The sequence below is a fragment of the Nodularia chucula CCY0103 genome, from assembly GCF_963923915.1.
In the GTDB taxonomy this organism is placed as follows: Bacteria; Cyanobacteriota; Cyanobacteriia; order Cyanobacteriales; family Nostocaceae; genus Nodularia; species Nodularia chucula.
In genome coordinates this window covers 57672-109433 of record NZ_CAWUOL010000006.1, presented here as the reverse complement: position 1 = coordinate 109433, position 51762 = coordinate 57672, and the positions used below count along the sequence as shown (strand labels likewise).

At 41.8% G+C, this 51762-nt stretch carries 50 protein-coding genes (1 of these 50 cut by a window edge); 26 read left to right on the top strand and 24 right to left on the bottom strand.

What is annotated here, in order from left to right:
* Positions 1–98 precede the first annotated feature (98 nt).
* From ACM0OP_RS03815 to ACM0OP_RS03795, 5 genes are all read right to left on the bottom strand, one after another.
* Positions 99–1571, bottom strand: coding sequence for a catalase (locus ACM0OP_RS03815; RefSeq protein WP_414527059.1), 1473 nt, complete (start codon positions 1569–1571; stop codon positions 99–101).
* 13 nt (positions 1572–1584) lie between these two features.
* A complete protein-coding gene (locus ACM0OP_RS03810; RefSeq protein WP_414527058.1) occupies positions 1585–1908 on the bottom strand; it encodes a DsbA family protein in 324 nt (107 codons plus the stop codon).
* A 165-nt stretch (positions 1909–2073) separates the two neighbouring features.
* Positions 2074–2466, bottom strand: coding sequence for a type II toxin-antitoxin system VapC family toxin (locus ACM0OP_RS03805; RefSeq protein WP_414527057.1), 393 nt, complete (start codon positions 2464–2466; stop codon positions 2074–2076).
* Positions 2467–2715: a DUF2281 domain-containing protein gene (locus ACM0OP_RS03800; RefSeq protein WP_414527056.1), complete on the bottom strand. Its 249-nt coding sequence runs from the start codon at positions 2713–2715 to the stop codon at positions 2467–2469.
* A 16-nt stretch (positions 2716–2731) separates the two neighbouring features.
* A complete protein-coding gene (locus ACM0OP_RS03795; protein WP_414527055.1) occupies positions 2732–2911 on the bottom strand; it encodes a LuxR C-terminal-related transcriptional regulator in 180 nt (59 codons plus the stop codon).
* A 137-nt stretch (positions 2912–3048) separates the two neighbouring features.
* Between ACM0OP_RS03795 and ACM0OP_RS03790 the strand changes: the two genes are divergently transcribed.
* Together ACM0OP_RS03790 and ACM0OP_RS03785 are read left to right on the top strand one after the other, a co-directional pair.
* Entirely contained in the window at positions 3049–4077 is a 1029-nt protein-coding gene (locus ACM0OP_RS03790; RefSeq protein WP_414527054.1) for a VOC family protein, read from the top strand.
* A gap of 79 nt (positions 4078–4156) precedes the next feature.
* Positions 4157–4525 (top strand): pentapeptide repeat-containing protein, encoded by a 369-nt coding sequence (locus ACM0OP_RS03785; RefSeq protein WP_414527053.1) that lies wholly within the window; start codon positions 4157–4159, stop codon positions 4523–4525.
* On the opposite strand, the gene ACM0OP_RS03780 is transcribed toward ACM0OP_RS03785, so the two are convergent.
* The gene (locus ACM0OP_RS03780) at positions 4522–5334 is read right to left on the bottom strand and encodes a DUF1838 domain-containing protein (RefSeq protein ID WP_414527052.1); all 813 of its coding nucleotides are present in this window, start codon (positions 5332–5334) and stop codon (positions 4522–4524) included. The genes ACM0OP_RS03785 and ACM0OP_RS03780 overlap by 4 nt on opposite strands.
* Before the next feature lie 259 nt (positions 5335–5593).
* The gene (locus ACM0OP_RS03775) at positions 5594–6781 is read right to left on the bottom strand and encodes an AbrB family transcriptional regulator (RefSeq protein WP_414527051.1); all 1188 of its coding nucleotides are present in this window, start codon (positions 6779–6781) and stop codon (positions 5594–5596) included.
* Positions 6782–7003: 222 nt separating this feature from the next.
* Here ACM0OP_RS03775 and bchI point away from each other — a divergent pair, with 222 nt between their 5' ends.
* The 3 genes from bchI (at position 7004) to ACM0OP_RS03760 (ending at position 9669) form a co-directional block, all read left to right on the top strand.
* Positions 7004–8125: a magnesium chelatase ATPase subunit I gene (gene bchI / locus ACM0OP_RS03770; protein ID WP_414527050.1), complete on the top strand. Its 1122-nt coding sequence runs from the start codon at positions 7004–7006 to the stop codon at positions 8123–8125.
* 83 nt (positions 8126–8208) lie between these two features.
* Positions 8209–8505, top strand: a complete 297-nt coding sequence (locus ACM0OP_RS03765; protein ID WP_414527049.1) for a hypothetical protein — start codon at positions 8209–8211, stop codon at positions 8503–8505.
* A gap of 132 nt (positions 8506–8637) precedes the next feature.
* Entirely contained in the window at positions 8638–9669 is a 1032-nt protein-coding gene (locus ACM0OP_RS03760) for a hypothetical protein (RefSeq protein ID WP_414527048.1), read from the top strand.
* 94 nt (positions 9670–9763) lie between these two features.
* On the opposite strand, the gene psaK is transcribed toward ACM0OP_RS03760, so the two are convergent.
* Positions 9764–10015 (bottom strand): photosystem I reaction center subunit PsaK, encoded by a 252-nt coding sequence (gene psaK / locus ACM0OP_RS03755; protein WP_414527047.1) that lies wholly within the window; start codon positions 10013–10015, stop codon positions 9764–9766.
* Between the two features lie 139 nt (positions 10016–10154).
* Here psaK and ACM0OP_RS03750 point away from each other — a divergent pair, with 139 nt between their 5' ends.
* Entirely contained in the window at positions 10155–10784 is a 630-nt protein-coding gene (locus ACM0OP_RS03750; RefSeq protein ID WP_414527064.1) for a phosphoribosylanthranilate isomerase, read from the top strand.
* 130 nt (positions 10785–10914) lie between these two features.
* Here the strand turns inward: ACM0OP_RS03750 and ACM0OP_RS03745 are convergent, their stop codons facing one another.
* The 4 genes from ACM0OP_RS03745 to ACM0OP_RS03730 all read right to left on the bottom strand — a co-directional run bounded on the left by ACM0OP_RS03745 (position 10915) and on the right by ACM0OP_RS03730 (position 15138).
* Positions 10915–11661: an SDR family oxidoreductase gene (locus ACM0OP_RS03745; RefSeq protein ID WP_414527046.1), complete on the bottom strand. Its 747-nt coding sequence runs from the start codon at positions 11659–11661 to the stop codon at positions 10915–10917.
* Between the two features lie 375 nt (positions 11662–12036).
* A complete protein-coding gene (locus tag ACM0OP_RS03740) occupies positions 12037–13017 on the bottom strand; it encodes an acetyl-CoA carboxylase carboxyltransferase subunit alpha (protein WP_414527045.1) in 981 nt (326 codons plus the stop codon).
* A 165-nt stretch (positions 13018–13182) separates the two neighbouring features.
* Positions 13183–14220 carry a long-chain acyl-[acyl-carrier-protein] reductase gene (locus ACM0OP_RS03735; RefSeq protein ID WP_414527044.1) on the bottom strand — a complete coding sequence of 346 codons (1038 nt, stop codon included), beginning with the start codon at positions 14218–14220 and terminating at the stop codon, positions 13183–13185.
* A gap of 222 nt (positions 14221–14442) precedes the next feature.
* Positions 14443–15138, bottom strand: a complete 696-nt coding sequence (locus ACM0OP_RS03730; protein WP_414527043.1) for an aldehyde oxygenase (deformylating) — start codon at positions 15136–15138, stop codon at positions 14443–14445.
* 176 nt (positions 15139–15314) lie between these two features.
* On the opposite strand from ACM0OP_RS03730, the gene ACM0OP_RS03725 reads away from it, so the two are divergent.
* From ACM0OP_RS03725 to ACM0OP_RS03715, 3 genes are all read left to right on the top strand, one after another.
* Positions 15315–16148, top strand: a complete 834-nt coding sequence (locus ACM0OP_RS03725; protein WP_414527042.1) for a carbohydrate ABC transporter permease — start codon at positions 15315–15317, stop codon at positions 16146–16148.
* Between the two features lie 199 nt (positions 16149–16347).
* Complete coding sequence (locus ACM0OP_RS03720) at positions 16348–16884, top strand: pentapeptide repeat-containing protein (protein ID WP_414527041.1); 537 nt, start codon at positions 16348–16350, stop codon at positions 16882–16884.
* A 260-nt stretch (positions 16885–17144) separates the two neighbouring features.
* Positions 17145–17684: a pentapeptide repeat-containing protein gene (locus ACM0OP_RS03715; protein ID WP_414527040.1), complete on the top strand. Its 540-nt coding sequence runs from the start codon at positions 17145–17147 to the stop codon at positions 17682–17684.
* 241 nt (positions 17685–17925) lie between these two features.
* Here the strand turns inward: ACM0OP_RS03715 and ACM0OP_RS03710 are convergent, their stop codons facing one another.
* The 3 genes from ACM0OP_RS03710 to gatA all read right to left on the bottom strand — a co-directional run bounded on the left by ACM0OP_RS03710 (position 17926) and on the right by gatA (position 21922).
* Complete coding sequence (locus tag ACM0OP_RS03710; RefSeq protein WP_414527039.1) at positions 17926–18954, bottom strand: helix-turn-helix domain-containing protein; 1029 nt, start codon at positions 18952–18954, stop codon at positions 17926–17928.
* A gap of 419 nt (positions 18955–19373) precedes the next feature.
* Positions 19374–20234, bottom strand: a complete 861-nt coding sequence (locus ACM0OP_RS03705; RefSeq protein ID WP_414527038.1) for an alpha/beta hydrolase — start codon at positions 20232–20234, stop codon at positions 19374–19376.
* A 230-nt stretch (positions 20235–20464) separates the two neighbouring features.
* A complete protein-coding gene (gene gatA, locus ACM0OP_RS03700; RefSeq protein WP_414527037.1) occupies positions 20465–21922 on the bottom strand; it encodes an Asp-tRNA(Asn)/Glu-tRNA(Gln) amidotransferase subunit GatA in 1458 nt (485 codons plus the stop codon).
* A 347-nt stretch (positions 21923–22269) separates the two neighbouring features.
* On the opposite strand from gatA, the gene ACM0OP_RS03695 reads away from it, so the two are divergent.
* The 3 genes from ACM0OP_RS03695 to ACM0OP_RS03685 all read left to right on the top strand — a co-directional run bounded on the left by ACM0OP_RS03695 (position 22270) and on the right by ACM0OP_RS03685 (position 24094).
* A complete protein-coding gene (locus tag ACM0OP_RS03695) occupies positions 22270–23091 on the top strand; it encodes an SDR family oxidoreductase (RefSeq protein WP_414527036.1) in 822 nt (273 codons plus the stop codon).
* A gap of 98 nt (positions 23092–23189) precedes the next feature.
* Positions 23190–23432 (top strand): hypothetical protein, encoded by a 243-nt coding sequence (locus ACM0OP_RS03690; protein WP_414527035.1) that lies wholly within the window; start codon positions 23190–23192, stop codon positions 23430–23432.
* A gap of 44 nt (positions 23433–23476) precedes the next feature.
* Positions 23477–24094: a hypothetical protein gene (locus ACM0OP_RS03685; RefSeq protein WP_414527034.1), complete on the top strand. Its 618-nt coding sequence runs from the start codon at positions 23477–23479 to the stop codon at positions 24092–24094.
* A 96-nt stretch (positions 24095–24190) separates the two neighbouring features.
* On the opposite strand, the gene ACM0OP_RS03680 is transcribed toward ACM0OP_RS03685, so the two are convergent.
* Together ACM0OP_RS03680 and ACM0OP_RS03675 are read right to left on the bottom strand one after the other, a co-directional pair.
* Positions 24191–24553, bottom strand: coding sequence for an aspartyl protease (locus tag ACM0OP_RS03680; protein WP_414527033.1), 363 nt, complete (start codon positions 24551–24553; stop codon positions 24191–24193).
* On the bottom strand, positions 24550–24867 hold the full coding sequence (locus ACM0OP_RS03675; protein WP_414527032.1) for a hypothetical protein: 318 nt from the start codon (positions 24865–24867) through the stop codon (positions 24550–24552). Before ACM0OP_RS03675 ends, ACM0OP_RS03680 begins: the two co-directional genes overlap by 4 nt.
* A 367-nt stretch (positions 24868–25234) precedes the next feature.
* Between ACM0OP_RS03675 and ACM0OP_RS03670 the strand changes: the two genes are divergently transcribed.
* Entirely contained in the window at positions 25235–25591 is a 357-nt protein-coding gene (locus tag ACM0OP_RS03670) for a hypothetical protein (protein WP_414527031.1), read from the top strand.
* Positions 25592–25801: 210 nt separating this feature from the next.
* Positions 25802–26539: a photosystem II repair protein Psb32 gene (psb32, locus tag ACM0OP_RS03665; protein WP_414527030.1), complete on the top strand. Its 738-nt coding sequence runs from the start codon at positions 25802–25804 to the stop codon at positions 26537–26539.
* 82 nt (positions 26540–26621) lie between these two features.
* Here the strand turns inward: psb32 and ACM0OP_RS03660 are convergent, their stop codons facing one another.
* From ACM0OP_RS03660 to ACM0OP_RS03650, 3 genes are all read right to left on the bottom strand, one after another.
* Entirely contained in the window at positions 26622–27005 is a 384-nt protein-coding gene (locus ACM0OP_RS03660; RefSeq protein ID WP_414527029.1) for a DUF4346 domain-containing protein, read from the bottom strand.
* 81 nt (positions 27006–27086) lie between these two features.
* Entirely contained in the window at positions 27087–27782 is a 696-nt protein-coding gene (locus ACM0OP_RS03655) for a potassium channel family protein (protein WP_414527028.1), read from the bottom strand.
* 173 nt (positions 27783–27955) lie between these two features.
* A complete protein-coding gene (locus ACM0OP_RS03650) occupies positions 27956–29290 on the bottom strand; it encodes a TrkH family potassium uptake protein (RefSeq protein WP_414527027.1) in 1335 nt (444 codons plus the stop codon).
* A 149-nt stretch (positions 29291–29439) separates the two neighbouring features.
* Between ACM0OP_RS03650 and ACM0OP_RS03645 the strand changes: the two genes are divergently transcribed.
* The 8 genes from ACM0OP_RS03645 to ACM0OP_RS03610 all read left to right on the top strand — a co-directional run bounded on the left by ACM0OP_RS03645 (position 29440) and on the right by ACM0OP_RS03610 (position 36439).
* On the top strand, positions 29440–30282 hold the full coding sequence (locus tag ACM0OP_RS03645) for a methyltransferase domain-containing protein (protein WP_414527026.1): 843 nt from the start codon (positions 29440–29442) through the stop codon (positions 30280–30282).
* 175 nt (positions 30283–30457) lie between these two features.
* Positions 30458–31396 carry a homogentisate phytyltransferase gene (locus tag ACM0OP_RS03640; RefSeq protein WP_414527025.1) on the top strand — a complete coding sequence of 313 codons (939 nt, stop codon included), beginning with the start codon at positions 30458–30460 and terminating at the stop codon, positions 31394–31396.
* 4 nt (positions 31397–31400) lie between these two features.
* On the top strand, positions 31401–31874 hold the full coding sequence (locus tag ACM0OP_RS03635) for a tetratricopeptide repeat protein (protein WP_414527024.1): 474 nt from the start codon (positions 31401–31403) through the stop codon (positions 31872–31874).
* Positions 31875–32134: 260 nt separating this feature from the next.
* Entirely contained in the window at positions 32135–32350 is a 216-nt protein-coding gene (locus tag ACM0OP_RS03630; RefSeq protein ID WP_414527023.1) for a hypothetical protein, read from the top strand.
* 115 nt (positions 32351–32465) lie between these two features.
* Complete coding sequence (locus ACM0OP_RS03625) at positions 32466–33239, top strand: MlaE family ABC transporter permease (protein WP_414527022.1); 774 nt, start codon at positions 32466–32468, stop codon at positions 33237–33239.
* 256 nt (positions 33240–33495) lie between these two features.
* Positions 33496–34227 (top strand): hypothetical protein, encoded by a 732-nt coding sequence (locus tag ACM0OP_RS03620; RefSeq protein ID WP_414527021.1) that lies wholly within the window; start codon positions 33496–33498, stop codon positions 34225–34227.
* 92 nt (positions 34228–34319) lie between these two features.
* Complete coding sequence (locus ACM0OP_RS03615) at positions 34320–35087, top strand: DUF1350 family protein (protein WP_414527020.1); 768 nt, start codon at positions 34320–34322, stop codon at positions 35085–35087.
* A 215-nt stretch (positions 35088–35302) separates the two neighbouring features.
* Complete coding sequence (locus tag ACM0OP_RS03610) at positions 35303–36439, top strand: PP2C family protein-serine/threonine phosphatase (protein ID WP_414527019.1); 1137 nt, start codon at positions 35303–35305, stop codon at positions 36437–36439.
* Here the strand turns inward: ACM0OP_RS03610 and ACM0OP_RS03605 are convergent, their stop codons facing one another.
* Entirely contained in the window at positions 36440–36766 is a 327-nt protein-coding gene (locus ACM0OP_RS03605; protein ID WP_414527018.1) for an STAS domain-containing protein, read from the bottom strand. It abuts the gene before it with no gap.
* Positions 36767–37259: 493 nt separating this feature from the next.
* Here ACM0OP_RS03605 and ACM0OP_RS03600 point away from each other — a divergent pair, with 493 nt between their 5' ends.
* On the top strand, positions 37260–37532 hold the full coding sequence (locus ACM0OP_RS03600; RefSeq protein ID WP_414527063.1) for a GlsB/YeaQ/YmgE family stress response membrane protein: 273 nt from the start codon (positions 37260–37262) through the stop codon (positions 37530–37532).
* A 412-nt stretch (positions 37533–37944) separates the two neighbouring features.
* On the opposite strand, the gene ACM0OP_RS03595 is transcribed toward ACM0OP_RS03600, so the two are convergent.
* From ACM0OP_RS03595 to ACM0OP_RS03585, 3 genes are all read right to left on the bottom strand, one after another.
* Complete coding sequence (locus ACM0OP_RS03595; RefSeq protein ID WP_414527017.1) at positions 37945–38127, bottom strand: CsbD family protein; 183 nt, start codon at positions 38125–38127, stop codon at positions 37945–37947.
* Between the two features lie 326 nt (positions 38128–38453).
* Complete coding sequence (locus ACM0OP_RS03590) at positions 38454–39224, bottom strand: ChaB family protein (protein WP_414527016.1); 771 nt, start codon at positions 39222–39224, stop codon at positions 38454–38456.
* Positions 39225–39402: 178 nt separating this feature from the next.
* On the bottom strand, positions 39403–39942 hold the full coding sequence (locus ACM0OP_RS03585) for a Dps family protein (protein WP_414527015.1): 540 nt from the start codon (positions 39940–39942) through the stop codon (positions 39403–39405).
* A 486-nt stretch (positions 39943–40428) separates the two neighbouring features.
* Here ACM0OP_RS03585 and ACM0OP_RS03580 point away from each other — a divergent pair, with 486 nt between their 5' ends.
* From ACM0OP_RS03580 to ACM0OP_RS03570, 3 genes are all read left to right on the top strand, one after another.
* A complete protein-coding gene (locus ACM0OP_RS03580; RefSeq protein WP_414527014.1) occupies positions 40429–43617 on the top strand; it encodes a 5'-nucleotidase C-terminal domain-containing protein in 3189 nt (1062 codons plus the stop codon).
* A gap of 157 nt (positions 43618–43774) precedes the next feature.
* Positions 43775–50326, top strand: a complete 6552-nt coding sequence (locus tag ACM0OP_RS03575) for an ExeM/NucH family extracellular endonuclease (RefSeq protein ID WP_414527012.1) — start codon at positions 43775–43777, stop codon at positions 50324–50326.
* Positions 50327–50435: 109 nt separating this feature from the next.
* A protein-coding gene (locus ACM0OP_RS03570) for a phytase (protein ID WP_414527011.1) crosses the window boundary here: on the top strand, positions 50436–51762 show its 5' end (the start). The gene runs 7955 nt beyond the window's last position; 1327 of the gene's 9282 nt are visible here — the first part of the coding sequence; it begins with the start codon at positions 50436–50438; the stop codon falls past the right edge of the window.

The following is a 51762-nucleotide window of genomic DNA, read 5'->3' as shown; positions in this document are numbered from 1 at the left end:
CCTGTTCCCTAAAACTAAAAAACTTTGTACCTCACCAGCATGGGAACTGCTATAAGCAACTTGTCAGATTACTCATGGAAGTATTTAATATTGATGGGTTATGAAGACAAACCAAGTGCTTCAGCAACGCCTTTACCGTAAGCTGGATCGGCTTTGGCAAAATGGCCTAGTTGGCGTTCGATAATAAATTTGGGGACATTTTTCAAAGAGGCGGCAATGTTGTTAAACAATCTTTGTTGTTGATCTGGGGATAGTAAGCGGAATAACTCACCAGCTTGGGTGTAATCATCTGTGCTATCTCGGTAGTCGTAGCGATCGCCAAAGGCGGGGCTTTGCCCATCACCAGAAATCTTTAGAGGTGGTTCTTTATACTGCGCATCTGCCACAGGGCCATTAAAGCTATTTGGTTCGTAGTTCACAGAACCTTTGCCGTTATCGTCGTGGCGCATTAAACCATCTCGATGATAGGTATGTGCCTGGGTTGCATGGGGACAGTTAACGGGGAGACTTTCATAATTCACACCCAAACGATAGCGATGGGCATCGGGATAAGATAAAATCCGCGCTTGGAGCATTTTATCTGGACTCAAAGAAATTCCTGGCACAATATTTGAGGGCGCAAAGGCAGACTGTTCCATTTCCGCAAAGTAATTTTCGGGGTTGCGGTTTAGTTCCAGAATCCCCACTTCAATTAACGGATAATCTTTGTGCGGCCAAACTTTGGTTACATCAAAGGGATGGTAGGGAGTTTTTTCGGCATCCGCTTCTGGCATAATCTGCACCATGAAGCGCCATTGAGGATAATCATGCGATTCAATGGCATAGAATAAATCACGCTGGGCGCTTTCACGGTCTTCGCCCACAATTTTGGTAGCTTCTGCGTTGGTTAAGTTCTGAATGCCCTGTTTGGTTTTAAAATGGAATTTCACCCAAAAGCGTTCATTAGCAGCATTGATGAAGCTGTAAGTATGACTACCGTAACCATTCATGTAACGATGACTTTGGGGTAAACCGCGATCGCTAAATAAAATTGTCACTTGATGCAGACTTTCCGGTGTCAGTGACCAAAAATCCCACATAGCGGTGGGGTTACGCAGATTGGTTTTGGGGTCGCGCTTTTGGGTGTGGATAAAATCACTAAATTTCAAAGGATCGCGGACAAAGAACACGGGAGTATTATTACCTACCATGTCCCAATTGCCTTCTTCGGTGTAGAATTTGACAGCAAAGCCGCGTACATCTCTTTCAGCATCGGCCGCTCCCCGTTCACCCGCAACGCTGGAAAACCTGGCTAGGACTTCAGTTTGCTGCCCTATTTGGGAGAAGAGTTTGGCTTTTGTGTATTGGGTAATGTCATTGGTGACTGTGAATGTACCATAAGCACCTGTACCTTTGGCATGAACAACTCTTTCAGGTATCCGCTCCCGATTGAAGTGAGCCATTTTCTCCATCAGGTGAAAGTCTTGCATTAATAGGGGGCCGCGTGGTCCCGCAGTTAATGAGTTTTGGTTATCGCTGACAGGTATTCCAGCATCAGTAGTGAGAATTTTTTTCTCGGATTCGGGATTCATGGTTTTGTGTGCGTCAATTTTTGGTTTTTTTTAACGTATCGCTAAAGCGAAAGCTCCGCTTTAAGCGTAGCCTACGGGGAGCGCATACCGCCAAGTATGCCAAGTTAAAAAGGAGAGGGAAGAAATGCTGGACTGATTTGTGTTGGGGTGCTTCGGCTGCTTTTTGTGATTCTAGATAGATTTGAGTTTGAGGAAAATGACGAAATACAAAGTAAATTTTATTGCCAATTTCTTGGACTATTTTGTCAGCTTCTTCGCTATGAAGGCATTGATAATTGCCATATTTAACCAGCACTATAGGCGCATCTATGGCTCCTTGAGTATGATGGCGATTCACAAGTTAAGCATCGTCTAGGGTTTAATATATAAAATTAGTAAAAGTTTGTCCCTATGCTGCGGTTGAAGTTTTCAGCATATAGAAAGCTCAGGGATAATGTAACCAGGAGAGTAGGAGATTACCCTAACTTGAGGCTAGGTTTAATTCGTAATTAAGAAAGTTTCATCAATACCAATCTGCGATCGCTAGTCCTGGAACCCTGGAAAATTCTTTGAGGTTGTGGGTAATTAGAATGGCCTCAAGTGCTACGGCTGTTCCTGCTATTAAAACATCTATCTGACCAATTGGAGTTCCTTGTTTTTCCAACTCAGCGCGAATTGTAGCAGCTGCAAGCGCAGCATCTCGATCAAATGCAACCAACTTGACTCGGCTCACAAGTTGCTGAAGTTGTTGGCTACGTTTTCCAGGGGAGGTGGATTTTGCAATGCCGACTTGTAATTCAAACAGAACAATTGTCGGGACAATAATTTCTTGTGCAGATACATTAGCAAGGTTTTGAGCAACTTGTCCTTGACCTTTAAAATAGTAGATTAGGGTATTAGTGTCCAATACGTACATTTAAAGGCTCTCCCGCAGGATATCTTGCCCAGTTTCAGCACGAATGTCTTCTAGGGTAGGAAAATCATCTTTCCAAGTTCCAGCAAGGGAATAAACAAGTTCTGACCAAGGAACTGTCTCTACTGTATCGATGGGTTGATTGGTTTTGAGGTACTTAGCCCGAATAAATTCTGCAAAAGTTAAAACTTCGTGGGCTTGGTCTTGGGGAAGAGAGTTGACGAGTGCGTAAATCTGCTCGGCGATGGTCATAATAGGATTTTGGATTTCACTGAAGGTTAACAATTCCCCACTTCAGGGCTGTAATTACTGCCTGAATGCGATCGCTTACTCCTAATTTACTGTAAATATTATTAACATGGTACTTGACACTTCCCTCTGATATCTGCAATGCTGCACCAATTTCTTGATTACTTTTACCAATAGTTCCTGTTGACAACCAAATCAAATATATTGCCTAGATTAAGCTAGAAAATCGCTCAATTAGGTTAACTTTGGGTTAAATCCAAATCCTCTACTTTGGTTCCAGTGGGCAAAATCTACTTTCCTATTCCACCAGATCAAAAATTAGCATTAAAAATTTCTATGACTGAGGGTAAAGAAACTGCAATTGCAGGTATATATGAAGTATGTATTGGCGTTCCCGATGCAATTTTTGCCATTCAATACTGGGAGCAATTTGGTTATCGCATCGGTCAAGTGGGTCAATTACCCGCAGATACTGCTTATCAATTATATGGAGTTAATTCTGGTGTCCGTTCCATTCGCCTTTACCACCAAAAGGCCGATCATGGTTTAATTAGATTAATGGTTTGGCAACAGCCTAGCAATCAAGGCTTAGGATTGACATCCATGAAAGTTAAAGGAAATCGCTGGGCTACTACTTTAACTGCTGATATTTTAACGATTTTAAATCATGCAGAAAATGCCAAAGCCGGCCGTTGGGCGATTAGATATACCAATCCTCACTGGGAAGTTATTTATAACAAAGAGCGCAAAAGCCGACCATTTACAGATCCCACGGTGGGCGTGCGAGAAATGCTATTATTACAACCTTTAACTAGACAAGTTCTATTTCAAAGGTTTGGCTATATAGTGCCTAATTACGGCGAAATTAATCATCATGCAGCTTTTCAAACCAGTCAGTTTACCCATATGGGGATGGTTATTCAAGATGATAGTAAGCAAAGCCTGAAATTTTATGAAGACGTATTAGGTTTATTGCGTGTCCGGGACGATGTGGAAACTACCTATGAATCCTCACAAGCTGGGCGAGAAATATTTGACCTGAAACCTGGAGAAAAATTTATTCTCACAGCCTTTGATGACCCTCGTTCCTCGAAATCCGACTTAATGGCAGCCCGTAGTGGTAGACTTTACATCATTCGGTTTCCAGAGGCGATAAATTTACAATCCCGCTTTGAATCTTCACAACCAGGGTGCTTAGGAATATCACTTTATACATACCGCATCCAAGACATAGAAGAATATTGCGATCGCATTAAATCCAGTAACGTACTCAAATATACTAATATTGTCGAAAACGAATTTAGAGAAAAAAGTTTTTCCTTTGTCGCCCCCGACGGCTACTTTTGGAATTTAGTGGAAACTTAACATCTTTGCGCCCCTTTGCGCTTACCTTAGCGTCCCTCTGCGTTTAACCTAGAAATAGAGATTTCAACAAAAGAAACTCATGGATGCTCAGGAAGTAATCAGACTTTATAACGCAGGACAGAGGTATTTCCCCGCCGCCAACCTCAGTAGAGTCAAGCTAATTGCTGCCTACTTGCCTGGAATTAACCTGTGGGGAGCAGACTTGAGTCGAGCCAACCTCGCCAAAGCCAAACTCTGGGGAGCGGACTTAAGTCATACCAACCTCGCCCAAGCCAACTTAACAAGAGCCAACTTATCGGGAGTAAAACTAAATGAAGCAAATCTTAGAGGTGCAAAACTGAACCTAGCCAAATGTTATGGTGCTGACTTTAGTGGCGCTTGCTACGATGAAAGCACCCAGTTTTCCAGAGGCTTTGACCCCCAAAGTCACAATATGCAAAAATTCTAAAACTCCTCAGCTTCAGGAAGCGGAAAAATTTCCCCAGCCAAATAAGCCTGAAAGTGTTTTTGGAAGTATAGCCAAGAGGTCATATCCTCCCCATCTATCAAGGACTTTGGGGCTTGCTTGTAAAGAGGAACACGGGTGTTAATTTCATTTTTTAGCAATGGTGGTAATTCTGTAAAACCACTGACTTTACTCCCAGACGCACTATAAATCAGATAACCAAAACTCTCACCCATTTTCATCCAGGGCAACCATTGACCGATTCTATCCCAACTCAGCCGCAATTGAGACACTGAAAGCAGTTGTGAGTTAAATAAATCTCCAGTTGGTACAGCTAATTTGAATAATTCCGTAGCTTGATAAATCGGCTGTGGGCTATATTCCGCAAACTGGGGATTTTCGGCTAAGGGATTTGGATATGTGGGAAAAATATCAAACACAAAAGTAGTGGTATCCCCGTCAACTTGTGCGGGAAATTTACCTTCAAACTTTCCCTGGACGGGATTATTAGCTACATGAATTACAGGTACTGTTTCCCCAGTCCAGGGATTTTCCCAGTGTCGCAAAATCTCTTCCGTTTGTGGGTCAAGATAGTAAGTTAGTTCCCTGGAAGTAAAATCCCAACTATTTTCTGCTGTGGGAATGCACCTACTCACACTCACCCCAGACATTTTAAACAGCAGTTTTCTTTTTTCCCCAGGGATAAAACTATAGATTTTACCTGTCCAAATCAGGAATGTGGATTTATTGGGGTCTAGGGAAGAACGAGTTTTCACCCATTGTTGAGCATCTAATTCTTGGTGATTATTCATAATAATTTGTAGTTGATATAGCAGTTCCCATGCTCGTGAGGTACAAAGTTTTTTAGTTTTAGGGAACAGGGAACAGGGAACAGGGAATAAATTGGTGTGTACTTCAATAGACCGGGAAAGGCTATAATGCCTCTTTTCCTGCGGAACGCTACGCAAACAGAGGAGCTTCGCTCTAAGCGCAGCTTTACGTAATTTGTAGTTAGAATCTGTGGGGGCTTGTACCCATTTAATTACGAATTACGAATTAGCAATTATTTGGTCAAACTGTTTCTGATAACTGGTTATCAAGACGGCGAAACAAAAATATCCACAGTGGTAAAGAACTATTAATCGCAATCAGTCGGACTAAATGACCAGTTGTCACAATTTCTACATCATGATTTAATGCCAAGGATACGAGGATCATTTCTGGCGCTCCTCCTGGTGCTGTGACTAACAGACAAGTTAACCAGTCCCAAGAAGTTAATTGCATGGCCAGCATAGCAGCCACAGCACCTGCAACCAATGTCATGGCTACAGACATAAAAGCATAACCTATAGCCCTTTTACCAATATTGGGTTTATCTCCCCAATACTCACCAATGGTAATTCCCAAGAGCAGTTGACCTAGTAATTTTACTATTTTTGGTGGATTAAAAGTCACGTCTCCCAAAATAGGTATCCAGTGCAGCAAAGAATTAAACCCTAAACCAACCACTAATCCCCCAAAAAACTCGGCTGCTGGCAGTTTACACAATCCAGCCACATACACTACTAAGGCTGTAATTAGCAGTGCTAAACAAAGTAATTTTAGTTCAGCAGCGTTAGAACTGAATAATTTATCTGTAATTGGTAATGTGGGAGGAATGAGAACATGATCAACAGAAGTCCTGGCAATCAAAGGAATCAGTAATACTACAGAGGTGACGCGAATAGCTTGTACTAAAGCCACAAGGGGGACATTGCGATCATAATCGGCGGCAATCGATGACATAACGCCCACACCACCGGGAACTGTGGCCAGCATGGATGTTAATAAATTAGTGTGGCTTAAGCGTGAGTAAATGTAGCCAATGCAGCCACCACACAGCAGCAAAAATAAAGTCAAAAAACTAAATACGGGAATCCCAGCAGCCAGATTAGTTAAATCGCTACCACTAATGGATGCACCCACTGTCAACCCTACAAGTGCCATACCGACCTTTCTGGCACTGCGATTGGGCTGGGGATGATACTGATATAAAATCCGAGATAGTTGTAAAACTACAGCACCAGAGGCAATGCCGCCAAATATCCAAGCAATGCCACCTACCTGGAATTGAACTAAGGCGAAGCCCAAAGGTATTGCTAGCAAGAGTTCTAGACTCAAGATAATTATTGTCTTCACCACTAACTGTTGCTGGTTAACATGGGGGTTTTTATGGGTGCGTAAATCTGGGCTAGAAGTCACACTGAACTTTTGATTCATCGACCAAGGCTATTGAAATTAATTTAACTATGTACTTAAACTAACGCGCTTGACTAAAACTTACGTCTGTTCAATTCCAGTTATACAGGTAATATCGGGGAAAATATTCAGACAAAATTCCTCGTGATTTGAAATGAATCACCCCCTCTAGCTAGTTTTTCCACCCCCTAACTGTGGCACAATAAGGAGTTGTAATCAAAAAAATATTGTTAAGGTAATTTAGTGACTCCAACTGCTCAATCCACAGCCAGTGCGCGTCGCGTGGTATTCCCATTTACGGCAATTGTGGGCCAGGAAGAAATGAAACTGGCGCTGCTATTGAACGTGATTGATCCCAAAATCGGTGGTGTAATGATTATGGGCGATCGCGGTACAGGCAAATCCACAACTATCCGGGCGCTGGCTGATTTGTTGCCAGAAATCCCCGTGGTTGCTAATGATCCCTTTAATAGTGACCCCAACGACCCCGACATGATGAGCGACGAAGTTCGCCAAATGGTAGACCAAGGGGCGGAAATTCCCATAGCTCACAAAAAAGTCCAAATGGTAGACTTACCATTAGGAGCCACAGAAGACCGAGTTTGTGGAACCATCGACATTGAAAAAGCTTTATCTGAAGGTGTCAAAGCCTTTGAGCCGGGTTTGCTGGCTAAGGCTAACCGAGGCATTTTGTATGTGGATGAAGTCAATTTACTTGACGACCACCTAGTAGATGTGCTACTGGACTCCGCCGCTAGTGGCTGGAACACTGTAGAGCGAGAAGGTATTTCGATTCGTCACCCAGCCAGGTTTGTACTTGTGGGTTCTGGTAATCCCGAAGAAGGTGAATTACGTCCTCAACTGTTAGACCGTTTTGGGATGCACGCAGAAATCCACACTGTGAAAGAACCACCTTTGCGGGTGCAAATTGTGGAACAAAGGGGAGAATTTGACCAAAATCCGCCCGAATTTCTCACCAAGCACAAATCGGAACAAGAAGCATTGCAAGAAAAAATTGTGAATGCTCAAAATTTGTTGCCATCAGTGACACTGGACTATGAATACCGGGTAAAAATTTCGGAAATTTGTTCAGAACTAGATGTAGATGGTTTGCGTGGTGATATTGTTACCAATCGGGCGGCGAAAGCCTTAACCGCTTTTGAAGGTCGTACAGAAGTTACCATTGACGATATCAAACGTGTAATTACTCTATGTCTGCGTCACCGACTCCGCAAAGATCCTTTAGAGTCGATTGATTCTGGTTATAAGGTAGAAAAAGTTTTTGCACGGGTTTTTGGTGTGGAATTACCAGAAGATGCTGCACAAAAAAATGGCGTAGGTCAAAAGTTAGGCGCGAGAAGTTAATAAGTGTTAGTGTTGGGTTTTGAAGAACTACTTCATAACTCAGCACTCTTCACTTTTCACCTAAAAAGCAGTCAGTAGCAAATATGAGATTGTGGCATTCTTGGTTAAATAACTTTATTTTGGCTAGCCAATACAACCCACCCCGGTTTGTGGAGTTCTTAATGCTGATGGTGGCGATCGCCATGTTAGTAGTAGCGATAATTTTACCAGATAGACCCTATTTAGTCTTAGGTTTGAGTCTGGTTGTGGGCGCATCCCTTTCTATCTTAGTCCGGGAAGCGATCGCCCCCTCACCCCAAAAACAACTCACCCAATTCACAGCATTCTTATTGTTAGTTATTAGTATCTACGGCTTTGCTGATTTACTGCAAATCCTTTAGCTTGTAGTGAGGACTAAAGTCCTCCCCATAAATCACTATGGTAGGAATATGTGACAACAGTGTGTAATAATTAAGCCGATTGTGCTGCTCGTAGTAACGAAGGCAATCGCATACACTAGTTAGCTATCAATTGTGCAAGATACCGAATCTATCAACAACCTGGCTGCGGCGTTGCAACAACCAGCCGACCTCAGCTTTGAATTGCCCGATCCAGAAGATGAAGAGATTTTAGACTCAGACTTTCAACAACAGCTGGATGTAGCTTGGCAGGTATGCGATCGCTTTGACCTGCAAACCGAAATCTGGCGGGGGCGAATTTTAAGGTCTATCCGCGATCGTGAGAAAAGAGGTGGTGACGGTAGGGGTACGGGATTTTTGAAATGGCTCAAAGAACGAGAAATTAGTAAAAGTCAAGCCTACGCCTGGATTCAACTAGCTAACAGCGCTGATACTCTCCTGGAGGAAGGAAAACTTGACCCAGGCTCAGTGAATAACTTTAGTAAACGGGCATTTATTGAAACTTCTAAAGCCGTCCCGGAAGTTCAGCAAATGGTCAGCGAAGCGGCGCAAAAAGGCGACCAAATCACCCGGCGAGAAGTGCGTCAACTCACCGACGAGTGGACGGCTATGTCCTCAGATTTACTCCCAGAGTCAGTCAAGGTAAAAGCAGCCGATAACTCCCTTCCCTCACGCTACATTGCCCCTCTGGTGAAGGAAATGGAAAAACTGCCGGAATCACACCAAAAGTTGATTCACAGCGAAATTGATGCTAACCCCGATGTTGATACCTTGAAACAGGCAACTTCAGAGGCGCGTTACCTAGCTAAATATCTGAAATCGGCTGCCCAAGTCCAAGCACTGACACAGGCAGATATTGATATTGAAACAGCCTTAGAAGAAGCCCAAAGAATCGGCTGTTTAAGTATAGCCGCCGATTTAGTGAATCAAGCATCACAGATAGAACAAACAATTGCCAAGTTGTACATGACTTGGAAACGCATCGGGAACTTAGCAGATCGGCTATATGTAGATACTGGAGCCAGTACACCTAATTTGCGATCGCTTTTGACTTGCATCGAACCTCTGGGTGGTGAAGTTATGGAATTACAACTCAGTGGCGGTAATGAACACACCATCCGCCTCCAAATTCAGGAAACCAATTAGCCTCTTTTCCCTGTTTAATATAGGAGCGGGGAGAAAGGTACAAAAATTAGCTGCAAATGCAATTTATTCTCCCCTGACTCCTACTCTCTAACTCTTACAGACGACCGATATTAGTCAGCCCCAACACAATACCAATGCCGATGACATGACCAAAAGCCATCGCACCAATAAAGGCGGGAATACTGATGGGCAGGATAGGCAACTTGGGTCCTACTAAAGGATACTGAATTTTGAGACTGAGCAACAGAACTACAAGGCTGCTGACGCTAATAATAATTCCCACTGTAGGAGTCCATTCAGGTGTGACGGGAACAGATGCGGCGGCTAGTAAGGTGGATAAAATCAACTTGGTATCTCCTAAATGACAAAATTTAATGTAGACCTCCAAAATTATAAAGTTCTACAGTAAACAACCAAACAGTTTTATTTAAACTTTGATGTTTTTTTCCGTGATCAATATCTCAAATTTATATATGGGTGAAAATATGCGGGTGAAAATATGCGGTATTACTCAACCACAACAGTCTGTAGCGATCGCCAATTTGGGTGCAACTGCTCTAGGATTTATCTGTGTACCCTCCTCACCCCGCTACGTCACCTCAGCGCAAATTCAAGGGTTGGTGGCACAATTACCGCCAAATATTGACACAGTTGGGGTTTTTGCTAACGCCACCATTGAGGAAATTAGTCATATAGTTAGGGATTCTGGATTGACTGCTGTGCAGTTACATGGCGATGAATCCCCAGAATTTTGCTTATTATTACGTGAAACTTTATCAAATGTAGAAATTATTAAGGCTTTGAGAGTTCGCTGTGTTGAACATCTGGAACAGGCCGCAAATTACAGCAAATATATAGATACACTACTCCTGGATGCTTATCATCCCCAACAGCTAGGAGGCACAGGTCAAACTCTTGACTGGCAAATGTTAGAGCAATTTCAACCTACCTGTCCTTGGTTACTAGCTGGGGGACTAACGCCAGATAATATCGAAGTTGCTTTAAATCAGATTCAGCCAGACGGGATAGATTTATCCAGTGGCGTAGAAATTAAACCAGGAGATAAGGATTTAAGTAAGGTAGCGCTGCTGTTTCAGAAGTTACGCAGTAGGTAGCTGCTCCCCACACTTCCCACACTTCCCACACTTCCCACACTTCCCACACTCCCCCCACTCCCCACACTTCCCACACTTCCCACACTTCCCACACTCCCCCCACTCCCCCCACTCCCCACTCCCCACTCCCCTAAAGAGCGCCAGCACTGGGCATTAAAATCAATTCGTCGATGACGGCGGCTTCTGGTAGTAAAGCGGTGTGAAGAATTGACTGGGCGACAACTTCGGGGGTTAACATTTTGCCCCGATTCAGGTCAGCATGGACGGTTTCTGTATCCCACAGTTCGGTATTCACCGCACCAGGACAAATGGCTGTAACACGAATACCGTGGGCGCGTTCTTCTTGTGCCAGGGTTTGGGAAAGTGCGATTACACCCGCTTTGCTGACGCTGTAAACTCCCCAACCAGGAAAGGGTTGTTTGGCGGCAATTGAGGCTACATTGATAATTATGCTGGTATTGCGATCGCCTCCGGTGCGGCTTTGCTGTTCTCGCATTCCGGGTAAAATTCCCATAGTGCATTCAAACAGACTGGTGAGGTTTAAATTTATGACTTTTTGCCAATCTTCTAGGGGAGTTTCACTGAGGTTGGCTGTATATGCCATACCTGCATTGTTGACTAAGATATCTATACCACCAAAATCAAGGGCGATCGCTGCTATTTTTGCTTTTACTTGAGTAATATCAGCCAGATCAAGAGCATAGGCTTTGGCTACTACTCCCGTATGTCTAGCTGCTGCTGCTACTGTTTCTAATTTATCTAAAGAACGGCTGACTAAAGCGACATCAATTCCCGCCTTGGCAAATTCTAATGCTGTTGCCTTACCAATTCCACTACTAGCCCCAGTGATTAGGGCGCGTCGTTTCTCAAAACTCATGCTTTTTTCCAATTTTTGGTGTTTTTGAATGCTTTTTTAGCAGCTAATTAACTAACTGCGATTTTTCCTGTGAAGGCGGTAGGACAAGAACAGTAAAAAACCTATGGCTGTTGAGATTGTTAAAAATCTTTAAGTAGCCATAGGCATTATATCATTGCTAATTAGCAGAACAGTTATTTTCCAGAGATATAGCCACCGCCAAGCAGGCTAGGACACACCAAGAGGCGGGGGAGCAGGGGGGAAAGAGGCGGGGGAGCAGGGGGGAAAAATTGTTACTTCTCAATACCTAATTCCCAATCCCCAGTCCCCAGTCCCCAATCCCCAGTCCCCAATCCCCAGTCCCCAATCCCCAGTCCCCAATCCCCAATCCCCAAATTAGTGAGCTAATTCAGTAAACACACCTATTTTGCGGAACTTTTCATATCGCAGTTGCCGACGTTGTTCAGATGTTAAACGGTTGAGTTGATCCAAGTTGTCTAATAAGGATTGCTTGAGAGTTGTGGCAGCTTTCAGGGGTTCCGAATGAGCGCCACCAGTGGGTTCAGGCAATATTTCATCGATGATGCCTAAATTTTTCAGGTCGTGAGAAATGATTTTCAGGGCGACAGCTGCTTGGGGTGATTTGCTGGCATCTTTCCAGAGAATGGCGGCACAGGCTTCGGGGGTAGCAACGGTATAAACGGCGTGTTCAAACATCATGAGGCGATCGCCTACACCGATACCTAAAGCACCACCAGAACCACCTTCGCCAATGACTGTACAGATAATTGGCACATCAAAGCAAAACATTTCCCGTAAATTATAGGCGATCGCTTCTCCTTGCCCTTGATGTTCGGCTTCGATACCAGCCCAAGCCCCTGGGGTGTCGATGAAAGTGATGATTGGCATCCCAAACTTGTTGGCGTGTTCCATCAAGCGTAATGCTTTACGATAACCACCAGGGGAAGCCATGCCAAAGTTCCGAGCAACATTATCCTTAGTGTCGCGGCCTTTTTGATGACCTAACATCACCACTGGTTGTCCGCCTAAACGACCTACACCACCAACTAAAGCTGGATCGTCACCACCGCAGCGATCGCCATGCAACTCCATCCATTCATCACTAATGGCCTGAATGTAATCAAGAGTACTGGGGCGACGAGGATGACGAGCTACTTGCAGGCGCTGGGAAGGTGATAAATTACTAAAAATTTCTCCTCGTAGTTCCATCGCCCGTGTTTCCAGTTTGCGAATTTCACCAGAAACATCAACGCCATTTTCTTCTGCAAGTTGCCGAATCTGATCAATTCGGTTTGCCAGTTCTGCTAGTGGCTTTTCAAAATCTAACAGTAGTGGTTTGCGCTCGGTAGTTGCCATCGTACAAGTTAAGAGTATTGAGTGTGGAGTTGTTTAAAGTGGGGATGTAGGACATGAACTATTGGCTCTGATTTACCTATCAGTTAATGACACAGCACGGCGGTAAATAAACCAATCATTTCAAGTCAATGAAGTTTTTTGACTTTTGACTTCCGCCCTGCTGTGCTAGTTAACGACTAACGACTCAACTAGCAGGGGTCTAAATCCGTGTTTTATTGATGCTTGACCTATCTGCTCCATTTTGTCTACGGTAATCTGATTCCGCCCCCAAGAAAAGTTCGTGTATAACTTCTCAAATTCCAACAGCATCGATTCCGCAAAACAAGCAAACAACTGGCGTGCTGGCACATCCATATTGACTATTTTCATAATTTTCCAGTCAATATCCAGAGAATGTTCTACAATCCCACCGTTTAGCACATGAACCCCAGGATATTGAATTTTAGTAGCTAAATTTTTCGGATAGCCACCATCAATCAGCAAACAAGGCCGCTTCAATACTTGAAAATCAATTTCTACACCTTTGGGCATACTGGCAACCCAAACCACAATATCAGCTTCTGGTAGTGCCTCATCCAAAGCCATGATCTTGCCTCGTCCCAGTTCGTCTTGTAGGTCTTTGAGACGTTCATTATTGCGGGCGATGAGCAAAAGTTCTTTAACGTCGGTTTTTGCATCTAGCCAGCGTGTCACGGCACTACCAATATCTCCCGTTGCGCCACATATAGCAACAGTCGCTTTCGACAAATCAATTCCTATTTGCTGCGACGCTTGTTCCACCTGACGACAAATAATGTAAGCCGTGTGAGTATTCCCTGTGGTGAAGCGTTCAAACTCTAGTTTGATGTTGCGGACTTGGGGGAACTGCTCCAATTTAAAGTTCTCAAAAATAATTGAGGAAAATCCCCCTAAAGCAGTGATATTAATGCCGTGCTTTTGGGCATGAGCCATAGCGTTGAGAATTTTGCGTATTGCTGTTTTTGCATGGCGTTTAGCCAGCATTTCTGGCAAAAAACAAGATTCTACATACCTTCCTTCAATTGTCTGCCCAGTCACACTGGTAACTGTGATTTCATCGACAATTTGCGGCGGGGCGCTGCACCAAAAATCTAGCCCTTGATCGGCATATTCTGGATAACCCAATTCTTTGGCTACCGATTGAGCGTGTTCTAAACTAGTCAAATGTCCAATTAGACCAAACATGTATTGATGTATTAGGCGTGTGCTTTGTCGAAAGCGTTGAATAAGTGGGCAAAAACTGAATATCAATTCGTAATTCGTAATTAAGACAATCCGACTATTTCGGTTTCCCGCTTGCTATCTGTCGGATTATCGCTTCAAATTGATACAACTCTGAGCAAGAGTGGAGAAAACGGAGGATGCATTAGGGGCAAAACAGACAATAATCAGAATGTTGCACTGAGTTTAAGCGGCTGTTAGTCCATAAGCTGACATTCGCATAATGTCTCTGGTGGTGAAACCAATGTTACTTAATGCTTCACCGTATTGAATCATGAAGTCTTCTACTAAAGCTTCTTTTTCCATTGCTAGAACCTGGGCATCATCTTCAACTTGGTTAAGCATTCTCCAGACGATGGGCAAGTTTTGGCGATTAGCTGTTTCTAATTCTGCTTTGGATTCAGCAAAGTTTTCTTTTAACCAAACTTCCCCAAAGTTGAGGTGACTATATTCATCTTTTACTACTCCCTCTGTGATTTTACGGGCAAAATCATCGGCAACGGGAATGTAGATGTTGTATGCGGCGATCGCAAAACATTCAATAATTAAAGACTGAATCAGCAAGCAAGTTACCACTTGACCTTCAGCGGCCGCTTTTTGGAAATTTTCGTGTAGTCCAGAGAAGAATTTTTGTGCAAATTCCATATCTGGTTCCACAGACAAATTTCGTCCACAAGCTTCAAAACCCTTTTTGTGGCGACTTTCCATTTTCGATAGCCGCATCAGTTCATCTTTACTCTCTGGGAGCATTCCTCCCAATGTGATGTAATTCTCATGAGCTTCCTGTTCGCCTTCAATAACAATGGCATTGATGCGACTGTAAGCATCTTTGTATTCTGCACTCTGGAAATCAATTTTTAAATCGGTTGCAAGTTGTTGCATGGTATGTTTACTCCTGTAAACTGGAATCATTTGATACAAAAATTCGATTTTCCCTATTTTTATAGGGTAATGATCACTATGGTTTAATTTAACTTAACAAGTCACTATGTTATAGATTAGCCTTTGCTGGGGGCGATGCTCTAGTAGTAGAACACAAATGCTTTAACTTTCAACTCATGTCTAAAACAAACTGGAATCTCAAATCTAGCAATTTTCTCCGGTTAGGAGTCCTGCTATTTGGGGCATTTATTGTCCTCTTACCCTTACTTGTGGTCTTTCTCATGTCTTTTGCACCTCCAGGAGCTAGTTTAGAGGATGTTTTAAAATTCGAAACTAGCTGGTCTTTAGCTAATTACCGCGATGCTTGGGATCGAGGTAAATTTTTACTCGCGTTTGCTAATTCTACCTTAGTGGCGATCGCTGTGACGGCTTTTCAGATGGTCACTTCTGCATTAGCCGGTTACGCCCTGGCCAGATTGAAGTTTCGCGGGAAGCAAGCGCTGTTACTGGTTGTCTTGGCTACTTTAGTCATTCCCTTTCAATTATTGGTGATTCCCATCTTCCTAGTTTTAAAGTGGGGACACATGATAAACACTTACGGGGCGCTGATTTTACCCACTGCTGTCAATGGCTTTGGAATTTTCTTGTTACGTCAGTATTTCCAGACAATTCCCGTAGAGTTGGAAGAAGCCGCAACCATCGATGGGGCGAACCGGCTGCAAATTTTGTGGCGAGTCATGCTACCTTTAGCCCGTCCCGCCTTGGTGACCTTATTTCTGTTTACCTTTATTGCTGAATGGAACGATTTGTTTAAGCCTTTGGTATTTACAACACGACCGGAATTAAGAACTGTGCAATTGGCTTTAGCAGAATTTCAAGAACAATTCACGAATAATTGGCCTCTGATGATGGCTGCTGTCACCATAGCGACGGTTCCGGTGATGGTGCTATTCCTGATCGGTCAACGTCAGTTTATACAGGGTATAGCCGCCACAGGGATTAAGAATTGAATCTGGGGAGTGGGGAGTAAGGAATAACCCTCTTCTGTCAATATTTCCAGAGATGTTATCTGTCGCCACGGAAATTTGATTTGGAATACTATCATGCCCGATAGGACTATCTAAAATGCTCCATATCTGGGTTGAGGAGGGTTTGCCAGAGATTAGTTGCATTCTAATTGAGATTAGAAAAGAAATTGGAGGTTAATTCATGGTTTGGAAAATTACTACTGATGAATTGTTGGCTCGGTACAACGCTGGGGAGCGTAACTTTGCTGGTGTCGAAATTTTGCGAATTGTCGGCGAAATGGGCGAAAGAGACGGGGTTGATGGTCAGATTACTGGACTCGAAGGTGCTGACTTGCGGGGTATTAACCTGCGTGGAGCTAATCTTGAAAAACTCGATCTGAGTGGGGCTGATTTGACTGGAGCCGATTTGTTCGGGGCTTATTTGGGCGAGGCTGGGTTGGTAAAAACTATTCTGAGAGACGCTAATTTGTTCTCCGCCAATTTGAGTAGTGCTACTTTGAATGGGGCTGATTTGACTGGATCTGATTTAAGCCAGGTGAATGCGAGTAGCGCTGTTTTCATCGGTGCTACCATAGGCTATTTTGAATATGCTGTTTTGATTGACGCTAACTTCCAAGGGGCTATCGGTATGCTCATCAATGGACATTTCAATTTGATTTGGGATACCACTATGCCTGACGGTACTGTTGAAAAAGGTCCCTACTGTAAATGGAAATAGAAACCCAACATTAATCAACTATAATTAACAGGAAAAATATTTCTACATCATCAATATGCGCTTCAATTATTGATAAATTGATAAAATTTAAACCAACATAATATTTTGATATTATTCACTCACACCCTACATCGTTTGCAAATTCTAATTTGATATCAGTTATTAAAGTAGGCGTTGCCGGTTTGTTGGAGGTTGAGGAGGGTTTGCCAGAGATTAGTTGCATTCTAATTGAGATTAGAAAAGAAATTGGACGTTAATTCATGGTTTGGAAAATTACTACTGATGAATTGTTGGCCCGGTACAACGCTGGGGAGCGTAACTTTGCTGGTGTCGAAATTTTGCGAATTGTCGGCGAAATGGGCGAAAGAGACGGAGTTAGTGGTTTGATTACTGGACTCGAAGGTGCTGATTTGCGGGGTATTAACCTGCGGGGAGCTAATCTTGGAACAGTTGATCTGAGTGGGGCTGATTTGACTGAAGCCGATTTGTTCGGGGCTTATTTGGGCGAAGCTGGTTTGGTAAAAACTATTCTCAGGGATGCTAATTTGTTCTCCGCCAATTTGAGTAGTGCTACTTTGAATGGGGCGGATTTGACTGGATCTGATTTGACCCATGTTAAAGCGATTGGTGCTAGTTTCATCCGTGCTAAAATCGGTTATTTTGAACACGCTGATTTAACTAACGCTAACTTTCAATACTGCGATTTCTATGGACTTGGCCTCTGCCGTCGATTCAATGTTATTTGGCATACTACCATGCCCGATGGTACTATCCAAGAAGGTCCCTACTGTAAATGGTAATAGTTCTGACCTCGTTGTAGCTATATTCGCTTCAATTATTGATAATTTGATAAAATTTAAACCAATATAATGGTCTTTCTCACGTCTTTTGCACCTCCAGGAGCTATTCCTATACTCTTGTACTAAACGGCAAAATAAACTCGCCCTTTTAGGGCGAGGCTTTAAACTCAATTTAACGATATAATTCGCCGACATTTGTATTTACTATAGATTAGATTTGAGAATTTAATTTATAGCTAAATTAAAAAGTTTCTGGCGGCGAAATATTAGCATCCATTCCCCCAGACTTTAATCCTGACTTAATGCAGACTTCGGATATCTGGGATGATGGAGAAACAGAAACAGATGGACAATTTACTATTTCTGGATTCAGAACTCTACCAGTATTAAATTGTTGAGAAGTTAAAGATAATCCTCCCACAGATCCAGCAATGAGGGCTGTATAACCTACATAAAGATGCATGGGACTCAGAGGGATACCCAATTCTTCTGATGCTGGAGAATTTTTCCAAGAACGAGTCAGTGATGGTACTCCCTTTTCTGCTGGTAACGAAGCTGCTAACATTGTGCCATTTAATCCGACAGCGTTACCCATAGAGCGAATAAATGAACGTACTAAAGTATCTTCTGGTAATAAATCAAAGTTACTACTTTCAATAGCTTCCATGCGATGAATGGGAATATGAGTGTAAATATTAAGTTGGTAAAGAGAAAGACCTCGATCCTCACGAGCTTGTTTAATTTTTTGACCAATTATTGACATCATTTCTAGACGTTTTTCGGCTACTGTTGACTGTTTAATGTCAGGTTTTTCAGTTTTTTTATGACCATGCAACCATTTTTTCAGTATGACAATTGGAGACTTAATTGGGGACTTTTCACCGTGGTTTACAGGAGATTCTGATGATATATCATTTTCCTGAATATCTGTACTGCTGGTTGGCGATTTTACATCAATACTTGAGGATTCACTAGTTGTTTCTGTGGCAACAATTGATGCTATATTATGAGTTTCTGTAAATTTTTCCGGTTGTAACATTTGTTGAAAAGCTAAGGTAATAGCCTCTCTCCCTACAGCTTTAAGTAAAATCTTGATGGGTTCTCCGGAATGTCCTAACAAGTTTTGTAATGTATTCATAGCCAGAACATAAACTTTACTATTGTGCAGTTCGGCTTCAATTTTACTTAATAGCGATCGCAATTCATCTTGAGTGACTTGGATACTATCATTTCCAGGAATAGTAAACAAATATGCAGGTGTCATAGTCATAATTCAATATTGCTCCTGATATTTAGAGAAAAGGGGGGCTAAACTGTATAATTTCACGCCTTTTATCCTGTAATATCCGGAATATTCTGTATTAATTGTCTGTTTTTCACAGAAAAATTATAAATTACTCTGATTATCAGAAAATTTACTGTTAACGGAGAATTATTATATAGGTGGGGAGTGGGGAGTGGGGAGTAGGGAGTGGGGAATGGGGTAAAATCCTTTTGGTGTCTAACTTTTATGATCAGTTTATTTTCTAAAGTCCTTGCTGGTTACCATATATTTAATTCAGATGTTTTTGTGCGATCGCATGACAAACAGTCAACTTGCTAGGTAATAACAAACTAATAAAATTTATACATAAAAAATTAAATTTCAATTATTATCTCAATAGTATAAAAAATATTTTCACAAGTCCCCTACCTACCTTCAGCCAATTGCACAAAAGATTTTACCAATTCGAGATATTCTTCACCGCCCACAGTAGCTGTATTATTATGCTCTGCACCTGGGACTAAAAATAATTTTTTCGGTTCAGGAGCAGCATGATATAGTTTTTGACTCATAAAAGAAGGGACAGTGGTATCAGCAGTACCATGAATAAATAACACTGGCATTTTTAAATCTGGTACTTTTTGAATAGAGTCAAAACGCTGATTCAAGATTAAATTAACAGGAAAAATCCGAAATGCATTCTTGTAAGCTATCATCTCTTGAATAGAACTAAAGGAGCTTTCCACAATCAATCCCCTAGCTTCTGGGTTTTGGATAGCTAAATCAATAGCGATCGCCCCTCCCATAGAATGACCATAAATAAAAATTTTATCCGGGGGAATCTGCTTATCTGATACTAAGTGATTCCATGCTATGGCTGCATCCTGATAAACCCGTTTTTCATTAGGAAATTCACCTGAACTGCGACCATAGCCACGATAATCAATCAAAAGTACAGAAAATTCTAGTTTATGTAGCCGATAAGCATGACCCATATTAGCCCCAATATTGATAGCATTACCATGTAGATATAGCAACACATTACCATCAGGTTGTGTTCCTGGAATCCACCAACCATGTATTAGTTCCGTCTCACCACGATCATTTTTTACAGGTAGCCAGACATCCTCGTATAAGACATCAAAAAACTCCGGTGTTTTTTCCAATTCACTAGAAGGAAAGAAAATAAACTGAGGCTGTTTGATAAAAAGAAATAGACAGATGGCTAAGTAGGCAATGACAACAATTATTTCTATCGTCACTAGTAGATGGAAAAACAATTTCATTGAAATTAAAAGTATTTTGGGAATATATAGCGTTTCTTGGTTATAGCTGGGGAGTTACTTCGACTCCGCTCAGTAACCGGGGGAGTGGGGTAAAAGCCTTTTGGTGTCTAACTTTTATGATCAGTTTATGTCCCAACGTATACGCGTAGTGCTACGAGTAAAATACAATCACCCCTCCTCGCAACCGAGAAGGGGACTATACCCGGATGTCTCACCACCCTAGTGAGGAATCATAGTTTTGGCTGATTAATTAACCAATTAGTTGATTGTTCATAAGCATAAGCAACTTGAAATAGTTGTTCTTCTTGTAGTACCTGACCAATAAGTTGGATGCCAATGGGTAATCCCTGTTCATCAAAACCACAAGGTAAACTTAAACCGGGTAAACCTGCGAGATTGACGGGAATAGTCATCAAGTCATTTAAGTACATACTTAGAGGATCACTCACTTTTTCTCCGGCTTTAAATGCTGTGGTGGGAGCAGTGGGACAAACTAAGACATCAACTTTCTTAAAGGCATTTTCAAAGTCTTGTTTAATCAAAGTCCGGACTTTTTGGGCTTTGAGATAGTAAGCATCATAATAGCCAGCAGAAAGGGCATAAGTACCAATCATAATCCGGCGTTTTACTTCTGTACCAAAACCACTAGCACGGGTACGAGTATACATAGATAAAAGATTATCTGCATCTTCAGCCCGGAAGCCGTATTTAACACCATCGTAACGAGCTAAGTTAGCTGATGCTTCCGATGGGGCGATAATGTAGTAACTAGGTACGCCATAGCGGAAGTTGGGACAGGAAATAATATGTACTTCGGCTCCTAAACTTTGTAATACATCTATGGCTTGAGTGACAGCATTTTCTACAACTGAATCTAACCCATTACCAAAAGTTTCTTTAATTACGCCAATTCGTAACTTTCCTCTGGGTTTAAAGTCGGGTTTTAAATGGGCGGCGTAGTTGGGGATTTCTACTTGTAAGCTGGTAGAGTCTTTGGGATCATAACCTGCGATCGCATTCAAGACTATAGCAGTATCTTCCACCGACCGACCCAAAGGCCCCACCTGATCCAAAGATGAAGCGTAAGCTATCACACCATAGCGAGAAACCAGTCCATAGGTGGGTTTTATCCCCACCACACCACAAAAAGCCGCAGGTTGGCGAATGGAACCCCCGGTATCAGTCCCCAGAGATGCAACACATTCATCAGCCGCCACCGCCGCCGCCGAACCCCCAGAAGAACCGCCGGGAACCCTTGATAAATCCCAAGGATTAGCTGTCATTTGATAGGCAGAGTTTTCAGTAGAACTGCCCATACCAAACTCATCTAAATTGGTTTTGCCGATGATTATAGCCCCAGCATCAATCAATTTTTGGGTGACAGTTGATTCATAGGGCGGTACAAAATTTTCTAAAATGCGAGAGGCGCAAGTAGTAGGGATACCCTTAGTACATAAATTATCTTTAATCCCAATGGGAATCCCCGCCAACATTCCAATTTCTTCACCAGCAGCGATTTTAGCATCCACAGCTCGTGCCTGCTCTAAGGCCTTTTCTGTGGTTACGTGTAAGAAACTATGTAATTTCGGTTCTAATGCTTGAATACGGTCTAAAGCTTTTTGGGTAATTTCAACCGCAGAAATTTCTTTTTTAATTAACTGTGCGTGCAACTCGCGGATGGATGCCATGATTGCTCTCTTTATGACTCAAGTGATAGATTTTAGTACATTTTCCAGGGTACTGGGTATTGGGTGTCAGGGGCTAGGAAAACTCAGGAGTCTGGGGGGAGAAAAAATTGGCAGAAATATTTAAAGATTTTTCCGGAATTGTCTGGGCTGTAGTGGTATTACCTAATAGTACAGCGATTTATACAGAATTTTTATAACTCTTAGGGGAACTTATCCCCGCCTTGTGAATCAGAAGCCCGGTTATTATGACCGGGTTTTTGGTTTTTTGATGCGATCGCCATCTGTAGAGAGAAACGTCAAACCATCAGCTACATTACCATAAACTTAAACCATCTTAAAATCAGTTTATGACAAATGTAACAGCCTCATCTCAAGACCTAGTATTAGTTGCTGGTGCGACTGGTGGCGTGGGTCAACTTGTCACCGCCAAATTGCTAGAAAAAGGGCTAAAAGTGCGTATCCTCACCCGCAACGCCAGCAAAGCCAGAACAATGTTTAATGAACAAGTAGAAATTTCTGTGGGTGACATCCGCGACATCTCCACACTTACCCCAGCCATACAGAATATTAACTACATTATTTGTTGTACTGGAACTACCGCCTTTCCCTCTGACAGATGGGAATTTGACCCCCAACCCAACTTACTGGAATGGGGAAGAATTTTGATAGATAGGGAATATCGCCATAGCAAAGCCAAAAATTACCCAGAAAAAGTAGATGCTGAAGGTATCAGCAACTTAGTATCAGTAGCACCTCCCCAACTCAAGCGCTACATTTTCGTTTCTTCTGTGGGAGTTCACCGGAAAAATCAACCACCTTTTAATATTCTCAACGCCTTTGGTGTCCTGGATGCTAAAGAGAAAGGAGAGCAAGCCATCATTAATTCTGGACTACCCTATACAATTATTCGTCCCGGACGTTTAATTGATGGCCCTTACACATCCTACGACCTCAACACCTTACTCAAGGCTCAGACAGGAGGTAAACAGGATGTAGTAGTGGAAAGTGGTGACAACCTAGCAGGGGATGCTAGCCGGATAGATGTAGCTGCTGCGTGTGTGGAATCTATTTTTTACCCTTCTACAGAAAATAAAGCTTTTAATTTAGTTAATAAAGGCACAAGACCACCTGTAATTAACTGGGAGACAATTTTTTCTCAACTTCAGTAGTTTGTAATGAGGACTTAAGTCCTCTCTTTTTCCACAAAATCCTATTAAATCTAAACCCGTTGATTTAGTGATAAAATCCCAAATAAAGTATTAATTATATGGTTATCCCAGAACTTGAACAACAACTTCTGCAACTTTCTCCCAAAGATAAACTGCATATTATCCAACTGTTGGCACAAAGCTTGACTACAGACAATCACGATACTCGCCCAGAAGAACCAAGAAAACTTTCACAATTCTTCCGTCAATCTCCCCTATCTGAAGTTGCTGAAGAATTAGACCTCAGTAGAGATAACACTCTACCCCAAAGATTTTGCTGGGACAGGGGTTGTAATTATTAATCCTTGGTATTCAATATAAAACTTATGGCAATAATTAACTAAATATGGGCGTATTTAACAAACTCAACGAAACCCTGCAAGAGTCTAAAGAATTAATCAAAAAAAGGGTTGAAGAATATATTTCCTTTAGCTCGGAAACTAAAGAACTGACTTTGAAAAAGAAAATGGTTTTGCGTTTGTGTCAACAAGCAGAATCGAGAATTGAGCAATTAACCAGCTTAGAACCAGACGCTGAGGAGGGATTTATTGCTAAAATTTTACATAATAATATTCAAGTTAAGCTACATTTTATTCCTGAAAAAATCACTCTTAATGAAGATTCAATCACGGGAGAACTGCGCTTATTAAAAACCCCGGAATTTGAAACGGAATCGATAGTTTACCGTTACCTAATTGCTGGATGGAAAATATTTTTGGGCGGTAAAATACCCGATGGGAATTTACCCAAAGAAGTGAGAATTGAAAAGGATAGAATTTACTATACTCTGCCGCGAAATCAATTAATGCTTGTAGATGCGCTATTTCATAATCTGGAAAATGGTTCAACTTTGATGACTAATCTCAAGGAAGGGGATTTAACGATTCAAAGTGCAGTAGCTTTAAGTTGGAAGAATTTTAAGTTTCAAAATATGCTAAAATTCCTGAAACTCAAAAAGGATTAATTTCCTAATCACCAATCCGTAATCACTAGTTCCCATATGTTTTGGTGGGTGACCGGGGAAATACATTTTTAGTATTTTCCAAAGTTTTGTAAGCGATTATCCAAGTGTTAATACATTCAAAGACATATCTACTACCAAGCGTCTATCTTTTAACCATTGGCGACCAAGTAATATTTCTGGTAGTCCTTCTCCTACATGAACAGGAATATCAACATCTTGGTCATCAATTCGCACTTTACCTAAATATATATCAAATTCTGCATTTCCTTGGGCTGTGAGCATGGTTTGCTGTTCTAAATAAATCCAACCGAGTGCTTCTAAATCTTGGTTATTAATTGCTAACCACCAAGAAAAACCTGTATCAAAAAGAGCATCTACTGCTATTTCTAATCCGTCAGCAGTTATCAATTCTATTTCAAAAAATAATTCATCCTCATCACCAAATTTACCAGAAATCATATCCTACCGCATACCCCAGTTTTATTGATGCGGAAAACCTGCAACTTCACATTGGGGTATTTTGCGTGTGCTTTCTGTGCAACGATGAAAGCGTCTTTGTCGAGAAAATATTCTCCGCTTTCTGGTTCAACTGCCACATACCAGTTATAGTGAGTTTTAAGTAATTCTGGTTGTACCTGAGCAAAAATTAACTCACAGCGCTGTTTAAATGCTTGGCGTTCAGCTTTCCATTGGGCTTTCTGGGGTTCTGTCCACTGAATTTCTGGAAAAATTCTTCCCCGGTTTACTCTACGAGTTGACTTAGCTTCAGTCATAGTTAATTACTTTTTGAGCGCTATATCTATATTTTGCAACATTTCTCACTTGGTTGAGCGATCGCTATTAAAGTTCATGCAGCCCAATTTATACAAAATAATTCTGTCTGTTGCAGGACTGTCAACATCGCCTTCTCTAGAAACATATTCCTGGGCAGGTAATATGGAGGCATATCTAGGTAAATTCCAGTTGCTGCTGGGTTATATATCCATCTTACACGTTTACTAACTCTAGTCTGGATAGCTGCTAGGGATGAGTATGGGGGGCTTTAACTACAACGCTACTATCTGGGTGTACGATAGTAGCGCTTTTATCCTACTTAAGGCATAATATAATTTATGTAATTCAAAGCACCACACTTTTATTATGTTTGAACAAGTTTTAACACTAAGAAAAACTATTGAAATCGAGCTTGAAGTTGTAATTAATTTAAATCAAATACAGCGTGATCCAACAACTTTTGGTATTAATAAATCAGAAGAAGATTTTTCAGTAAATGATTTAGAAAAATATGAAGAATGTTTAGCTGAAGAAGCTACTAAAATTGCACAAAAAATAGTAGATGATAGGCTATTGTTAATTAAAAATCACGTAGAAACAAAAGCAGCAATTTACGTTTCTGAAGGCTACACTCATGAGTTAATTCATATAAATAATTGCAAGGTTGAAACCAATCATAGTGATTGGGATATTGTTGGAGAGAATAGTAATTTTGTTGATTAGCGATTTAATAGACTCATCCGCAAATCGTATAGAAAGTAAATCTAAATCTATAACCCTTACTGAATAAGGATTGCGTTTGTCTTAAGCATTTATTCTACGAAGGATTTACCTGCTGGATATACCCAAAATTGAATAGATGTGTAAATCAGGTGATTTTGACCTGGGTTGTGTAGTATTTTTGGTGCAAGGCTGTCTTAAAGAAATCATCCGATGAAAAAGATACTTAACCAAATGTTTAGTGTGAAAAAATACCTAACTTGGCTAATTGCACCGTTAGTCATGGTAATTTTAGCTTTATCGGTGTTTGTCACACCTGCATCAGCTACAGGTGTATATCAAATCCCTAGTCTCAGTGAGGGAAATAGCAATTGGGTTTTAGATCAAGGTGAAATTATTAGTCGCATCAATGAAGGTAAAATTAGCGGTGCTTTTGAGGATTTAGCTAAAAAAACGGGTAACGAAGTCAGATTTGTGACTATTCGTCGCCTGGATTATGGGGAAACACCAGAAAGTTTTACTCAAGAATTGTTTGAGAAGTGGTTCCCTACTCCCGCAGAACAGGCTAATCAAACATTGTTGGTGTTGGATACTGTGACTAATGGTACTGCTATTTTGAGTGGTGCTGAGGTGAAGCCTTTATTGACTGATGCGATCGCCGAAAGTGTACTTTCCGAAACCTTGGGTATTCCCATTAGGGACGGTAATAAATACAACCAAGCATTTACTGATGCAAGCGATCGCCTAGTTGCAGTTCTCTCTGGGGAAGCAGATCCAGGACCACCGGAAGTTAAAGAAACTGTACAGGTAGAAGGTACATTTACCAAAGCCGAAGACACTGATCAAGGTAATGCTACGGCTTGGGTAGTAGGTCTGTTAATTGCAGCTACGATTATTCCGATGGCTACTTATTTTGTTTACCAGGTGAATCAACCATCATCTGATAGCTAACTTTATCAGTTATCAGTTAACACTCAAGAGAGTTAATTGGGTTTAAGTTTCCCTCTATACGCTTTGATAACTGTTTACTGGTTCAATCTTGAATATACTCTTTCCCTGTGACTAAAGCTACCTCAGCCCGGAGAAATTCCCGACCTAAATAGGAAGCATGATCTAACTGAGTAACTGGACAGGGTTGAGTTTCTTCAAAAATTTTGACACAAATTTCCTTAGCCGTCCTTCCACTAAAAACCGTTGTGTGAGTACGTTCCACTTTCCCCTTAGCAGGAATTACCTTCCCGGTTTCCGGATCGACGGCTAAACCTTGATCATCAATCACATTTGTGAAATGCTTGGCGTAAATTAACCCTGCACTTTGATCCAAATAGATAATAAAGTATCCGCCGGTATCAAGCTCAATATAACGTTGAGAAAGCTTATTATCAATGGCGGTCAAATCTTCAAGTATTAAATCCATAGATGTCTCAAAAATCAACTTATTTCTATAACTTGTTTACACTTATATTTAAGTGTAATTCCTATCTTGCACCTATCTAATTCAAATCGGCAAGCGATTAATATCTTTGTTATGGCCAATTACTACCATTGCTGAACCACGTTCTAAGCGCTTGGTGGGTTCGGGATTGATTTTAAATTTGCCATCCTGACTCACAGCTAGTAAATTCAAGCCATAGCGGTTACGCAGTTGCAGTTCAGAAATAGTTCTACCATGAAATTCATCAGGTACAATCATCTCGACTATACTGTTATCTGGGTCAAGATCAAAGCGGTCTAAGATAGATGGTTTGGTGAGCGATCGCGCTAAAGCACAACCTGCTTCATATTCGGGAAAAACTACGTGATCTGCACCCACTCGTTTCAACAGCTTACGGTGAACTTCACTAGATGCTTTGGCTACAACATGAGGTACACCGCCCTCTTTTACATTCAAAGTGGTAATAATACTTTCTTGAATGTAGTTACCAATGGCGATGATGACCGTATCAAATTCAAAAATTCCCGCTTCTTTAAGTGCAGCTGGTTCAGTGGAGTCTAGCTGTAAAGCATGACCAACCATCTCCTCATGTAACGCATCTGATACTAGCTTTTCATCAACATCTGTGGCTAGTACTTGATAACCCAATTTGTGCAAAGTTGAACAGACTGATCTACCGAAGCGACCTAACCCAATTACCGCAAATTGGTGATTATCTCGACGTAAACTGCGAAAAAAGCCTATAGATGACAGATTCACATTTGTTATCCTTATTTTTACTCCCTGGGATCAGGGTAAAAAGCATTACACTAAAATTTGGGAAAAGTTTTAGTTTTTTGCCTACTCATTCATATTTTATCAGTTCATGTTACTGACATTGATGGATTAATTAGTTATGAATGAACACTGAATTTCCCTATCTATCCAACCAGCTATCCCACCAGTAAATTTTCTTCAGGATAGTGTACCCTACTGGGGCGAGGGTCTCCTAGTATAGCAGCCATCAGGAGTAAAACACCTACTCTTCCTACATACATGGTGACAATTAAAATCACCTTGGCTGGGATGGAAACGGTACTAGTGATACCTGTTGAAAGCCCTACAGTCGCAAAGGCTGATACAACTTCAAACAATATTTGGATAAAATTCAACGTGGGATCTGTGATGGAAATTAATATTGTCGATAACAACACCATCCCCACGGAACCAACTAAAACACCAACAGCTTTTAGAATTAAAGATATTGCTATTTTTCGTTCATATAATAAAACTTCTTCCTTACCTTGCAGAATTGATTTTGTGCAACTGGTGAGAACTCTTAATGTGGTAGTTTTGATTCCTCCTCCAGTCCCACTAGGACTAGCACCAACAAACATAAATGCAATGGTGATAAATAAGCCAGCCGTGGTCATTTGACTAATATCAATGGTATTAAAACCAGCAGTTCTGGTGGTGACTGATTGAAACCAAGCTGCTAATAGCTGGGTGAATAAATTAACTGAGCCAAATGTTTCGGGATTTTTTATTTCTATGATCAAAAATGCAACTGTACCAAGGAATAGAAGGATTAAAGTTGTGCTGGAAGCGACTTTGAAATCCAATGAAAATACTAAATTTGTGGTTTTTCTTAGCAGGCGATCGCGCAACCACAGATACACTTCTATGATTACCTGATAACCAATCCCACCAAAAATGATCAACATGGTAATAGTGAAAACCACTAATCCAGAGGACTGATATCCAATTAAATTATCTGAGAATAAACTAAACCCGGCATTATTCCAAGCCGAAATACTATGAAAAATCGCTAACCAAAGTCCTTGACTCCAGCCATAGTCAGGAACAAAAGCCGGCATAAGTAACAAAATGCCTGTAATTTCAAAAATCAAAGTTGTGGCAATAATTGAGCGGATAAGTTGAGCGCTACCTTGCATTCCCGGTCGATCTAAGGTTTGTTGAATAGCGATTTTTTGCCGCAGGTTAAATTTCCGCCCCACTAGCATAATCAGAAAGGTGGTAGTGGTCATGTACCCCAAGCCGCCAATTTGAGCTAATAGCAGAATAAACAACTGACCCCAAAAAGAAAAATCAGTCCCAGTATCCACTACAGCCAAACCAGTAACACAAACGGCAGAGGTGGCTGTAAATACCGCTACAATGGGGTCATTCCAAGTACCAGTGCTAGTAGAGAAAGGCATCATCAGCAGGATAGTCCCCACCGTGATCACAGCTAAAAAGCCCAAGCAAACTGTGCGAGAAACTGTCATAACAAGACCAATATTTACAAATTCCTCTAGGGACGATTCATGAGTTAACACCCCTGGAAGCAAAAACAATCTTATTCAATTAAAAACACACATGGTAGCCTACCAGTATGTTTATTTAAATTCCGCATTGTTTTAACACTGCTTTCGTCATGACTGAAACTCTTTACCAGCAAATACAGCAATTTTATGATGCTTCCTCTGGTCTGTGGGAACAGATTTGGGGCGAACATATGCACCACGGCTACTATGGCGCAGATGGTAGGGAACAAAAAGACCGCCGCCGGGCGCAAATTGATTTAATCGAAGAACTGCTGAAATGGGCAGAGGTAGAAACAGCAGAAAATATTCTGGATGTAGGTTGTGGTATTGGTGGTAGTTCTCTCTATTTAGCCGCCAGGTTAAATGCACAGGCTACGGGAATTACTTTAAGCCCTGTACAAGCCGCTAGAGCTACCGAACGCGCGCAATATGCTGGTTTGAGTGCTAGAACTCAATTTCAGGTCGCAGATGCTCAAGCAATGCCCTTTCCTGACGATTCTTTTGATTTGGTTTGGTCACTGGAAAGTGGGGAACATATGCCGGATAAAACTAAGTTTTTGCAAGAATGCTATCGAGTTTTAAAACCTGGTGGCAAGCTGATTATGGTTACTTGGTGCCATCGTCCCACTGATCATGCTCCCTTAACCGCAGATGAACAAAAGCATTTAGAAGAGATTTATCGGGTCTATTGTCTACCTTATGTGATTTCGTTACCAGAATATGAGGCGATCGCACGTCAATTACCATTAAACAATCTTCGCACTGCTGATTGGTCAACGGCTGTAGCCCCATTTTGGAATATTGTCATTGATTCCGCTTTTACTCCCCAAGCCCTTTTTGGCTTACTCACTTCTGGTTGGACAACTATTCAAGGCGCATTATCTCTAGGTTTAATGAGTGACGGTTATAAGCGTGGGTTGATTCGCTTTGGCTTGGTATGCGGAAGTAAGTAAGTAAGAGGCAGGGGTGCAGGGTGCAGGGTGCAGGGTGCAGGGGGGAAAAGTTCCTAGTCCCCAATACCCAATACCTAGTCCCCAATACCTAGTCCCCAATTCCCAATCCCCAATCCCCAGTCCCCAGTCCCCAGTCCCCAATACCTAGTCCCCAATCATTCATCTAAAATTTTTTATGAGTCAAATTTCTGGTCAGTCTTCTAATTTTCAACCTAATTGGCTTTATGCTTTTTGGAAGTTTTCCCGCCCTCATACGATTATTGGCACGAGTTTAAGTGTGTGGGGTTTGTATTTAATTCCTGTTGGTCTGACATCAACTAGTTTTTCACCTGTGCAACTCATTTCTGTTATGGGTGCGTGGATTGCTTGTTTGTGTGGCAATGTTTATATTGTGGGTTTGAATCAACTAGAGGATGTTGAGATTGACAAGATTAATAAACCCCATTTACCTCTAGCATCTGGAGAATTTTCTCAGAAACAAGGCCAATTAATTGTCATTATTATGGGCATTTTGGCGCTGGTAGTGGCTGGGTTAACTGGGCCTTTTTTATTGGGAATGGTGGCTTTGAGTTTGGCTATTGGTACGGCTTATTCTTTACCACCAATTCGCTTGAAGCAATTTCCTTTTTGGGCGGCGCTGTGTATTTTTTCGGTGCGGGGAACCATTGTGAATTTGGGGCTATTTTTGCACTTTAATTGGGCATTAGGCGGAACTCCGACTATTCCTCCGGCGGTGTGGATTTTAACCGTCTTTATTTTGGTGTTTACCTTTGCGATCGCCATCTTTAAAGATATCCCCGATATGGAAGGCGATCGCCTTTACAATATCACTACTTTTACCATTCAACTCGGTCCCCAAGCAGTATTTAATTTGGCGCTGTGGGTGTTGACTCTTTGTTATTTAGGAATGATTCTAATTGGGGTGCTGCGTTTTGCTGATATTAACCCAGCATTTTTAGTGATTACTCATCTAGTAATTTTAGCTGGAATGTGGATGCGAAGTTTGTCAGTAGACTTAGAAGATAAGAGTGCGATCGCCCAATTTTATCAATTTATTTGGAAACTCTTTTTTCTCGAATACATTATGTTCCCCATTGCCTGTATTTTAGGATAAAACTATGTTGGAAAATTTGAAAACAACGGATACTTTCGCCATTATTCCAGTGGCGATCGCCCTCATGATCCTTGGTTATTTCTCTTGGAAAACTTTGAATACCTCCAACTCCTTCCAACTAGGGGTAAAACTTTATGAACAAAAAGACTATCAAGGCGCAGAAGCCGCTTTTCGGAAAGTGATTTCTCTCAACTCTACTAATGATGTCGTCCGCTTGTTATTGGGAGATATTGTTAAAGACAAAGGTAAAGTAGAGGAAGCAACAGAACTATACCAAGAAGTCATTGCAAGCAGTCCCAAAAATCCAGATGCTTACTTGCGTTTAGCCAACATTTTCATAGAACAAAATCAGCCCGAAAAAGCCAAAACTAATCTGCAACAAGCACAAGCCTTATTGCAAAAACAGCGACAACCTCAAAGGGCGGAAAAAATTAGTCATTTATTAGATAAAATCACCGCTAAAATCAATAACAATTAACAACTAGCCCTGGCGACTAGAAGTCGCGGCTACACAGGGTAAACCCACCTACGTGGGTTGAAAATCCTCAGTTTCTTGTTAGTCCGCGCAGGCGGACTTCGTTTGTGTAGTAGCGAATTATATTCGCCCAAAACTTTTAAAACATCCTCTAAGATAGGGAATAATCTTTAAAGTCCCCCAGACTTGGGGGATTTAGGGAAGGGGTAGGATTTCTTTTGGTAAAAATGGCAATATGCAAGGAAAATTATGGTTAAAGAAATATGGATGGAGATAAAAAACCAGTTATATCACCAGTAAACCTGCAATCACAAGCAGAAGCGGAACTGGATATAAAGCTACGGGAACTCAAGTTTAGACAGGAACTGAGAAAAGATTGGATTTTATTTCTTGTGCGGGATGTGGTAATTTTTTCAGTGGCGATCGCTTTTGTTTTCTCTATCTGCGGCTATTCCCTTTTTATCCTGATCCACTGGTAAATTCCTTAATTAAAAGCAACAATTGCATTTTCATCAAGAGGATCAGTTTATACTTACTGAACTTTCAGAACCAGCTAAACGTCTTTCAATGTTTATCACATCTTGATATGCAGTAATGCAAACAAAAAAAAAATTAGATCAATTATGGATTGTACGCTGCTTGGCCGCAGTGTTACTTTTTGGTCAAGTTCTACTGCATTTACTCCAAGGAAAAACTTACTACCGGAAAATTTTGTCCCACATGGTGACTGCTGGCCCCGGTTCTGTTTTTCCCGTTCTCCTTGTGAGTGGGTTTGCAGGTATGATTTTTACCATTCAAACTGCTAGAGAATTAGTCAGATTTGGTGCAGTAGATGCCGTAGGAGGTGCTTTTGCATTGGCTTTTTGCCGAGAGTTAGCACCAATTTTGACAGCTAGTATTATTGCGGGACAGGTAGGTTCGGCTTTTGCAGCCGAAATAGGTGCTATGCGAGTTACAGAACAAATCGATGCACTTTATATGCTGAAAACAAATCCCATTGATTATTTGGTACTTCCTAGAGTCATTGCTTGTGTTTTAATGATGCCAATTATGATGGTTTTTGCCTTAGTTGTCGGCATAACTGGCGGGGTTTTTGCTGCATCAAAATTTTATAATATCGATCCCGAAGCATTTTTAGAATCTGTGCGAACTTTTTTGCAACCATCGGATTTAAATATGATTTTGGTTAAGGGTCTGATTTTTGGCGCTATTGTGGCTATCAATGGCTGTAGTTGGGGACTAACTACCAAAGGCGGTGCAAAGGAAGTGGGAGAATCAGCAACAACGGCAGTTGTCACTACTTGGGTATTAATTTTTATGATGGACTTTTTTATCTCTGTCTTCATGTTCGACAGTTCTATACTTTAGCTAGAGTGTCAAATTACAGGTAACTGTGCTAGAAAATAAAAATCCTTGTATGAGGGTTTTTGCAATTATGTGTAATATTTACAAATAGGGTTTTCTCTGCAAATATGACTAATTAATTTGTAAAATCCGTATCAAATCCTACTTTAAAATCTTTTTTGTAGCAATTATTTCTATGAAAACATGGTAAAAATTCCTCGGAAACGAGCCATGAACAAATTTGATTGCTATATTGTAATAAATAATTAGTCTTGTGGGGATGACGAAGGCTGTGCGTGATGATTTACATTCTTTAGATATTAGTCAAAAAGAGTTACGAAAATTGACTAATTTACCTGTTAAAGATGAGTTAATTATTCTGAGCAACCCTATCAGGAAAATTGGTCGCAGGATTATAAATAAACTTAAGGGTTCTGAGGGAGCAACTGTAGTTTTTATTAGTTGTTCTATCTTGGTTTTTAGTTATTTGCTCTTTGATATCATTATTAGGTTGTTCGCTACTTGGATTACAATTCCTAGTTGGTTATTGTTAATTATTTTAGGCTCTTGGGGTAGCGGTGTTACACAAATTATTTTGTATTTATTCTGGCGGAAAAATCTGAAAAATCTCCATAAGAATATGACAAATTCTTTAGAAATACTTTTACGTGATGTGGATAGATATAATTCTGTAATTAAGGCAATTGATATCAATGATCAAATAGAAGATGCTGGAAATCCCGGTGTAGTTATTCAAGAAAGAGCAAAAGTTATTGCAGCGCTGAAGCTGACAAAAAATGATTTAGTTAGGGCTTTGAAAACAGAAAGAATTTTAAGGGAAAATAAAAGTTTTATTCTCAGTAATACAGAGTTATTTACCAATAATTTAGCAACTTTAACGGCGATGCAAGTTACAGAAGAAGCTACGGAGCATGGTAGATTGCTCAATGAAGCATTGCAAATTGCTTTAGATGTGCAACTAGAAATGAAAAGGCTGCAAACCCAAGGCTAAAAGCAATGTGATGACTTTTTTCCTGAAGCCACCCAGGAGTACGATCAAAGGTCTAACATAAAGAGGTGTGAATTTAGCGATCGCCTACAGGTATGGATTGGAAAGAAATTAGAGGTAACTGGGTACTGATTCCACCCAAACCCATTGGGATCATCCATTTTTTGGGCGGTGCATTTGTGGCCACTGCACCCCATCTCACCTATCGTTGGTTACTGGAACAACTGGCTAACAAAGGGTATGTAATTATTGCTACACCATTTGTTAATACCTTAGATCATGTGGCGATCGCTAAAACTGTACTACTGAACTTTGAACGCACCCTACAACGATTAGAAGACTCTGGGACATTCCGCCAGATTTATCTGCCCACTTATGGATTAGGGCATAGCATGGGTTGTAAACTGCACTTACTGATTGGCAGTCTTCTACCTGTAGAACGTGCCGGAAATATTTTAATTTCCTTCAACAATTATGCCGCCAAAGAAGCTATCCCTTTAGTAGAACAATTGAATAGTACTTTTATGGTTGAGTTTAGACCTTCACCCTTAGAAACCAACCAAATCATACATGAAAGTTACAATATCCGCCGCAACTTATTAATAAAATTTAGTAAGGATACTATTGATCAATCAGCACCTTTAACTAAAATCTTACAAGCACGCTTTGCGGATATGGTGACAATACAAACTTTAACAGGTACTCACACCACACCATTAGGTCAAGATATCAAATGGCAACCAGGAGGCTCATTTACCCCCTTAGACGCTTTAGGCCAATGGTTTAGACAAGAAATGTACCGAGATTTAAACGAATTAAAACGGGCTATTCTCCTCTGGATAAATCCCTTGTCACCCCCATAATTCTCATGACTGCTGTGGGGAAATGATTATGGTTAATGGATATATCATTTCCTAGTCCAATAAAGTAGAAAATTATCTGCGTTCATCTGCATCCATCTACGTTTAATTATTACTGTGGGAATTGCTATATCATTGATCCTAGATGAGAAAATCTCATAGGAATATTTCTGAATTGATAATTTTAATTTTTTATTAATTTTAAATTTGCATTTTATATGTTTCAAATCCTGGTAATTGATGATGATATTTCTATACGAACGCTCCTGAAAAGAATGTTAGAAAAGCAGGGCTATCAGGTAGTTGCTGCGAGTAATGGAGCCGAGGGAATTGCTCAGGCGATCGCATACCAACCCGCATTAGTAATTTGTGATTGGATTATGCCAGGATTGAATGGGTTAGAAGTCTGTAAATTGATGAAAACAGACCCAAAATTGTCTACTACTTTCTTTATTTTTCTCACATCCCTAGATTCCATCGCCGATCGCGTCAAAGGATTAGATGCTGGTGCAGATGATTTTATCTCTAAACCCATTGAACAGAATGAACTCAAAGCCAGAGTCAGAGCCGGATTGCGCCTACATCAGTTAAGTAAGGATTTACACACTCAAAAACGACTTTTAGAAGCAGAACTGACAGAAGCAGCAGAATATATGCGATCGCTTCTACCCTTACCCAGCAGCGAACCCTTCAGCATCAATTCTCGCTTCATTCCTTCTCGACAACTGGGGGGCGATTGTTTCGATTACTACTGGCTCGATTCCAACTATTTGGCGATATACTTACTAGATGCAGCAGGACATGGACTAAAAGCCGCTCTCCCCTCAATTTCCGTTCTCAATTTGTTACGTTCTCGTGCCTTAAAAGGTTTGAATTACTACCAGCCCAGTGCTGTACTCAACGCCTTAAATCAAACCTTCCAGATGAATTATCAGAATGACAAATATTTTACTATTTGGTATGGAGTTTATAATCGAGTTAATCGCCAGTTAATTTATGCTAGTGCTGGTCATCCACCAGCTATCTTACTATCAGGTAAATCTTCCAATAACATTGATATTCAACTCCTAAAAACACCAGGAATGCCAGTGGGGATGTTCCCAGACGCTCAATATGTTGACAAGTCTTGTCATATTAAAAACTTTAGTAGTCTCTATATTTTTAGTGATGGTGCTTACGAAATCACAAAATCAGATGGCACACTTTGGAGTTTAGAAGCTTTTATTCAAATACTTGTTAGTTTACAAAATACTATTGATCGCCAACTAGATCAGGTATTGAATTATCTCACTGCTTTGAACTCCAAAGAGGCTTTTGATGACGACTTATCAATCTTGCAAGTTAAGTTTGATTAATTACTTTTTTGACAGTAAAGTCTGATGAAATTCTTCTTGATTGGAAAATATTTCAAAAACTTTATCCATACCCGTTAATTCAAATAATATCCTCACTTGTTCATTAATAGAACATAAAACCATCCTGATATCTCCCGCTCGCAAAGTTTTAAAGGCTAATACCAAAGCCCCCAAAGCAGAACTATCCATAAAAGAAACATCTTCACAATCAACTAAAACAGTTTTTGCCCCAGTTACTTGAAGATGAGTAATATTTTGTCTTAGTTCTTCCGAATTACTAGTATTAATAATTCCACTGAGTTTTACCACTTTGAATGCTTGATTCATAACACTTATGCCCGAATTGTTGTATAAAATTGTCATGATTTTGTTAGTATTATATCCCAAGAAATATAATTTGGAAAAAACTGCAAAATCTAGTACAAATCAGTCAATGATTAGTGACATATCATAAGTCCTAGTTTAGTCATAAAAAAGTATCGCAAATTTCACTTCTTCAAAAAAATATAAATCCTAGATTATCTTAGAAGTATAGCTGGGGAGTGGGGAGTAGGGAGTGTGGAGTGGGGTAAAAGTGTTTCGTTATCTGACTTTTATAATCAGTTTATGTTTTAACCTGTATGCGTAGTGCCATAACACTTTAAAAATAGTTAACTAACTCAGGGTTCAGCATTTTAACTTCGATTTTTGCTATATTTATGGTAAAAAATATCATCATTAACATCATATAACCTTGCTGATTAATACCTATTTCTTCTGGTAGAAGTAAAAACAGATAGGAATTAATAAATTATGGATGAACCTATTAATAATTAAAATCATGAACCTAATTGCTTGGATAATTCTGGGTTTGATTGCTGGCGCGATCGCTAAAGCTGTTTACCCTGGTCGTCAAGGTGGCGGAATCATCACAACTATGATTTTAGGTATTGTGGGGGCTTTAATTGGAGGAACTATTGTCACTCTCCTAGAAACAGGAACATTACAACTAACTACGACAGCTTTGAGTATTCCCGGTTTGATTATTGCTGTTATTGGTGCAATCATTGCTATCTTTTTATGGGGGTTGATAACTGGTAGTACCACTCGTTAGTCAGAAATTAGCCATAGAGTTATCTTCAGGGATAAATTACAACAGATTGCATGAATACTTTTAATCTAATGTATTTATTTAGGTTGTGTTGAAAAACGTGAAACCAAAATTTGTCTAGGATATTGGATTTTCCTCAGCCTCAACCCAACCTACTTTAATTATGAGTCATGAAAAGAAGGATTTTTTAGAGGTAAACTTTATCACATTTTTACCCCTCTTAATCCCCAATTACCAAGGGGAGAAACAAGAAAATCCAGTTCCCTCTCCTTTCCAAGGGGAGGGTTAGGGAGGGGTAAAACAATATTTGTTGATACAATCATCACTTTTCAAACAACCTCCTCTTAGCACAAATTACTCCACTCTTACCTAAAAGTGGAGTGATAACGGAGATCATGAGGAATAAGACTTTAAATTAGTCTATAATTTCCTTGATTTTATCTTTAATATTTTCCGTGGTGTGAATAACTTTAGATTCATCCTGTTTAGCCTTACCTGCGGCTTTATCTTGTGGGTTCCCTGTGACTTCACCCACTACTTCTTGTAGCTTACCTTCAATATTTTTGGCGGTAGCTTCTACTCTTTTTTCGATGCTCATATTAGTCTCCCATTTATTAACTATTACATAGATTATCATTCAATATTTAGTTTTTCTATCTATCACGGGATACATCCCGCCTGAGAATCCAGCGTATATTTAAGATTTTGTCATCCACCGCAGAGATGATTTTGGGTTTTGTTATGTCAATTCAAACTATAATTTTTTGTATTATGAAGCCCCACCCTAACCCCTCCCCGCAAGCGAGGAGGGGAACTGGATTTACAGTTAAATTCGGTTTTTAGGGCTGGAAAACCTTTTTGATGGTGTTTTTTCGCTCCACCCCACTCCCTACTCCCTACTCCCTACTCCCTACTCCCTACTCCCTAGTAAACATTCACTTTAGCTTTTGACCAAACACCGTTTTCATCTTCGTCAAACTCCTGACGTACAGCTTCCCAAGCTGCCTGTTCGGATGCGAACTCGTCACTTGTCTGATCTAAGGTGGTGTTATATTTATCCATAAATGTCCGTTGAGCAGCTTCAGAAAGATGACAGCGAACCTCAACAGATAAATCCTCTGGGCTGTTACATGGGCCGGAACAAGGATGGGTAAATGTGGTATCAGTTGTGTGAATTTCTTCACCCCGACAACTTTCCAGCAGCAATTTAAATTCTCCCAGGCGATCGCTCGGTACTTCTGCCATTAAAATAAACTCACCAGCTTGTAAGCGTGTTTGATAAATTGTGGCTTGATCTTCAGGCATTCCCCACGCCGTTAAAGCCGATACTAATCCAGCGCCAGCGCTACCGGCGATCGCACCACTAGCAGCACCTAGCAACAACGCACCAATGGGACCTGCTGCGACAATGGGTCCGACAAAGGGAATGAACAGCACACCCACACCAGTCAGCAAACTGAGAAAAGAACCAAACAAAGAACCAAATATGGCTCCTGTTCTTAAGCCTCCTAAAATCACATCTTTCTTAGTAATAAAACCAGAAATGCGCGTTTCTGATTGGAAGTCTTTACCCATAATGGAAATGTGATCTCTAGGTACGCCCCTATCTAGCAAACGTCGAATCACTTGATCAATTTGCTTTTCTTCTTTAAATACGGCTGATATGGTACGTTCTGCTTGATAAACTTCTGACACTGGAACACTCCTTAAAATTTGTTTGAGAAATAAAAAAATTGCATAAGCGAATCTAGGAAGATTGACTTTGATTTGAGGGGGGGGACAAGGACGTTAGGACATAAACTGATCATAAAAGTTAGACCCCTCAAAGCTTTTACCCTACTCCCTACTCCCCACTCCCTATCTGGGTTTATGACTACACACCTACAGGGGTTTTAGTTGCTTTAGCTGGTTGTACACCGCTAGGTTCTACAGATTCGCCTTCAATGAATGATCGCAACATCCAAGCCATATCTTCATGCTCTTCCATCAGTCCAGTTAAAAAGTCAGCAGTTCCCTCATCATGAAACTTTTCACTGCACTGATCGACATGATCGCGCAAATTGCGAATTACCAGCTCGTGGTCTTCTCCTAGTTGAGCTACCATTCCTGTGGCTGAGGGAACCTCACCGCTATGTTCTTTCAGGGTAGCCAGCTTCAGAAATCCCTCCATTGTACCTACTGGGAAACCACCCAAGGCGCGAATCCTTTCTGCTAAAGCATCAATGTTTTCAGTCAACTTTTCGTATTGTTCTTCCCACAGTTCATGCAAACTCCGGAATTGAGGGCCAACAACATCCCAATGGTACTTCTTGGTTTTTACGATTAAAACGTAGGCATCTGCTAAATCTTGATTCAACAAATTCATCACACCTTGACGCTGCTCTTCTGTCAAACCAATATTGATTGTACGCATTGTTTTCCATCCTTAACGGAACCTAATGTATAAATTCTGCAAAATCTGGAGATGATAAACATCGTTCAGGGGAAAGAGAAGTGAGGAGAGTTAATTACCACTTGTGGTGAGTTTGATATCTGTCTTCGGTGAGTGGGGAGTGTGGGAAGTGTGGGGAGTGTGGGGGGAAGAAGCAGGGGAGCAGGGGGGAAAAATTGTTACTTCTCAATACCTAATTTCCAGTATTCAGTAGCCAGTATTCAGTACCCAATCCCCAATACCCAATCCCCAATACCCAATCCCCAGTCCCCAATCAGTGCAAATATTTCTGAATTTAACCTAATCCTAGCTATTTCTTAATCTAAGTAATATAACGTGAGAGCATTATAGACAAATTAATACTAATGACTAAGTATGCTTTTCTGGCAATTGCATACTCGGATTTATTTTGAGGTTTGGTGACTTAAGTAAATATTCGCGGTTCAAGTTGTTTTATATCCCAGAAATATGACATTTACACTCCAAATACTTCATGCTTCGGACTTTGAAGGTGGCATTGATGCTGCTGGAACTACTCCTCAGACTTCTGATGCGGTCAAGTTTTCGGCAGTTATCAATCGTTTGCGGACTAATACGGATACAGATACTTTTGGAGTGTCAGAAACTGTACTAGCTAATACTTTAACTCTCTCTTCCGGGGATAATTTTATTCCGGGAGTATTTTTGAATGCTTCTAGTGATACTAGCTTGAATGGTGTGGGCGGTTTGGGTGCTTCTTCAGCTCCGGTGATTGGCCGGGGTGATATTGGTATTCTGAATGCTCTGGGTATTCAGGCTTCTGTTTTAGGGAACCATGAGTTTGATTTGGGTGTAAGACAAGTTCGTGATATTCTCCGCGTGGGTGGGGGAAATCCGGGAACTAATTTTCCTTACCTCAGCGCCAATATAGACTTTAGTCCTGAGATATTTGACCCGGTAACTAATCCTGATGGTGCGATCGCATCCTCGGATTTAGCAGAAAATCAAGATACAGCCGAAGCCAGCACTATTACCCAGAAAATTGCTAAAAGTACAGTTATTACCCTACCGGGAAATGATGGCATTTTAGATACAGAAGATGACCAAGTAATTGGGATTGTGGGAGCGACTACACCTTTATTACCAGTGATTTCTAGCCCTGGGCGGTTGGGTATTTCACCGGAAAACTCTGTAGATTATGAAACTTTAGCGGCAATTATTCAAAGCCAAGTTGAGATTTTAACAGCCCAGGGGATTAATAAAATTGTCCTACTCACACACTTACAGCAGTTAGATATTGATGTAGACCAACTTGCACCCCGACTGAGGGATGTAGATGTAATTGTTGCAGGTGGTTCCCACACTATTTTGGCTGATGATAATGATATTTTGCGCGCTGGGGACACAGCAGGGGATATTTACCCCATTGTCAGAACTGCGGCGGATAGTCAACCGATTTTAGTGGTGAATACAGAGGCTAATTATCAGTATGTCGGGCGGTTGGTGGCAACTTTTGACGAAAATGGCATTATTGAACTGGATTCTCTTGACCCCTTGATTAATGGCGCTTACGCTACTAATCAGGCAGGTGTGGATCGGGTTTATGGTCTAATTGATTTTGATGCTGCCAGTGATATTACTGAATTTACCACTGCTGATGCCAATACTGAACATCAAAAAATAGTAGATATCACTACGAGTATTCGGAATGTGATCGCTAGCAAGGATAACTTGATTGTTGGTAAAGCCAGCGTGTTTCTCAATGGTACGCGGAATGATGTCCGGACTAGAGAAACTAACTTTGGTAATTTAACCGCAGATGCGAATTTATGGCAAGCACAGCAAGTTGACCCCACGGTAGTTATTTCTTTAAAAAATGGTGGTGGGATTCGGGATAATATCGGCGCAATTGACGGTTCTGGTGGTGCTGTTGATGCCTCTGGTGCGGCTAGATTACCAACTCAACCTAGTGCTTTAGCACCAAATAAAGAAGTTGGAGATATTTCGCAATTAGATGTAGAAAATTCTCTGCGATTTAATAATAGTCTCAGTTTAATTACTGTGACTGCCGAGCAATTAAAGTTGTTGTTAGAACATGGGGTAGCCTCCACAGCCCCAGGACGGACACCGGGACAGTTTCCCCAAGTCAGTGGGATTAACTTTAGTTTTGACCCGACACAAAGGGCGATCGCCTTTGATAACAACGGTAATGTCACTCAAGCAGGGGAACGCATCCAGGATTTAACTGTGGTGAATGAAGATGGTTCACCTTTAGATGTGGTGGTGCGAAATGGTCAGTTAGTGGGTGATGCTAATCGCACCTTCCGCATGGTGACATTAAACTTTTTGGCAGGGACAGCAATTTCAGCAGCAGCACCGGGTTTAGGTGGTGATGGCTATCCTTTCCCCAAGTTTGTCCAAGATAACGCCGCTTTAGCGAATCGGGTAGATTTACGGGGTGAAACTACTGATGTGAATGGCAATGGTGTGATAGATGCACCTTTGGATTTGCCACAGGGAGTGTTTGATTTTGCCCCCGCAGGTTCAGAACAGGATGCCTTTGCTGAGTATATGACAGCAGTGTTTGGGGAAAACCGTTTTAGTATTGCTGATCAAGGTTTCCGACCAGATCAACCCAGAACTATTAACCTCTCAGCCGGTGAAACCAGTCGCAATGCTGATAATAGTTTGACTGTTGAGAGTAATGGCAATCTGAGGGTGACAATTGATGCAGTTAACAGCGATCGCGTCAATGAAATTGGTGTGTTTGTGGTTGATGACCAAGAAAACCGCGTCAATGGGATTGCGCCAGGAGAACAGGGATATCTGCAAGCAGCATTAAACCGGGGACAAGTTGTATTTTCGGCGATCGCCAATAATCCCAATGGTTATGACCCCAGCGAACTTTCCCGCATCCTCACAGGGTTGAATAACAATTCGCGTTTAGTCTTTTACTTAGTGGAAAATTCCACAACCGATGCTGTCCTGGCCGGAGACAATGCTAACGTCTTCTTTGGCACGAACAACGGTAATGCTGCACAAGTCAGTGATTTAGACAACGGTAATTTCCAAATTGCTTGGCGTGACCAACAAAATAACTCCAACTTCAATAACTTAATTGTCACCGTCGCCAACACCAATGAAACTAAAACCTTGGGTACAAGACTCCAAGGACAGCAAGAACGAGAACTCATAGACCTGCGGGGTTTAGACGGTTTACAAGTGCAAGCAGAGTTTACAGTGAATCGAGAAGCCGCTTTTGATAACTTTGTGGGATTTTATCAAGTTGTAAATCCCGAAGGCGGTATTGATGTCAATGGTGATGGTAATGCTGACATTCTCCCTGGACAAGCAGGTTATGTGCAGGCCGCAGTGAGGGGGAGAGTTGCGGGAATTGATTTGAGAGTAGCCAACCAAGGAACTGCCAATTTTACAGGACAGTTTACCGGAGGAAACATCTTTGCTCCTTTCATTATTAGCAACGGTACTGTAGACCAGGTTCTCAACGGTCAAACCAGCGAAGTTTACGTTCCTTATCTGGGTGCAAATCCTGGTGGGGTTGATCATATCCGCTTACTCGGTGACAACACTTTTGGCTTTGAAGATTTACCAGGAGGTGGTGACTTGGATTACAACGACATGATTGTCCGCGTTAATTTGAGTATCGCCGGGATGTAATTAGGGCTGACGCGCTTGGGTGAATCAAAATATTTGGTTCACGCAGAGACGCAGAGAGTCAGAAGAGTTAAGGAAAGGTAGTTTGGGGATTTAATCTTTTTGCGTCGGTTTTGTGAATGTTTTCTGATTTTTTCTGTATACAACTGGGAAAGAATTTATGGTTTTGACACAAGGTGATATTGCTTTAGCAGCTTATAATGCCGATGGAAACGATGATTTTGCTTGGGTAACTCTGGTTGATATTCCTGCGGATACCCTGATCAATTTTACAGATTCATCTTGGCAGAATAATGGTTTCCGTTTAAGTGAACACCTGGATGCGGCTGGTGGTGGCCCTTTAACTTGGACTCACACAGAAACTGTTGCTGCTGGGACAGTCATTCGCTGGAACGGTTTAGTAGATAATACTTGGAGTTTAGGGAATGCTACGGGATCTGCTTTAAATTTAGCAGCAGGCGGCGACCAGATATTTATTTTCACAGGTACGGTAGCAGATCCCACATTCATTTACGGCGCACATTTTGCCACTGCAACCAACTGGTTAGAAAGCGGTAGCAATAGCACGAACACTAGTAATATTCCTCCAGGTCTGGCTGTAGAAGACGGGACAGCATTTTATGCCGGAAATTTCGATAATGGTTATTACAACGGACCCACCACAGGCACTAAGGCAGAATTATTAGCGGCGATCGCTAACACAGATAATTGGGTCAGAAATGATACTGGTCCTTTAGATTCATCAAACTGGATTACGGCTGTAACTGTTGCTGGTGATAGTAATTCAGCCCCCAATATCCAAATCACCGAGTTTATGTACCAAGGTGCTAATGATGAATTTATGGAGTTTACCAACCTTGGGACTACCGCAGTAGATTTCACTGGCTGGAGTTACGATGATAGTGGTCGCACTCCTGGTACTGTTGATTTAAGTGCTTTCGGCATTGTCCAACCTGGAGAATCAGTTATCCTGGCAGAAGCTAGTGCAGCAGATTTCCGTGCAGCCTGGGGATTGTCTGATTCAGTCAAGGTGATTGGGGAATTAACCCGCAATCTGGGACGGGCTGATGAAATTAATCTGTACGATCAAAATGGTGAACTGATAGACCGCCTCACTTATGGAGATCAAACCTTTCCGGGGACAATTCGCACCCAGGCTATCAGTGGCTGGACTGACCCAGCAAATCTAGATGCTATCAATATTAATCCTGATTGGATACTTTCTACTGTCGGTGATGCTCAAAACTCTTTAGCTTCTACTGGTGGTGATATTGGTAATCCAGGCTTTTATAACGTCAACATCACACCGATACCTGGGATAGTTATTACAGAATCTGGTGGTAGCACCGATGTAAGTGAAGGTGGGGCTACAGATAGCTACATCATAGTTTTAAAGACTCAGCCCACAGCCGATGTCACCATCGAGATCACCGTAGATGATCAGGTGACAACCGATTCACCAACTTTGGTTTTCACTCCCGATAACTGGAATGTAGCCCAAACTGTGACTGTGGCTGCTGTTGATGATGATTTAGTTGAGGGTACACACACAGGTGCGATCGCTCATAATGTCAGCAGTAGCGATGTTAATTATAATGGGGTGGCGATCGCAGGCATCACAGTAAACGTTACCGACAACGACGCACCCGCCAACACCAACGTCAACATCCAAATCACCGAGTATATGTATGCTGGTGGTAATGGGGAGTTTGTCGAATTTACCAACCTCGGCACCACAGCAGTAGACTTTACTGGTTGGAGTTTTGCTGACAGCGCGCGCACTGCTGGTTTATTTAACCTCAGTGGATTTGGTATTGTTCAGCCAGGAGAATCAGTCATCTTAACAGAGACTACAGCCGATGCATTCCGTGCATCATGGAATCTCAGCGACTCGGTGAAAATTATCGGCAATTCCAGTCCAGGTTTGGGACGCGCCGATGAGATTAACCTGTACGACAACAACAACCAACTGATTGATCGCCTCACCTACGGAGATACAGTCTTTCCCGGCACAGTTCGCACCCAGGGGATTAGCGCCTGGACAACTTTAGAAAATCTTGCATCCTTTGAAATCAATAGCGATTGGCAGCTTTCAGCGATTAACGATGGACAAAATTCCTCCCAATCAATAGATGGTGCTATTGGGAACCCAGGGACTTACATTCCTAACCCTGTAGAAACAGTTGGCGCACCCAGAATTGAAGTTAATCCCAGCACCACTGATTTCCTAGACGGAGAAAACTTAGCTGTTCCCCTAGCACTTACAGGTGCTGGTGCTATTAGTGGTGTCATTAATGATCCTACAGACCCAGCAAAAACATTGGGGATTGATTTCACCTTGAGTGACCCTGATACACCCCTTGGCGACCTGACAGTTACAGTCACCAGTAGTAATCAGGCCGTTGTCCCTGATGCTAATCTCACCCTTTCTGGCACTGGTGCAGCACGCAATCTCAAGATTGATCCTGTCGGTGTGGGTTTGGCAAATATCACGGTGACAGTTAATGACGGTACACTCAGCAATTCTTACATCATTAACTATGCCGCCTCAGCCGGGACAGCAACACCAAGCACCAGCCGCTTTTTAACAGGTACGAGTGACGCATCAACTGCGATCGCCATTGATGCCAATTATATGTTTGTCGCTGACGATGAAGACCAAACAATTCGGCTATACGATCGCAACAACTCCGGTTTACCATTAGCCGCCTTTGACTTCACCTCCATGTTGGGCTTATCCGGTTCCAGCGAAATCGACATTGAAGGCTCAACCAGAATTGGCGACATCATTTACTGGATAGGTTCCCACGGTAACAATACAAGCAACCAGGATGCTCCCAACCGCGAGCGGATTTTTGCCACAGAAATTTCTGGCACAGGAGCCAATGCTACCCTGACTTTCCAGGGATACTACAGATTTTTAGAAGATGACCTGATTGCTTGGGATAACAGTAACGGTCATGGTTTAGGTGCTGGCTTTCTGGGAATAGCCGCCAGTGCTGCTAATGGTGTTTCCCCCACCGCTCCCAACGGTTTTAATATCGAAGGTTTGACAGTTGCCCCCGATGGTAACACAGCCTACGTTGCCTTTCGTGCGCCCATTCTCCCCATCCCCGACCGGAACCAAGCCCTTATTATTCCAGTAACTAATTTTACTAGCATTCTGAATAACACAGGCGGTACTACCGGATCTGCAACCTTCGACGCTCCCATTTTCCTAGACTTAGGCGGTCGAGCCATTCGCAGTATTGAGCGTAATAGTAATAACCAGTACATTATTATTGCCGGGCCAACAGGTGGTGACACAGGAATCCCGCCCAATGACTTCCGCCTCTACACTTGGAATGGTAACGCCGCCGATGCTCCTGTATTACGGACAGCAGATTTGACAGCATTAAATACCGGGGGTAGTTTTGAAACCATTGTGGAAGTGCCTGATGCCCTGACTGGTACTAGCCAAATTCAGGTGTTAATAGATAACGGTGATACTGTCTGGTACGAAAACGGCACAGCCTCCAAAGATTTAGCACGAGACAACTTCCAGAAATTCCGCAGCGATGTCATTACCTTGGGAGCAGAATTTAGCACTATCCCACCAGGTGTAATTTCCCTGAGTAACCCTTACTTCCAAGACTTCGATACCTTAATTAGTTCTGGTAACTCACCTTGGGTAGATACAGAAACCATCCCCGGTTGGTACGCGACTCGTGCCACAATTGTTGCTGGTACTGGTAGTAATAACGGTGGCAATCTCTACAGTTTTGGTCTAGCAGCAGACACCGATAGAGCCTTGGGTTCAGTGGGTTCTGGTGGGACCGGGACTATTTTCTATGGAGCGCGGTTCTTTAACGATACTAACGATACCATCAACACTTTGGGAGTTAGTTACATTGGCGAACAATGGCGCAACGGAGGCAATACTACCCAGCATCAACTAGACTTTGCCTATCAAATTGGTGCTACTGACCTGACTTCTGGTAGTTGGACTGATGTTAATTCTCTGGACTTTGTTGGACCAATTGCTACTAGTTCCGCAGGTGCTTTAAATGGCAATGTTAGCGAGAACAGAGTCAGTATTTCTGACACCCTCACAGGTTTATCTCTAGCACCTGGAGAAGAAATTTGGTTACGTTGGACAGATATAGACAACCCCGGTGGTGATCATGGTTTGGCAATTGATAATGTCCAGGTTTCCACAACTGCCTTACCCGGTGTCACCTTAATTGAGTCTGATGGTAGTACCAATGTCACAGAGGGGGGTGAAACAGATACTTACACCTTAGTATTGAATACTCAACCTTCAGCAGATGTCACAGTTGCTATTAACACAGATACTCAGTCTACAACTACCCCCAATACACTCATTTTTACACCAGAAAACTGGAATATTGCCCAAACTGTAACAGTGATTGCCGTAAATGATGATGTTGTAGAAGGCACTCATTTTAGCAACATTAGCCATGTGGCGAATAGTAGCGATAGTAGTTACGCAGGAATTAATATTCCCTCAATTATTGCGACAATTACAGACAATAATGTAGTCACTGAAATTACCAAGATTCATGAGATTCAGGGTACTGGTGCGATCGCTAATTTCATCGGTGAATTTAAAACCATCGAAGGCATTGTAGTAGGAGATTTCCAAGCTGTAGGTGACACTCAAAATCTCCGTGGTTTCTACGTCCAAGAAGAAGATGCAGATGCAGATAATAATCCTTTAACCTCAGAAGGCATCTTTGTCTTTGATGACAACTTCGGGGTAGATGTGAAAGTTGGCGACCAAGTACGAATTACTGGTCAAGTGAGCGAATTTACTGGTACTGGTAATGGCATGACTAGCAGCCTGACCCAGTTAAGAAACCTCACTGATGTCACTATAGTCAGTGCCGATAACCCCTTACCCACAGCCACAGTTCTCACCTTCCCCTTAGTGAATATGGGCGACCTGGAAGCCTTCGAGGGAATGCGGGTAAATATACCCCAAACCATGACGGTGACAGAACATTTCCAGTTAGGGCGATTTGGGGAAGTTGTCCTATCCTCAGATGGTGCGAGTAACCAACCGGGAACCGATGGCAGATTAGAGCAATATACCCAATTCAACGCCCCCAGTATTAGTGGTAACGCCGCTTATCAACAAGAGATCGCCTTACGCCGAATTATTCTTGATGATGGCCAAGGTATTCAAAACCCCGACCCCATTATTCACGGTCGCGGTGGTGAACCTTTGAGTGCAGCAAATACTCTGCGCGGTGGTGACACAGTGATGGGACTGTCTGGTGTCTTAGATGCCCGTTTTGGTGATTATCGGATTCAGCCTGTAGATCCCATTGACTTTATAGCCAGTAATTTACGTCCAGAGACAGCGCCAGATGTGGGTGGTAGATTGAAAGTTGCCAGCTTCAACGTCCTTAACTACTTTAACGGCGACGGTTTAGGTGGCGGTTTCCCCACTGCCAGAGGTGCTGATAACTTAGTTGAATTTAATCGCCAACGGGATAAAATTATCCAAGCGATTCTGGGTATGGATGTAGATGTCCTGGGATTAATCGAAATAGAAAATGATGGTTACGGTCCTAACAGTGCAATTCAGGATTTAGTTAACGGCTTGAATGCTGTGGCTGGGGCGGGGACTTATGCTTTAATTGATCCAGGTTGGCCCCAATTGGGTAGTGATGCGATCGCAGTAGGTTTTATCTACAAACCCGGTAGCGTTACCCCTGTTGGTATAGCTGCTACAGTTCCCGATGGTTTTGGTCAAGGAGCATTTGACGACAATAACCGCAAACCCCTAGCGCAGACATTCCAAGAAAACTCTAGTGGTGAAGAATTTACCGCCGTAGTCAACCACTTTAAATCCAAAGGTTCCAGTGCTGGCGGTCCCGGTGATGCGGACATCGGCGATGGTCAAGGTTTTTCTAATGGGAATCGAACTCGTGCTTCTCAAGACTTAATCGCCTGGTTAGCCACTAATCCCACAGGTATCAATGACCCTGATTACCTAATTATGGGAGACATCAACGCCTACGCCAAAGAAGACCCCATTAGAGTTTTGGAAACAGCTGGATATCAAAACCTAGTATCCAATAGCAGTTATTCCTTTGTGTTTAACGGTCAATGGGGTTCCTTAGATCATGCCCTAGCTAATGAAAGTTTAGCAGAGCAAATTACTGGTGCTGCCAAATGGCACATCAACGCCGATGAACCCAACGTTTTAGACTACAACACTAACTTTAAATCCCCAGGACAGGTAGAAAGTTTATACAGTCCTAATGCTTTCCGTTCTTCTGACCATGACCCAGTAATTATCGGGTTGAATTTAAGCAGCGTTGATGATGTAATTCCTCCTGGTCCTCCTACTCCTCCTACTCCTCCTAGCCCTCCTACTCCTCCTAGCCCTCCTAGCCCTCCTAGCCCTCCTACTCCTCCTCGACCTCCTTTAATCAGAGATTTGATCGACAATTTCCTGAATGATCTCATCGACCGTCTGATTCGCCGACCAATCATTGGACCAAATATCGGCATTGGCAGAATCAACAGCCCCTTGTTAAATAGCAGCAGTATTATCTCTGCGGACAATTCTGATCTGTTCGTGCAAGGTAGTAACCAGAATATTCCACAAGTTAACGGCGATCCTTTCAGTAGTGATGCCCTTTTCCCATCCTTGAGTAACTCTGGAAATGTTATTCCCTCTCTAATCAATAGAAGCTAAGAGCCAGTTTTAGTTGTTAACTGCAACCGGGGGTGATTTTGATCTAGCGGTTGCAGTTACTTTTTTTGTGAACCAACGCGATCGCAAGTTTTACTTCAGGACTAAAATAATGGTATCTACCAGTACGGTTCGCTTTTCTCAGTTCAATGCTTCCTTAAACCGCAACGCGGATGGGGAATTAGTCAGCGATTTATCTACTCCTAATAATCCTCAAGCTCAAACTGTTGCCGAAATTATTCAGCGCAATAACCCGGATGTGCTACTGATTAATGAGTTTGATTACTTTGCAGAGAATCCCACAGCATCTGTTGAATTATTTCTGCAAAATTATCTAGCTGTCAGTCAAAACGGTGCAACCCCTGTTGAGTATCCTTACTTTTTTATTGCACCCTCTAACACAGGTATTCCTTCAGGGTTTGATTTAAACAACAACGGCACAGTAGTTACAACCCCAGGCGCACCGGGATATGGTGATGATGCTTTTGGCTTTGGAAATTACCCTGGTCAATTTGGGATGTTGTTACTATCTAAATATCCTATTGACACTGCTAATGTCCGCACCTTCCAAAACTTTCTCTGGCAGGATATGCCGGATTCTTTACTATCAACTATTGCCCTTCCTGATTCTGACACTCCTTGGTATTCAGCCGAGGAACAAGCGGTTTTGCGTCTCTCCTCTAAAAGTCATTGGGATGTCCCAATTCAAGTCAACGGCGAAATCATTCACGTTTTAGCTAGTCATCCCACACCCCCTGTCTTTGATGGGACGGAAGACCGCAACGGTAAACGCAACCATGATGAAATTCGCCTGTGGTCAGATTATATCAGCCCTGGAAAAGGTGACTATATCTACGATGACCAGGGTAATTTGGGTGGTTTAAATCCTGGTTCTCGCTTTGTGATTATGGGCGACCAAAACGCCGACCCTTTTGATGGGGATAGTTTTGATAATGCCATTTTGCAACTATTACACAACCCTGGGATTAATACTAATTTTATCCCCAGTAGTCTGGGTGGTATTCAACAATCAGATTTACAAGGTGGTGCTAACCTCAATCACAAAGGTAATCCAGCTTTTGACACCGCAGACTTTGCTGATACGACTCCTGGAAACGTGCGGGCTGATTATGTACTACCTTCCTCTGATTTGCAAATTCAGGACTCAGCAGTATATTGGCCTCTGAATACAGATCCAAATTTCTCCTTAGTGGGGACTTTTCCTTTCCCCAGTTCTGACCATCGTTTAGTGTGGGTAGATGTGCAGGCTGGTGCAACTGAAGGCGGTAAAACCTTAAGAGATGTGAGATTTGAGGGACAAACTACCTTTACCACTGGCTTTGTTCCTCTTGATGCGGGAACGGTGAATGGTGTAACTATCCCAATGGGTGGTTTGTCTGGTGTTACCTACGATGCTGCGAATAATCTTTACTACTCTA

Coding starts and splice junctions, on each gene's coding strand:
- ACM0OP_RS03750 (WP_414527064.1), top strand. CDS start 10,155: ATGCGGGTGAAAATATGCGGTATTACTCAACCACAACAGTCTGTAGCG.
- ACM0OP_RS03740 (WP_414527045.1), bottom strand. CDS start 13,017: ATGGCAACTACCGAGCGCAAACCACTACTGTTAGATTTTGAAAAGCCA.
- ACM0OP_RS03790 (WP_414527054.1), top strand. CDS start 3,049: ATGACTGAGGGTAAAGAAACTGCAATTGCAGGTATATATGAAGTATGT.
- gatA (WP_414527037.1), bottom strand. CDS start 21,922: ATGGCATCCATCCGCGAGTTGCACGCACAGTTAATTAAAAAAGAAATT.
- ACM0OP_RS03585 (WP_414527015.1), bottom strand. CDS start 39,942: ATGCGTACAATCAATATTGGTTTGACAGAAGAGCAGCGTCAAGGTGTG.
- ACM0OP_RS03575 (WP_414527012.1), top strand. CDS start 43,775: ATGGTTTTGACACAAGGTGATATTGCTTTAGCAGCTTATAATGCCGAT.
- ACM0OP_RS03620 (WP_414527021.1), top strand. CDS start 33,496: ATGACGAAGGCTGTGCGTGATGATTTACATTCTTTAGATATTAGTCAA.
- ACM0OP_RS03610 (WP_414527019.1), top strand. CDS start 35,303: ATGTTTCAAATCCTGGTAATTGATGATGATATTTCTATACGAACGCTC.
- ACM0OP_RS03580 (WP_414527014.1), top strand. CDS start 40,429: ATGACATTTACACTCCAAATACTTCATGCTTCGGACTTTGAAGGTGGC.
- ACM0OP_RS03650 (WP_414527027.1), bottom strand. CDS start 29,290: ATGACAGTTTCTCGCACAGTTTGCTTGGGCTTTTTAGCTGTGATCACG.
- ACM0OP_RS03675 (WP_414527032.1), bottom strand. CDS start 24,867: ATGACTGAAGCTAAGTCAACTCGTAGAGTAAACCGGGGAAGAATTTTT.
- ACM0OP_RS03780 (WP_414527052.1), bottom strand. CDS start 5,334: ATGAATAATCACCAAGAATTAGATGCTCAACAATGGGTGAAAACTCGT.
- ACM0OP_RS03595 (WP_414527017.1), bottom strand. CDS start 38,127: ATGAGCATCGAAAAAAGAGTAGAAGCTACCGCCAAAAATATTGAAGGT.
- ACM0OP_RS03785 (WP_414527053.1), top strand. CDS start 4,157: ATGGATGCTCAGGAAGTAATCAGACTTTATAACGCAGGACAGAGGTAT.
- ACM0OP_RS03800 (WP_414527056.1), bottom strand. CDS start 2,715: ATGACCATCGCCGAGCAGATTTACGCACTCGTCAACTCTCTTCCCCAA.
- ACM0OP_RS03630 (WP_414527023.1), top strand. CDS start 32,135: ATGGATGGAGATAAAAAACCAGTTATATCACCAGTAAACCTGCAATCA.
- ACM0OP_RS03715 (WP_414527040.1), top strand. CDS start 17,145: ATGGTTTGGAAAATTACTACTGATGAATTGTTGGCCCGGTACAACGCT.
- ACM0OP_RS03625 (WP_414527022.1), top strand. CDS start 32,466: ATGCAAACAAAAAAAAAATTAGATCAATTATGGATTGTACGCTGCTTG.
- ACM0OP_RS03635 (WP_414527024.1), top strand. CDS start 31,401: ATGTTGGAAAATTTGAAAACAACGGATACTTTCGCCATTATTCCAGTG.
- ACM0OP_RS03605 (WP_414527018.1), bottom strand. CDS start 36,766: ATGAATCAAGCATTCAAAGTGGTAAAACTCAGTGGAATTATTAATACT.
- ACM0OP_RS03720 (WP_414527041.1), top strand. CDS start 16,348: ATGGTTTGGAAAATTACTACTGATGAATTGTTGGCTCGGTACAACGCT.
- ACM0OP_RS03640 (WP_414527025.1), top strand. CDS start 30,458: ATGAGTCAAATTTCTGGTCAGTCTTCTAATTTTCAACCTAATTGGCTT.
- ACM0OP_RS03645 (WP_414527026.1), top strand. CDS start 29,440: ATGACTGAAACTCTTTACCAGCAAATACAGCAATTTTATGATGCTTCC.
- psb32 (WP_414527030.1), top strand. CDS start 25,802: ATGAAAAAGATACTTAACCAAATGTTTAGTGTGAAAAAATACCTAACT.
- ACM0OP_RS03730 (WP_414527043.1), bottom strand. CDS start 15,138: ATGCAACAACTTGCAACCGATTTAAAAATTGATTTCCAGAGTGCAGAA.
- ACM0OP_RS03680 (WP_414527033.1), bottom strand. CDS start 24,553: ATGATTTCTGGTAAATTTGGTGATGAGGATGAATTATTTTTTGAAATA.
- ACM0OP_RS03685 (WP_414527034.1), top strand. CDS start 23,477: ATGGGCGTATTTAACAAACTCAACGAAACCCTGCAAGAGTCTAAAGAA.
- ACM0OP_RS03815 (WP_414527059.1), bottom strand. CDS start 1,571: ATGAATCCCGAATCCGAGAAAAAAATTCTCACTACTGATGCTGGAATA.
- ACM0OP_RS03735 (WP_414527044.1), bottom strand. CDS start 14,220: ATGTTTGGTCTAATTGGACATTTGACTAGTTTAGAACACGCTCAATCG.
- ACM0OP_RS03695 (WP_414527036.1), top strand. CDS start 22,270: ATGACAAATGTAACAGCCTCATCTCAAGACCTAGTATTAGTTGCTGGT.
- ACM0OP_RS03600 (WP_414527063.1), top strand. CDS start 37,260: ATGAACCTAATTGCTTGGATAATTCTGGGTTTGATTGCTGGCGCGATC.
- ACM0OP_RS03710 (WP_414527039.1), bottom strand. CDS start 18,954: ATGACTATGACACCTGCATATTTGTTTACTATTCCTGGAAATGATAGT.
- ACM0OP_RS03745 (WP_414527046.1), bottom strand. CDS start 11,661: ATGAGTTTTGAGAAACGACGCGCCCTAATCACTGGGGCTAGTAGTGGA.
- ACM0OP_RS03705 (WP_414527038.1), bottom strand. CDS start 20,234: ATGAAATTGTTTTTCCATCTACTAGTGACGATAGAAATAATTGTTGTC.
- ACM0OP_RS03725 (WP_414527042.1), top strand. CDS start 15,315: ATGTCTAAAACAAACTGGAATCTCAAATCTAGCAATTTTCTCCGGTTA.
- ACM0OP_RS03690 (WP_414527035.1), top strand. CDS start 23,190: ATGGTTATCCCAGAACTTGAACAACAACTTCTGCAACTTTCTCCCAAA.
- ACM0OP_RS03765 (WP_414527049.1), top strand. CDS start 8,209: ATGAGATTGTGGCATTCTTGGTTAAATAACTTTATTTTGGCTAGCCAA.
- ACM0OP_RS03805 (WP_414527057.1), bottom strand. CDS start 2,466: ATGTACGTATTGGACACTAATACCCTAATCTACTATTTTAAAGGTCAA.
- ACM0OP_RS03615 (WP_414527020.1), top strand. CDS start 34,320: ATGGATTGGAAAGAAATTAGAGGTAACTGGGTACTGATTCCACCCAAA.
- ACM0OP_RS03775 (WP_414527051.1), bottom strand. CDS start 6,781: ATGAATCAAAAGTTCAGTGTGACTTCTAGCCCAGATTTACGCACCCAT.
- ACM0OP_RS03670 (WP_414527031.1), top strand. CDS start 25,235: ATGTTTGAACAAGTTTTAACACTAAGAAAAACTATTGAAATCGAGCTT.
- ACM0OP_RS03660 (WP_414527029.1), bottom strand. CDS start 27,005: ATGGATTTAATACTTGAAGATTTGACCGCCATTGATAATAAGCTTTCT.